Below are 56,313 nucleotides of genomic sequence, written 5' to 3'. Positions count from 1 at the left end.
GCATCCCCGCAGGACGGGTGAAGGAGGAGGTGACGGGCGGGCCCGCCCTGCGGGTGGAGCTCGCCCTGCTCACAAGACCGCGGTTGATCCTGGTGATGCTGCTCGGCGCGCTGGTGAACGCGGCGACATTCGCAAGCTTCACCTTCCTCGCCCCTCTGGTGACCGACACTGCCGGGCTGGGTGAGCTGTGGATCTCTGTCGTTCTGGTGCTCTTCGGCGCCGGTTCCTTCGTCGGCGTCACCGTCGCCGGCCGGCTGTCCGACCGGTGTCCCGGTCTGGTCATCGCGGTCGGCGGTCCGCTGCTGCTCGTCGGCTGGCCGGCCCTGGCCGTACTGGCCGACAAGCCGGTCGCCCTGTGTGCCCTCGTCTTTGTGCAGGGCGCGCTGTCGTTCGCACTGGGCAGCACGCTGATCGCGCGAGTCCTCTACGAGGCCGCGGAAGCCCTCACCATGGCCGGCTCGTACGCGACCGCAGCGCTCAACACCGGCGCCGCCGCCGGTCCCCTCATCGCCGCGACCACCCTCAGCACAAGGGCCGGGGACCTCGGGCCGCTCTGGACCAGCGGACTCCTGATCGCTGTCGCGCTACTCATCGCATTCCCCCTCCGCACCGTCGTCGCGGCCGGCCGAAGCGCCGAGGTCCTCCAGTGACACATGCGAACGCTCCCTCGCGCATCGAAGGAGGTCGAAGGCTCGTGGAACGCCGCCGCCGTCCGATCGCCCACGTGGCAGCCGAGACCGGCGTCTTTCGCGCCTGCCTGTCCAAGTGGGAGAACCGATAAGACACATACTCGCGAACCAAGGCGTGCGGATCGGCGAACGCACCGTGGGCCGATGGCTGGCGGTGGCCTGGGGCTCCGGGGCCGGGGCGTGGCCGGCGCCAGGCTGCCACCGGGGGACGAGCGGCGTGTCCGGGCCGCGACGCCGCCAGGGCTGAGGCGGCCGAGCGGGTGGGGGCGACGATGCCGATCCCGCCGTTGGCGAGGTCGAAGGTCACGGCTCCGACGACCTGGTCGCCGAGCGCGAAGAGGGTGGCCGGGCGCCGCTGACGAGCGCGTAGTGGATGGCGGGACTGCTGTTCCCGGGCGACCCGCGTGGTACCGGCCGCGGCACCGTGTGCGGCAGCTGCGGTGCGGGCGCGCTGGCACGGTCGTCGTTCGCCATGTGCGACACGCCCCGGCCGCGCCCGGCCCCGACGCCGTTCAGTCGTTTCGGCGTCGACCCAGGAATTGGTATGGACATGCTCAACCGGCGGGTCTAGCCTCGCACTTGGTCTAGACCGCAGCGGACAGCCGTCCTCCGGACAATCACTGCCCTGCCGCCCCCCACCCCCGTCGCTCCACCCGGCAGCGCACCGGACGACAACGTCCGCCCCCACCGGCACCCCCACGATCACGGGAGCGCACCCATGCAGCGGAAGCTCACCTCGTTACTCGTCGGCCTCGGACTGCTCGGCGGCACCTTCCTCGCCACCGCCGGTACCGCCCAGAGCCACGGCTACACCGATTCGCCCGTCAGCCGGCAGCAGCTGTGCGGCAACGGCACCGTCCGCGGCTGCGGGCAGATCCAGTGGGAGCCGCCCAGCGTGGAGGGCCCCAAGGGCTTCCCCCGCGGGCCGGCCGACGGACGCATCTGCGCGGGCGGCAACGGCCGCTTCTCCGAGCTGGATGACCCACGCGGCGGGGCGTGGCCCGCCACCACCCTGACGGCGGGACAGAACCACACCTTCGTCTGGCGGATCACCGCACGCCACGCCACCACCGACTTCCGTTACTACGTCACCAAGGACGGCTGGGACCCCACCAAGCCGCTGACCAGGGCCGACCTTGATCCGCAGCCCTTCCTGACGGTTCCCTTCGGCGGCCGCCTCCCCGGATCCACGGTCAGCCACACCGGTGTGCTGCCGCACAAGACCGGGCGCCACCTCATCCTCGGCGCGTGGAACATCGCCGACACCGGCAACGCCTTCTACGCCTGCTCCGACGTGCGGTTCTGAGCCGGACCCCGCAGCACACCCACAGACCGGACCTTGGAAGGGGAGATACCCGTGTCCGGATTCCGACGCACCAGGCGGACGCCGCCGCCGACGCCGCCGCGAGCCGGTGGCACACGCACCGTACGGCCGACGGCCGCCCTCCTCGCGGCCACCGCGCTCGCCCTCGGGCTGCTCGCCGCCGCCCCGGACACCCCGGCCGCCGCCGAGGCTCCGTCCGCCCACCCCTCCGCCGCCGCCACCTGCGCGACCAAGCCGCGCCCCCAGGGCAAGGTGCTCCAGGGCTACTGGGAGAACTGGGACGGCTCCGCCAACGGCGTCCATCCACCGTTCGGATGGACCCCGATCACCGACGCCCGCATCCGCGCACACGGCTACAACGTGGTCACCACGGCCTTCCCGGTCATCCGGTCCGACGGCACCGTGCTGTGGGAGGACGGCATGGACGCCACCGTGCGGGTGCCCACCCCGGCCGAGGTGTGCCAGGCCAAGGAGGCCGGCCTGACCGTGCTGATGTCCATCGGCGGCGCCACCGCCGGCATCGACCTCGGCTCGACCGCCGTCGCCGACCGGTTCGTGCAGACCATCGTCCCCATCCTCAAGGCGAACAACTTCGACGGCATCGACATCGACATCGAGACCGGCCTGGTCGGCAGCGGCGACATCAAGCGGCTCTCGCCGTCCCAGAGCAACCTGATGCGGATCATCGACGGCGTCCTCGCCGCCATGCCGCCCGGCTTCGGTCTCACCATGGCTCCCGAGACGGCGTACGTGACCGGCGGCAGCGTGGTCTACGGCTCCATCTGGGGCGCCTACCTACCGGTCGTCAAGAAGTACGCCGACAACGGCCGGCTGTGGTGGCTCAACATGCAGTACTACAACGGCAGCATGTACGGATGCTCCGGCGATTCCTACGAGGCGGGCACCGTGCGGGGGTTCACCGCCCAGACCGACTGCCTGGACCGGGGCCTCACCGTGCAGGGCACCACCATCAAAGTCCCCCTCGACAAGCAGGTCCCCGGACTGCCCGCCCAACCGGGCGCAGGTGGCGGCCATATGGCGCCATCCCTGGTCGCGCAGGCCTGGAACGCCTACGGCGGCAGGCTGAAGGGCCTGATGACGTGGTCGATCAACTGGGACGGATCGCGCGGCTGGACCTTCGGCGACAACGTCAAGGCGCTCCAGCACCGCTGAGCCCCGCCGTCCATCCGCCCGCCCCCGCCCGCCCGACAGGACGCGCGGGGGCGGGAGCACCCACCCTGCTTCCGGCTTCACGTGGACTCCCGGACGATTCCCGCGCCGTCGCACGGGCGGGAGTCGAGCACCACAATGTCGGCGTCCTCTACCGCGTCCGCATCACCGGTGGCCGGCTCCGGCCGGAGCCGAACGGCGACGTCGCCGCGTCGGTGTGGACGGCGATCCCCGTTGTCGCCGGCCTGCGCCGGTCATCGCTGGTGGACGTCGGCCGCACGCTGGCACAGACCCTGCCGGCGACCGGTCATGTCGCTCCCGTCCCGGTCGGCGGCCTGCTCCAGCACTGAGGCGGCACCCCCGGCCGCCCCGCCTGTGTCACCCGGCGACGTTCGTCCACACGTACTCCATCTGGTGGGCGGTGCGACGAGCGAGGTCCTCGCCGAAGAGCCGGCCGACGATGTGCAGCGCGGCATCGATGCCCGCGCTGATCCCCGCGGAGGTGACGATGTCGCCGTCGTCGACCCACCTGACGTCGGTGCGTACCCGGACGCCCGGCCGGCGTCGGGCCAGTTCCTCCTGATCCTCCCAGTGGGTCGTGGCGGGGCGGCCGTCCAGCGCCCCGGTGGCGGCCAGCAGGAAGGCCCCGGTGCAGATGCTGAACGTCAGCGCGGAGGTACGGCGGCGCCGGTCGAGCCAGTCGATGACGTCCGGGTCCGCCTCGACCGCCGTGGTGACGCCGCCGGGGATCACCAGCACGTCGAACGGCGGCGCCTCGTCGAGGATGTGGTCCGCCACCACCTTCAGCCCCCCGCGCGCCCGGACCGGGCGATCGGTCGTCGCGACCGTCAGGACCCGCAGCAGGGGCTCGTCGTCGGCGGTACGGGCAAGCCGGCCGGCGGTGCTGAAGACCTCGAAGGGGCCGCCCATGTCGAGGACCTCGACCTCGTCGAAGACGAGCATGCCGAACGTCAGTGGAGCCGTGGTCACAGGTTTCATGCCACCAGGTTCGGGCCTCCCCGGTCCGGTCCGGCAGTGTCGGAAACGGCATCGATCGCTAGGATCGCGTCATGCGCTCCCGCCATCGGATCGCCTGCCTCGTCTTCGACGGGATGGGCCCGTTCGAGTTCGCCACCGCGGCCGAGGCGTTCGCCGTCCCCCGGCCCGAGCTGGACGTGGACTGGTGGTACGGGTTCGAGCTGTGCGCCGAGGCCCCCGGGCCGCACAGGGCCGTGGGCGGTTTCGACATCGTGGTCCACCACGGCCTGGACCGGCTCCGCCACGCCGACACCGTCATCGTCCCGGGCGTCGCCGACGTGCGCCGCCCCGTGTCCGCGACGGTGTTGCGGGCACTGCGGGACGCGCATGCGCGAGGGGCACGCGTGGTGTCCATCTGCAGTGGCGCGTTCGCCCTGGCCGCCGCGGGTCTGCTGGACGGCAAGGAGGCGACCACGCACTGGCGGCACGCCCGTCTGCTGCAGGAGCGCCATCCCGAGGTGACGGTCAACGCGTCGGTGCTGTACGTGGACCATGGCTCCGTCGTCACCGCCGCGGGCACCGCCGCCGGCATCGACGTCTGCCTGCACCTCATCCGCAGCGACCACGGCGCCGACGTCGCCGGTCGCGTCGCCCGCCGCATGGTCGTGGCCGCGCACCGCGAAGGCGGCCAGACCCAGTTCGCCGAACGACCGGTGGGGCACGTACCTCCCGGCGATCCGATCAGCAACGCCATGCGGTACGCCCTGGACAACCTGCACCGGCGGCTGACCGTCGACGAACTGGCGCGCGTCGCCCACCTGTCGGTACGCCAGTTCGAACGCCGCTTCGCGGAAGCGGTCGGTGGGCCGCCGGGCCGCTGGGTCACGCACCAGCGGATCCTGGCCGGCGCCGTACTGCTGGAGTCCACTGACCATTCGGTCGACGCAGTGGCCGGCCGGGTGGGCCTGTCCGTCGCCGGTTTCCGCCACCACTTCAGGGTGACCATGGGGGTCAGCCCCTCGTCCTACCGCCGCCAGTTCCGGCCCTGACCGGCACCGCCGAGCGCCGCGCGGCCGGCCGCGCGGCCCGAGGCGACCGGCGCCGTCCCGTCACCGGCCGCCCCGCCGGACGCCCGGCGGCCCGAGCCATCAGGCACCCGGGCACTCAGGCGCTCAAGACCCCTTCGCGGCCCGGTTCAGGGCCTGCTCCAGGTCCGTCCACAGATCCTCGACGTGCTCGATCCCGACGGACATCCGTACCGTTCCGGGGCCGATACCGGCCGCGTCGAGGGCGGCGGCGTCGAGCTGCCGGTGCGAGGTGGAGGCCGGGTGCATCACCAGGGTCTTCACATCGCCCAGCGAGGCGGTCAGGGCCGCCAGGCGGACCGCCTCGATGAAGACGCGGCCCGCCTCACGCCCGTCCGCGAGGTCGAAGGAGACGACCCCACCGCCGCCCTTCGGCAGCAGCCGTCGCGCGATGGCACGGTCGGGGTGCCCGTCGAGCGCCGGGTGGCGAACGGCCGCCACCGCCGGGTGCGCGGCCAGCCGGCCGGCCAGATCGAGGGCGCTCGCGCTCTGCCGCTCGATGCGCAGCGCCAGCGTCTGCAGACCGCGCAGGGTCAGCCAGGCGGCGAATGGATCGGTGATGGCGCCCTGTTCGATGGCGTAGTGGCGGATACGGCCGTACAGCTCGGCGTCCTGGAAGACCGCGATCCCGCCGAGGACGTCCGCATGCCCGGCCAGGTACTTCGTCGCGGAGTGGATCACGATGTCCGCGCCGTACTCGACCGGCCGGCACAGCAGCGGCGAGGCGAAGGTGTTGTCGACCGCGCTGGGGACGCCGGCCTCGGCGGCGACCGCGATCAGGGCGGGCAGATCGGCGACCCGGGTGGTCGGGTTGGCGATGGTCTCCAGGTACAGCAGCCGCGTGCGGGGCCGCAGCGCCCGCCGCACCTCCTCGGGGTCGGTCCCGGACACGTACGTCACCTCCACACCCCACCGCGCGGCGAGGTCGGTGAGTACCGCGTACGTACCGCCGTAGAGGCATCGTTGCGCGATGACATGGTCCCCGGAGGCCAGCAGGCCCAGCAGAACACCGTTGATGGCACCCATCCCCGAGGCGTAGGAGAGGGCGACGGCTCCTCCTTCCAGCCGGGCGACGGCGTCCTCCAGGGCACGGACGGTGGGATTGCCGAGGCGGCTGTAGACGAAGGCGTCGGGCGAGTGGCAGGCGTCGGCCATCGCCTCGGCGCTGTCGAAGGCGAAGACGTGCCCTTGGTGGAGCGGGACACCCAGACGCGTGCTGCCGGTGATCGGGACCCGGGGAGGGTGGACCGCGAGGGTCTCGGGCCGGAGTGCTGCGCTGTCATGGCTCATGCAACCGAGTGAAAGGGAGACCCACTTGCGGTCACAGGACCAATCACGGCAGATTGGTCCGCCGATGAAGCCAATTTCTCTTCCGCCGGACGATCTCGTCGCCCGTCTCGGCCGCTGGTCGGCCGGACGCGGTCCGCTGTACCTCCTCCTCGCCGCCCGCCTCCGGCAGCTCATCGACGAGGGGCTGCTGGCTGCCGGCACCGTGCTGCCCCCCGACCGGCGACTCGCCGCCGCCCTCGCGGTCGGCCGGACCACGGTCGTGGCCGCCTACGACACCCTGCGTCAGGAGGGACGGCTGGTACGGCGGCAGGGCAGCGGGACACGAGTCGCGCCCGCCGCGATCCCACCCCGCCCCGGGGTGCGCGAGACGTCCAACCCGCTCTTCCTTCACCTGCTGGAAGCACCGGACGACGTGATCCTGCTGAGTTGCGCGGCACCGGCGGGGCCGACGCCCGAACTGGCCGACGCGTACCGGACGATGACCCTGCCGGACAACGACCTGGGCTACCACCCGGCCGGGCTGCCGGCACTACGGACGGCCATCGCGGAACGGTACGCGAGCCACGGCGTGGTCACCGGTCCGGAACACATCCTGGTCACCACCGGTGCCCAGCAAGCCCTGGCGCTGCTGATCCGGCTGCTGATCTCCCCCGGTGACGGGGTGCTGGTCGAGTCACCCACCTACCCGGGGGCACTCGACCTGCTCCGGGAGGCGGCGGCGGTACCGCATCCGGTCGCGGTGGGGCCCGACGGCATCGACGTGACAGAGGCGATCGGGGTGATGAACCGCCACCGTCCCGCGCTCGCCTACCTCGTTCCCCGCTTCCACAACCCGACCGGCACCGTGCTGCCGCCCCTGCCCGGGCGGCGCCTCGTCGAGGCGGCGAACGGACTGGGGGTGCCACTGGTCGACGACGAAGTGCTCGCCGATCTCGCGTTCGAACCCAGGCCGCCCCAGCAGCCGCCACTGTCGTCGTTCGGCGAGGTCATAGGAGTCGGGTCGCTCAGCAAAGTGGTGTGGGGCGGGCTGCGCATCGGGTGGGTGCGAGGACCCGCGGCGCTGATCTCCCGGCTGGCCCGGCTGAAGGCCATCCACGACCTGGGAAGCGACGTGCCGGCGCAACTGGCCGCCGTACGGCTGCTGGACGACTTCGAGCCGATCGTGACCTCACGCGTACGCGCCCTGCGCTCCGGCCACGACCACCTTCGGGCCGAACTGACCCGCCTGCTGCCGTCCTGGCACTGCCCGCCGGCCTCGGGCGGCCAGACCCTGTGGATCCGCCTCCCCCACGGTGACGGTGTCGCCTTCGCCCAGGTCGCGCTCCGTCATGGGGTGGCGGTGCTGCCCGGCGCCACCATGGACACGCTCGGCGGCAGCACCACGTGCCTGCGGCTGCACTTCCTGCTGCCCCCCGATGTACTGACGGAGGCCGTACGAAGGCTGGCCGCGGCCTGGCGGGAATACGCACCCCACGCCACCTCACCGGCCGCCGGACCGGTGCGTGCCCCGGCGGCCCTGAACGCGATCACGGTCTGAGCCCCGGCCCACCCGGTCGGCGCAGTCGCCGGCCCGCCGCCCGCGATGCCCACCGCCCTCTCCAGGCGACGAGGCGCGAAGGCGGTGAACCGGCGGGGACGTGTCGGTCCAGTGCCAGTCGACCGGGCCCCAATGCCTCTTCAGGGCGGTGCGCTGCCGGGCGCAGGCGCGCAGCGCGTCCCCGACGGCGACCCCGAGGTCGGTGAGATCGGGAACCGGCACCCGCGGGATCAGACGCTGCGTGTTGTGGACACGCTGCCGTACCTCCACACGCCGTACTCGGCGACGCTGCACAGCAGGCGGCCCGAGGGCGTGACGCTGACGGAGGTGGCGAAGGCGTCAGCCGGGGCGAACTTCCGAAAGGGCGGTTCGCCGGGCCGCGAGCGCGCTTCCTACAGCTCGAATTCCAGATGGTCGACGTCGGTGAAGCGGACCTCCTCCAAAGTGCCGGCGCGGCGTCCGCGGTCCTGGAAGTACGTCTCCTTGAGCGCTTCGGCGGCGACCTTCTGCAACTGCTGTTCGCTGGCGCCCTGTTCCTGGGCGTCGAAAAGGCGGGCGGCGTGGTGGGGTGGCAGGGCGACGGTGAGGTGCCGGATGCGGTCCTCGTCTGTCGATCCGATCGGAGCGGTGTAACCGATGCGTGCGCGGGTGTCGATGACGATGCCACCGCTGGTCGCCGCCTGCTGCCGGGCCCTGGCACGGATCTGCGGCTGCCAGCGGGAGCGGACCTCGCGTTCGAGGCGGGCGGCGAGCTGCGGACGCGGCGTCCTCGCCTTGCCCGCGACGTACCGTTCGACCTGCCGCTGGGACACCGAGAGCAGCTCGGCGACCGCCTTGGTGCCCTTGAGCTGTTTGACCAGGTAGCGCATTTGAGCCGCGGCCGACTTGGGCACGGGACGGGTGAAGGAACGCTCCACCGCTTTGTCGAGGCTGTCGCCGAACATGCCCATGGTGATCTACTCCCCGTTGTCCTGAGCGGTGACGGTACCGTCCTTGATGTACCGGGCGAGGTTGAGTTCGGGGGCGTCGAACTGCTCACGCACGCCCTCTGCCCACAGCACGGTCTGGGTCCCCTCGTGCTTGACCAGCCCAGGGTTGACCCCCAGCTTGAAACCGCCGGGCAGGGGCTTGCCCTCCCGGTAGGGGAGGAAGTCCAGCGGCGAGGGGCCGTCGGACGCGTAGAGCGCGCAGTCCGACAGGATCGCGACCGGGTACTGTCCGGTGAACGCGGCGTGCTTGACGATCTTGCGGTGCATGTTGACCCGGGTGCGGGAGATGACCGCGGCCCTGATGTCCGGCCGCCACGTGGGGCGTGCCAGGGCCCGCCATGGCCGGCCGGGCTTCCACCCCTCGCCCCGGGGACGTTCACGCAGCTTGCCGATGCCGCCCTTCACGGTCGCTTTGATCGCCGAGACCACGATCGCCATCTGGGGGTCGCGCCGCCGGTACCCGTCCATCGCCGCCAGGAACTCCTCCGGTCCCAGGTCGGCGGTGACGCCCAGGTCGGCCATCGTCGCCAGGTAGGCGTCGCGCAGCCTGTTGTACCAGGCGTCCAGGTAGCGGCCGGTGTCGTAACGGACGTACGCCTCGGAAGGCGTGACGTCGTAGCCGAGCTCCACGGCGTAGGCGACGGTCCGCGTCTCGTACCAGGCAGGACCTGCCGGTCGCTCACCGGAGGGTGTGAAGGGGTTCGGCAGCAGATCGGCGTCGAGCCCCACCCACTCCTTGCCGACCTTCACCCTCGCGAGGTCGACGTGGGAGAGGTCCACGAGCCACGAGCCGGGCAGCTTCGCGTCGAAGACGGGGTCCTTCACGTGAGTCGGTGCTCCGAGCCCCACCACCAGGCCGTTGGCCCCGGCCGCGAAGGCCATGTTGACGTCGATCCCGACCAGGAACCGCTTGGCGCACTCGTCGTCCGTCAGCGGCCTGGCCCAGTCGAACGCCTCCTCGAAAAGCTTCTCGTCCGGACCGCGTACATGGAAGCGGGGCAGGCCGGCGAGCAGCGGGTGCCCGTCGGGCGCCTCGCACGGCGCACAGTCGACCGGGTCCTTCCCCAGCGAGCCGGGGTTGTACTCGGAGTGCCGCTTCCCCGTCTCGTCGGGCTCCGAGGCACGGGTCGGCGGGTGCAGCGCGGTCATCAGCTCCAGGCCGGTGACGGCCGTCGAGCCGCGTGGCGTCATCACCCGCGACGCGTACACGCCCAGCAGCCGCGCCAGTTCCGCCGGCGCGAGCCCCCCGGCGTCGCCCCAGTGCCGGACATCCAGCGCGTGCCAGGACGGGACGCACAGCTGCACGCAGGCACGCTCAGCACCCAGCGCGGGGCGGTAGATCCGCGCCCACGGTCCCAGTCCCCGCTTCGTCAGCCTCCAGTCGGCGCGCACCAACTGCTTGACGACCTTGTGGTCCTCCGGCAGCCGCCCGGCACGCCGCTCCTCGTCGGTGAGGGTGACGGGCAGGCCGTAGCGCTCCAGCGTGGCCTCGGTGAGTACGAGCAGCGGGTCGCCGTCCTTGCCGGACCGCGACAGCTTCGACTGCCCCAGCCTCGCCTCCTTAAGCGTCCACTCCACGAGCCCCGCGAGGCTCTTGGCGGGCACGTCCAGGATCAGGCCGCCCGGGCAGTGGGCAACCACCTGGCCGTCTTCGACGTCGACGACCGCCAGCGGCCCGTTGGCGAACCGAGGGTCGTTGTCGCCGCTCGCCGAGGCTGCGACCGGGGCCGCCCTCTTCACGCCCGTGCGCCGCGGCGTCGACGACGACCCGGAGGCGCTCGTCTCGACGTCGGGGGCAGGGGCGACAGCACCGGAGCGGGAGCGGGCGCTCTCCTCGTTGGTCGTGGCCGCGACCTCGGGCGCGCCGCCCGTGGACAGGGTCTCGGCTTCCGGGGCGGGGGAGGGGGCGGGTGCCGGCACCGTGACCGCCGGGTCTGCGGGGACCACGGTGGGCGCGGCCTGGGCGGGGGCGGGGTAGAGCTGCGCGAGCTGCTTCAGAAGGCGCGCGTACGCGTCACGCTCCGGCGGCCGCGGCTCGGTCTTGCCCGCTTCCCATCCACTGACCGTGGCCCGGCGTACCTGCAACGCCGCCGCCACCTCATCGACGGTCAGCCCGTGGGCCTTGCGCAGACGCCTGCGCTCCTCCGGCGGCGGCAGCACGGAACGGGACGCCACCAGTGCGTCCACGGCGTCGAACAACTCGGACATGAGACACCTCCGCCCCCACGCTACCTTGCCGCCCGTACGGAACACGTACGAACAGCGCTCATATTGCGTACAAATAGGTGCGCGGTGCGGAGGATGTCGATCGGGTGGCGGGCACCATCAAGATATGGGTCGAGGAGCGGGCCGTCGCTGTGCCCTGACACGCCGGCCGTGTCGTGCCGTTCACCGGCTTCGCCTCGCCACCTCGCTGCCTCGCGATTGGGACGGGACCGTGGGGGCATGCGGGGTGACGCGGATGAGGTGACGTCGGCCGTCTCCGCTGCGACAGGGCGAGGACTGCGTGGCCGACGGCGCTGCGGCTGACGTGGTCGACCCGAGCCCCGCTCGGTCGTTCCCCGTCCGGCAGGACCGTGGGACGCGGGACGTCGAGGAAGACGAGGGAGGTCTCATGACTGAATACCCGCAGTTGCTGCAGACGGTGCTGGACACCACGCGGCCGAGAGAGCTGGCCGAGTTCTACCGGCACCTGCTCGGATTCTCGTACCGCCCTGGTGACGAGCCGCCCCAGGACGGTGAGCGCGACGAGAAGGATTGGCTCGTCCTGCGTGATGCCACCGGTGCGGCCCGGCTCGCCTTCCAGCAGGTCGCCGAACTCCCTCGCACGACGTGGCCCCGGCATGACGTCCCCATGCAGCTCCACTTGGACTGCACGGTGCCCGACGTCGAGGAGCTCCACCGCCAGCGCGAGCGAGCGGAGGCACTGGGCGCCCGTCTCCTGCTCGACCGGCACGACGACTCAGAAGAACCGCTGTACGTGTTGGCGGACCCGTCAGGCCACCCGTTCTGCCTCTTCGTCGCGTGACCGTTCGGGGCACTCTCGCCACGCCACCGCCACGCCACCCCGCCGGTCCCCGCAGCCGGCCGACTCCGCCCAGACGGAGGCACGTTGAGTGCGGCAGGCGGGGCTGTGCGGGCACTGCCGCCGACCCGGCCGCGCAACCAGACATGCTTCGCACGCTCGAGCCGGTTCTGGCCGCCAGTCCTCCGCAGTGAACAGCGCGGCGATCGTCCGGCCAGTCGATCCGGCCTTGGGGCAGGCACTGTCGTGGGACAGCGCCTGCCCCGCGCCTTCACCGTCCGGCGTGGAACGGACCGGCGGGCGGCATTGCGAAGACGGTACCGGACTGGGGTGTCACCCAGTGGCTGTGCCCCGGCGCCTTCGCGATCCTGCCCCGCGGCCGACGGACGTCCCCGACGGCCGCGGGGCAGCTCCCACTGCGACGCTGACTGAAGTGCAGTCAGCGCATGTCGCTGTACCCGCTGTGCTTGCCGTCGTCGTGACCCTTCTTCGAGCCACCGTCGTTGATGCAGGTGTTGCCGAACGCGGGGTTGAGCAGGCCCACGATGTTGACCGTGTTGCCGCAGACGTTGATCGGAATGTGGATCGGCAGCTGGACGATGTTCCCGGACAGAACACCGGGGGAGCCTACGGCCGCCGCGTCGGCGTCGGCGTCGGCGCTGGCCATGCCGGCTCCGCCGATCAGAACGGTTCCGGCGGTGGCGGCAACGGCGACCGCCCTCTTCATACGTGACATGGTGATCTCCCTGTGGACGAAAACTCGCCGCGACTGTACGGCGTGTACTGCTCGAAAACGCCGCTATCGGCCCCGAGTCACGCGACATACGGCCAACTCGGTGACAGGCCGTGCGCCGACGGTGTGGCGGCGGTCGTCGCGGCCCCATTACTGCTGGCCCGTGCGGCCGCACGACCTGGTCGCCGCGAGTGAAGTGGAGGAGCGGTTGGGAGACAGACTTGTCAGTCGGTGCTGAGTGGAACCTGATGGTGTTCAGGGCTCCGTGGGGTTGCCGACCCGCCGGTCGTACCGTCGCCGTGCCCCCACGGGGCGTGTCGGTGGGCTGCGCCACCGCCCGGAACGCCGGGCTTCGGCCGGTAGCTGCGCCGTGCCCGCCGCGGGCCGCCTGCCGCGGGCGCGATGGGCGCGCGTACGAACGGCGACGCGCCCGGACGGGACTCGCCGACTGGGCGCGAAGGGGCGGCGCCGCACCCGGCCGCTGACAGGTTGCGGATTTCGGCCGGACGGCGTGAGTGGTACGTCGGTGAGCACCCCTGCCGGTGGCAGGGCGGCGGACGGGGCGTTCAGCTGCCCGCGGCGGTAACACCGAACATCAAAGTGCGGCGGGCGACGTCGTAGTGCACCGTTCCGGTGTTCACCAGCAGGTCCTGCAGCACGTCGGCGTCACTGGCGTCCACCGTCAGTACCTCTTCCCAAGCACCTTCGTCCAGGACGAGCTGCAGGGTGAAGGTGCCGGGCGCGCCGGGGTCCCCGGCGACCCAGCTGAACTGGTAGTGGCTGAGCTGGCGAACCTTGATGCTGTCATCGGTCAGCGGTTGATCGACCTTGGCCATGGCGCTGCTCCTCGTTCAACAGGCGATACGGTCCGCGGCGCGGACCATGACGGGGGTGCGAGAAATCCGTTGGTGATCGGCTCGCCTTCGATCCGGACCTCCTCATGCCGCACGGGCAGGTTCCGGCGGATCCTGTCGGCGTCGCGGTCGGGATGGTGAGCACGGCCGGGATCTGCTCTCGGGTGAGCTTGAGTCCCCTGCTTCCTCGCACTGGGCCCTTCCGGCTCACCCATACATATGGGATCAAACATAATGAATCCGCACAATCCCGTCAGCCGTCCGTGCCGGAACGAACAGGGGGCCGCCTGGCGTCTGAGACCCAGGGGTTGTCAACGGACCGTTGCGGCGCGCTTGGCGGCTTCCCCGGCGGAATCGTCGGCGATGCTGAGAGGATCGCGCAGGCAGCCGGTGGTCGGCGTGGGCCGTGGTCGAGGAAGCGCAGGCCGCCTAGTCAGCGGGTTGTGACGCTCTGCGATCATGGCGGTGGGTGCCTGCTCTGCTGTCATGGGGGCTGGCTGCGGGTGCCCTGGGCGGTGGTCGGGCTGGTCAGCGCACCAGTTCGGTGGCCAGGAGGTCCATCAGGAGGCCGTCGTGCCAGGTGCCGTCCTGGCCACGCTCGTACTGTCGCATGATGCCGACCGGTCGGAAGCCGACCTTGGCGTAACAGCGGATCGCCGCAGTGTTGTCGGCTGCGGGGTCGATGACCAGCCGGTGGTAGCCGTGGGCATCGACAAGATGGCAGGCGAGTGTTCGTACGGCGTCGGTGCCCAGGCCCCTGCCGTGCGTGGTGGGGTCGAGGAAGAGGTCGATGCCCGCGTGCCGGTAGTCCGGCTCTTCCTCGGCGTACCACTGGATCATGCCGATGATCCGCTGCCGGTGGTCGACGGTCATACACCGGGTGTCGGAGCTCTCGAGTGCGGCTGCGGTGTCGGCCTCGAGATCGTCTCCGCCTCTCCAGCGTGCACGCACTTCAGGTGTGGCCCGGATGGCGGCCAAGGCGTGGATGTCCTCGCGGACAGTGGGGCGGAGGGTGACGGAGGCGCCTCGCAGCACAGTCATGACCGGGAACTCTACGTGGCAGGCCGCTGCTGCGGCAGTCCGATGTGCCGCCGTCGTGCCGCTGTCGTTCGAGAGTGAGTAGAAGGTGTTCGCCGCTGCCGGAGGCACTGGCGTGGAGCGCCGTTCGACTCCCGGCCCAGCCGGTTGGTCGCGGCTGGACTGCTCGGTTCCGCCACCGTCATCGGACGTGGGCCAACAGGGTGTGCAGGATGGCTTCGGTGTGCGTCCAGAGCAGGGAGCCCGCCGCGGCGGGCAGCAGGTAGCGGGTTGCCGTCGGGATCATCTGGGTGAGTGATTCGCCCAGATCGGGAGAGTGGACCGGGCTGGTGTCCTGCTGTCCGTACCAGAGGTCGACCGGGACGGTGATGCCGGCCGGGTCGAATGGCCAGCGGTCCATCGCCAGGACGGTGTCGCGGGCGTAGCCTGCTGAGCCCTGGCTGAACGCCTCGTCCATCGCGCGCCGGAAGGCGTGCTGGAAATGTTCGTCGGTGTAGACCGTGCGATCGGCCTCAGGACTGGTCGTGATGATCAGGTTCCACAGTGCGTCGGGGCTGCCGAATCCGGCGAAGGATGCCTCAGCAGCGTCGGGGTCGGCCGCGACAGCCTCCACCATGTCCCTCACCTGCGGGGTCAGCGAATGCGCGAAGCGAGGATGGGCGAGCTCATCGCTGCCGGACACCACGGCCACCGCCGCCACCAGATCCCTTGCCGCCAGGGCGAGGGCGAACGGTGCCCCCTGAGAGAACCCCACCGCCAACGGCGTGCGTAGATCCTGTTCCTGGATGAAATGCTGGATGTCGGTCGCCCAGCTGGTCAGGGTCCGGCCGGGGGCCGGGTCGGAAGCGCCGAGGCCGGGCCGGTCCACACTGATGAGCCGGATCCCGGCCGAGTCGACGACGCCGCCGCCGAAACCCAGCCACCTGCTGGTGGCGGCCCCCGGGCACACCAGCACCGGGGCGCCGTCGGCCGGTCCCCATTCCGACCAGCCCAGGCGCCGACCGTCCAACAGCTCGATCTGTCCAAGTCGCGCCGGTTCCCACACGCCATAGTCCATGATCGGTATTGTCTCCGAACGCGTTCCGGCTGCTGTTCCCACCCGCCCGCGGCAGCTCGGCCCGCTCGGCTCGGCTTCGGTGCGCCGGGGTGCTGCCCCCTGGCGGCCTCGCTACTGTCGGCTGGGCGCCGCCGTAAGTGCCGCCAGGGCGTGGTGGTGGCGCGGCTTCCTGCCGACTGGTCGCTCGCCGCGGAGCCGCCGCTCGGTCGCCGCGCCGGACCGTGTTGCCCGCCTGCCGTTGCCGTACCCGCGGCCCCGCCCGCCCCCGGCCGTGCCGCCGGCTGCCGCCTTGCAGCCGTGTGCTGTCTGTCTGTTGCGGCGGTGGCTCTCGCTGGTCGACTCCGTGAGAGGTCGCTCCAGGCTACGGCCGTTCATCTGGGCGAGGGGGCCGAGTTGATGACGCGTACCTTCACGCCGGCTGCGTCAGCCCGGAGGCTTCCTCTCGGTCGGGTTTGAGGGCCTCGCGCTGGTGGGTCAGGTCGACGTGCTCGCGGACGCCCGGCGCTTGAGCGATTCAGGTGGACATTCCGGTTACCCCGGGCCCCGTCAAAGCCGACGGCGCACCGCGCGACGGGCCCCTTAACGCCCGGCTGCAAGAGCCGTGTTGTGACCGGACGCCGACCGGGGTTCGGCGCGCACCATGTACCGGACGGTGCTGCGCTCACCGGGCTCAATGCGTACCGGCTGCTTGGAGCGGTCCTCTCGCGTCATGGGCGTGGTGGCGAAGGTCTCGTCATACGCTCCCAACCCCACCGGGTCGTCCCGCCAGTCGACCGCCCTGACCTCTCCCGTCCGCCAGCCCGCCGGCGCGTTCACCAGTTCCGCCCCCAGCACCTCCACGACTTGGGAGGAACGGTTGGTCAACGGCGGACAGGTGAACCAGTAGCCCTTGCCGGCCACGAACGTCGCAAAGCCCAGGCTGTACAGCGGCCCTTCGCCGCCCTCCAGCGCCCTGCCTCCGGCGGTTGCACCGGACGCCGCGCTACCCGCCCCAACAAAACGATCACGGCCCCCGCCGCGAACAGCCGAGCCTTCCTACGTGTCCTCGTCGAGTCCCCCCGCTCTGTGATCCTTTCGGCATCGCATCACATGGATGACCGCGTGGCGAGGGTGTTGAGCCAATCCAGAGCTTGGCACGCGCTGGGAAGTCCGATCTGTCGTCCGGCAGCCGGCGGGCGGAAGCCCGTGCCGTCGGCTGACTGCAGGCTTGCGCGCCGGGAGTGCCTCCGGCCCGTCGCCGGCGCCTCGGCAGCCGGCTGCCGGCCCCGGCACTCCGGCGCCGCTGCCGCTGTACGGGCGCCGTTTCGTCCTTCCGCCGCTCGTCGGGGGTACCCCGAGCGCGCCCCGAGCCCCGGAGCGCGTCGGAAGCCGGAGCCTGTGAGGCCCCGGCTTCACGCACGTCAGCGAAGGCGAGCGTCAGGCGCGGTCGTCCTCAAGGAGACGCAGCCGTGTCCGGGCGCCTTCGTGCCCGTCAGCGCCTGCTCGGATGTCGTCGGCCCGGTCCATTCGCGACCACCCGGAGCCTTGCTCCGCGTTCACCTGAGCGCGAATGTCCCTCAGGCCGAAGCAGGCAAACAGCTTTTCCTCATCGGCCACGGACAGTACGTGACGCCCCTGGACGTCCACTTTCGCCGCGGCCTCCATGGTGGCCCTGGTGAACGGGACCTGTACGCGGTCGCCGACGAGAACGGCCTCCCTCAAAGGCACGAAGACGTCGCCCGGCCCCGACGAGTCGCTGTGCACCCGCGCCCACTCCGCCCTGCCGGTGGTGTCGTCCAGCAGGACATGGACCACATCCCCGACTTTCACCCCGTCCGCGTCGTGGACCGGCTGCCGGGTCAGACTTGTGAGCTGCTCCTGGGAAATCACCCTCTGCTCCTCAACTGCCCTGCCGCGACCTGTCCCAGCCCTCCTTGCCCGGACACACGCCTGCAAACGTGCTGGGAGACGCCCGCCTGCCCGCCTGGAACGGGCTCAGACCGCCCGCCGTGTGACCGTGGCCCTGTCGCACCCGGCCGCCGCTCCGCCGCCGGGGTGTCCGTCATCCCGCGGCCGCTCACACGGTTGCCGCTGTCGGCACGTCGCGGCCCGCGCGCCGGTCGCTGTCCCGCCGGCGGGTCGTCGCGCGACGCCGGGGCGTCGCCGTGCTGCTGGCGGTGTGCCCGGCCTCCGCCCGACTCCGCCGCCCCGACCCCGCCGGTCCGGTTCCGCCCCGGCCTCCCGTACCCCGGGCGTTGGCGTGTCGGCGCTGTGTTGGTCGTCGGTGCGGCCAGGCTCTGACTCTGCCGTCGTCCGATTACCGGCTGCCGCCCCGGCCGGTGCCGCGGCCGACGACCGCGCGGTGTGCGGGGTGCGTTGCCTGGCGGTCGGGTATGAGGGCACCATGATGGTCGGAACTCGGGGGTGTAGCCGATGAGTCGCCCAGTGCTGCCGTACCTCACTCGTTACAGGCCGTCGCTACCGGAACAGAAGGACGGCGAACAGGTCGGTCCCAGGGACGGCAAAGTCCGCGTCACGGAACACCGGCCCGAATGGCTTCTCGACGCGGGGCGCGCTGATCCTTTCTCCGCGGACCCCTTTTTCTTGGTGCGGACCCCTCAGCGGCGCGACGCGATCCGGCAGTTTCAGTTCGACGCGGCGGGCGCCCCCCTCCCGACCTGGCGGGAGGACTGTCTCGTACCGTGCACAGCGCGGACCTGCCGCCGCTGGGTCGAAGCCGCCCTCGCCTATGCCACCGCCGTGGACGACATCAGCGCCGAGCTGGTCGCCGCCCACCGCCGCGCCGGGTCTGTCCCACGGAGGAAGCCCTTCGCCGCACGCCGCGCCCTGCGCGACTGGGAGAAGACCCGGCGGCGATACGAACGGGTCATGCAGGAGGCCAGTGGGGCCTACCACCCGGTCCGCCAGGAAGTGTGGCGAGCGATCCAGGCCGAGAAGGACAAGGCCGCCGAGGCAGCGCGGCGGGAAGCGGAAGCCCGCCGCCGCAGGGCCGAGCTGGCCGAACGGTCCATCTGGGGATGGTCCATCGCAACGAACGGCAGGCCGACCGTGTACGTCTTCCGGCACGACGTAACCGCCGGCGACCAATCCGCAAAGGCTTCGCCCCGGGAGAGCCCACCCGTCGACCTGCCGGGGCTGCGCCGGACGCTCAAAGACCTGAAGCCGACCGTGGTGCGGTGGGACAGTACGGCGATCACCGAGACGGAGCGGGAGCTTGAAGGTGTCAGCTTCGAGAGCTGGTGGCGAGAACTGTTCCACGAGGACTACCGCACCTTCACCTCACCCCCGCCAACCAGTCGCCCGTCCCGCGACTGGGGCGGTGGCACGGGCACCGGAGGAACAGGCGGGTTCACGGGCGGTTTCAGCTTCGGCGGGTACTGACGCGGTCAGCCCCCCGTGCCGGGTCGCCGCCGTCCCTGTGTGGTCCCGCCGCCCGCCACGGTGTTCTCACCGTCCCGCCGTCGTCGTTGTCCGCCACGGTTCCGCGGCCCACACTCCGTTGGTCGGCGCCGGCCGACCGCCGCTGCGCCGACGTCCGGCGCCCTGCGGTGGAGCGCCTGGCCCGTCTGCTCGATGGGAACCGCAGGCGGCTGCGCACCCCGAAGCGCTCGCGGGCGCTGGGCCCGTCTCGCCAGGTGCTGCTGGTGCTGCGCTGGTTGTGCGAGCGGGGCCGCATGCACTGACCGGTCCGGGAGGCCGGCGTCTCCGCGGCCACCGGCTACCGTCATCTGCACGAGGGCATCGACGTGCTCGCCGCTCGGGCCCCGGACCTGCACGTGGTGCTGGGCCCCGCTGCCGGCCGAGGCCGTGAGTCACGTGATCCTCGGCGACACCCGCGACGACCTGTGGTTCAGCCGGAAGCCCAAGAGCTTCGGGCGGCGATGCGGTGCCCGGCCGTCCCGACGGTAGCTCGCTGTGGGTCTCCGACGTCGAGCCCGGCTCCACCCCCGACACCCCGACACCGCCCGCCCGCATGCGCTGCCCGGGCCCCGTACCGAGCGTCTCGTCCGCGCCGGTTCGCGAGACGCCGGGGCCGGAGACGTGTCCGATCGAGGCTGTCTCCTCTTCCTCCGCCAGCTCTTCGCCGGTCGGCAGTGAGGCAACCGGTCAGGTCACCGGACGGGTCCGATCGCACCCCGGAGTGCGACTTCCAGCCTGTCGCGGGCCTCGGTCTGGGCGGCGATCCGTTCGTTGAGGACCGCCAGCCGATCCAGCGCGACCCGCAGGCCCTTGCCCGAGGGTGGCGCGGCAGCAACATCGCCGTCCAGGCACGGCAGGAACACGCGCACGTCGTCCAGGGTGAGCCCGGCGGCCACCAGGTAGCGGATGTTGCGGACTCGCACCACGGCTCGCTCGTCGTAGATGCGGTAGCCATTGGAGGCCCGCTGGGAGGAGATCAGTCCTGCCTGCTCGTAGTGCCGTAGAGCACGAGCGGTCGTCCCAGTTGTCCTGGCCAGCTCACCGATCCGCACCCGTTCCACCTCCCGGGCCCCTTCTATCACGCCACGACCGCTCCGCCGTCGACCGGGAGTATCACTCCGGTGACGAACGAGGCGGCCGGTGCGGCAAGCTGGGTGATCGCCCAGGCCACCTCCTCGGGCCGGCCGATCCTGGACAGCGGGGTGTGCGCCAGCTGCCACTCCCGCACTGCGGCCATCCGCTCCGGCGTCAGCCCCTGGTGCTCGCCGATGGGAGTGTCGATCGCGCCGGGGGCCACCGCCACCACCCGGACCCCGCGGGGCGCCAGCTCGACCGCCCAACTGCGGGTCAGCAGTTCCAGGGCAGTCTTGGTCGCCGCGTAGACCGAGCTGCCTGGCCAAGCCCGTTGCCCCACCGACGTACTGACATTGACGATCACTCCGCCCGACGTCGACAGGAACGGCAGCGCAGCCTGGGACAGCAGGATGGGGGCGACGAGGTTGGTGGCAAGCTGACCCGTGATCACCTCCGGCACGAGCGTGCCGAGAGCGCCGCTGCGCACGATGCCGGCGTTGTTGACGAGCACGTCCAATCGGCCGTGTGTCCCCGCCACGGTCTGGACGATCCGCTCGGGCTCGCCCTCGGCGGTGATGTCGGCGGGCAGCGGCGTGATCCGGTCGTGCCCGGCCGCGGTCTCCTTGAGCGGTTCGCTTCGTCGTCCGATCGCAACCACGTCGGCGCCTTCGGCGGCGAAGGCGCGGGCGGTGGCCCGGCCGATGCCGGTACCGGCTCCGGTGACGACGACGGTCCTGCTGTTCTGCGGTGCGGTGCTGTTCATGCGTGTCATCGTGCAACCCTGTCGCCAGCGGCAAGGTCAACGTCTTGTTGGGGGAAGGGGAGTCTCCGGACCTCGGCGTGTGGGGCGCGCCGCCAACTCCTCCCGTAGCGCGATGACCTCGCCGGACTCAGTCTTCAGGGAACCACCCGTCTACGGCGGGACGATCACGTCGGCGGGGGAGTGGCGCGCAAGCGTCGCAGCGTGAGCCGGCGCGTCACTGTTCATCGCGGGCCGGCTGCCGGGCGAGGAGCTCTTCGAACGCTGCCTTCTGCCTCGGATCCATGAAGCCTTGGCGGACATCGCGGGCCTGCTCCTGGAGCCAGTACGCCTCGTCGGGGTCCCAGCCCCAGCGCCCTCTCCAACTCATCGCCGCTCGGACCCGCTATCACATCTACCTGAATTGCCATGGTGTCCGAGGCTACTGGCCGCCTCCGACGTGCCAGGCCCACTGGCCGTACCACGGCCGCCGCCCGCCACCTGGGCGTCGCCGCCACGGTGCCGTCTGCGCCGGGTCGTTGCTGTCGGCCCGCCGCGCAGCCCGCACTGTCCGCCGCCGTCGACCGCGACCTGGTCACACGTCCCCGGGCCCGACATCCACGTCGCGCCAACTGGCGCACACCCCCCGTCACCTTTCCAACACCGCCCTCTGCCGTGCCATCGCAGCCCCGCCTGCAAGCCGTCGCCAGCCCGGCCCGGCCGTATGCCGCCGTCGTCGCGTCGGCTGCCGCGGCGCGCCGTACGTCTGCTGTCCGTCCACCGGCCCCTACCGTCAGGCGTACATCACCAACGCCCAGGCCCCGTTGCCCGGCGGTCGCCCGCACCACCTTGCCTTCGTCCGCCGCCGCTGGCGCGATGGGGTTCATCCGCCACACGCTTCACGCGTGAGCGATGAGTTTGGACGGCGGATCGGGTCTGCCTTGTATGACTCGAATCATCGCGGACATCTCGATCTCACTCGACGGGTTCGTCACCGGGCCCGACCCGGGTCCGGACAACGGTCTGGGTACCGGTGGCGAGGCCCTGCACACGTGGGCGTTCTCCGGTGACCCCGACGATCGCCGGGTCCTGCGCGAGGGGACTGCCCGCACGGGCGCCGTCGTCCTCGGCCGCCACCTGTTCGACGTGGTCGACGGGCCGAACGGCTGGGGCGACACGTCCGGCTACGGCGCCGGCGAGGTCGGCGGGCCGGCGTTCGTCGTCGTGACCGGCACACCGCCGCGGGAGGTGCGGACGACCGGCCTGGACTGGACGTTCGTCGCCACCGGCCTGCCCGACGCCGTCACCGCCGCGCGCGAGCGAGCCGAGGCGGCCTCGTCGGACAGCGGCTCGGACCTCGACGTCGTCCTCATGGGCGGCGGTGCCACGATCGGCTCGGCGCTGGAGGCCGGGCTGGTCGACGTGCTGTCGCTGCACCTCGCGCCCATCGTGCTGGGCGCCGGGACACCGCTGTTCACCGGCGGAGCGCCGCGAAGCCTGGCGCAGCGCGGCGTGATCGCGACATCGTCCGCGACCCACCTGACCTACGACGTCTGCCGGTGATCCGATGACCACTGTCCACGCCCATGGGATCGCCTTGGGCATCGAGTCGTTCGGTGAGGACGACGCGCCACTCGTCCTGCTCGCGGGCGGGACGACGATGCTGTCCTGGCCCGATGCGCTGTGCGAGCGCCTCGCCGCCGGTGGGCGCCGTGTGGTGCGCTACGACCTGCGCGACAGCGGCGAGTCGACGACGACGGACCCCGAGGCGCCCGCCTACACCCTGCGCGACCTCGCTGCCGACGCGGCCGCCCTTGCCGACGCGCTCGGCGGGGGGCCTGCGCACCTCGGAGGGATCGGCGTCGGCGGGATGGTCGCCCAGGTGGCCGTGCTCGACCATCCGGGCGCGTTCTCGGCTCTCACCCTGGTCGGCACCCGCGCGGTCGCCCCCGGCCCGCCCGACGACGACCTCCCCGACCATGACCGGGCGGCCATGGGCCGGCTGTTCGCGCGTCCGCTGCCCGACTGGACCGACCGCGAGGCGGTCGCGGAGTTCGCCGCCGCCGGCGCGGAGATCCTCGGCGACGACCCCGTCGCCGCAGGCGCGACCGCCGCCCGCATCTGGGACCGCACGCCCGGTACCGCGCCCCCGGTCCACATGGCCAACCAGATGGGCATGGTGTTCGCCAGGCTGGACTGCACACCCCGCTGGCGCGGGCGCCTGCCCGAGATCGAGGTTCCCGTGCTCGTCGTCCACGGCCGCCACGACCCGTTCTTCCCCGTCGGCAATGGCGAGGCGCTCGCGCGCGAGATCCCCGGGGCACGGCTGCTCGTCCTCGGGGAGGCCGCCACCGCGATCCCCGACGCGGAGATCGGCGAGGTCGCCGAGGCGATGCTGACGCTCGGATAGCGGGCGGCGGGTGCGGCCCGGGTCTGGCCCAGACGAGTGACGGCACCGCGCTGCTCGCCCGTGTGCCGCCGCCGTCCCGCCTGCCCGCCCGCCGTCTGCTGCGCCGTCGCCTGCGGCCCCCGCCCGCTGTGCCGTCGGCCCCAGGGGCCGCGCCGCCTGCCGTCACTGCGCTGCGCCACCGTTGTGCGGGCACCCCCGCCGCTGTCCAGCCGTGCCGTCCTCCTGCTTGCTGTGGCCGGCCCCTGTGCCGGGCTCGCTGCCCGCCGCATCCCGCTGTGGGGACGTCCGGCCGACTCCCGCTGCCGCGCCGGCTCGTGCCGCCGTCCAGCCGCAGTTCGTTCCGTGCCTGCGTGCCATCACCCGACAGGGCCTGCGCGGCGTCGGGCAGTCCGCACCGCCGGCCGGCCCGTCCGGCTGGACCGACGACCTGAGCTGGACCACCGGCCACGACCACGTCCGGCTCGATGAGGTGTCCTAGGGTGACCCATCCGGCCGCAAACTTCACCGTCCTAAGAAGTTCATCTCATTCGGGTGCGGCTCTCCCAGGTAGTGCGGACGGGATGCAGCGAATGAGCCCTTGCCGCCGCCAGGGTCGACGTACGCGGTGTCACATCAAGCCCGGTGCCGAGCCTTGACGTTGGCACTCGTAGACTGCGCGGTCATGACACAACGATGGCCCTTCATCCACCACGTCACCTTCATCGCCTCGGACCTCGAGGCGAGCACCCGCTTCTACACCGCCGCGCTCAAGCCTCTCGGTGTTGTGGGGGAAGCGGCTGACGGCGGAGCGGAGTTCTGGGAGGAGGAGCTGGACACTCCTTCCTTCGGTCTGTACCCCGCGGGTGATGCCACGGTGACCCGGGGAGCGCACATCGCGTTCACCGCCCGCGACCGAGCCTCGGTTGACACCTTCTATGAGGCCGCCCTGGCCGCTGGTGGCACGTCCCGGTACGAACCCCGGCTTTGGCCTGAGTACCGCGCCTATTGCGCGTTCGTTGACGACCCGGACGGCAACAACGTCGAAGCCGTCTACAAGGAGCAGGCGTAGATCAGTTGGGGGTGGCACTCGCTCAAGGAGAGCCGCCCCCAACCGGCTGCGGTGATCTTCGCAGTCGGTGTTCGGCGCGCCGGCTCTCTTGGGTCGGTCACCGCCCCGCCCCCACACAGGGTTTGGTGCGCCGCCGGGCCGCTCCCCGCGGGGCTTCAGGGTCAGACCCGTTCCAACGGCCGGTGGGGGCCGGGTGGCAGCTCGACCTCGATCGGATCCTGGGGACGGACGAGGCCGCCGTGACAGACCACCGCCATGATGCCGGACTTGAAGGTGAAGTCCCCCGACACAGGGTCCAGGGCGAACACCTCTCCCAACAGCCCGGGGCGAAAGTCGTTGATCTTCGCGCACGGATTGCGCAGGCCAGTCACCTCGACCACTGCCTCTGTGCCGAGGCGGAGCAACGCACCGGTGGGGAGCCCCAGAAGGTCGACGCCTTGGGTGGTGATGTTCTCACCGAGCTGGCCTGGCGATACGTCGTACCCCTTGAGGGCCAGCTCGTCGAACAACTCCTCGTGCATCAGGTGCACCTGGCGCAGGTTCGGCAGCTCCGGCTCGTAGGTCATGCGGAACTGGTGGCGGATGGTCTCGCCCGCGTGGACATCCCCTTCGATGCCCAGCCCGGCGATCAATCTGACGGACATACGGTTGGGTTTGCTGAACGAGTAGGTCTGGTTGCTGCTCACCGCCGTCACCCGGCCGGTCATGTCCTCGCCCCCGTATTCCGTCTATGTGCCAGGGCCGATCATAAGGGCGCGGCGTCGGACCTCCACAGGGGCCGGCAAGGATGCAGACAATTTCTCATGTGCGGGTGGGGTGATGGGGGCTGAGTCGTTGTGGGTGGAGACGTCCACGGGGTTGCGGATGCGGCGGTTCGAGCGGCTGGTGAAGGTCGTTCGGGACAACGGGAACGGTCGCGGTGGCGGTCGGCCGTGGCGCCTGCCGCTGGCGGGAGCGGGTGCCGCTGGTGGCCGTCCATCACGGCACGAACCTCACCGAGCGGCAGCTCGCGCCGCTGTTCAGGGTCTCGCCGGCAACCGTGTGCCGGGTGCCGGTTCACCCACCTCAACGGCGCCGTTGCTCGGACAATCCCCGTCTCTGCGGCTGCATGCGCGGTCGGACGAGTCTTGCGACGCCCTTTCAACCGGCGGCCCTCCACGGACAGGGGTGCTCGCGAGTCATGGTGTGGTCGTGGCTGTACGGGACGCGTAATGCCGGGCGTTGGTGACGATAAGTGAGACGTTCTGTCCGCCGAAGCCGAAGGAATTGCTGAGCACGGCCTCCTGGGGGATGTCTCGTCGCTCTGCGACGACATCGAGATCAATGTCTGGATCGATGCCGGCCTTGGTGAGGTTGCGGGTCGGCGGGATGACGCCGTGCTTCACGCTGAGGACGGCGATGAGCGCTTCGATCGCGCCGGCGGCGCCAAAGAGGTGGCCGAGTGCCGCCTTGGGGGCTGTCGTGGTGGCGCGGCCGAAGACCTCCCGGAGCGCGCGCGCCTCGGCGGCGTCGCCAACCGGAGTTCCGGTGGCGTGAGCGTTGATGTGACTGATCTGCTCGGGAGCCAAACCGGCTTGTGCGAGAGCCTTCCGCATGGCGGAGACCTGACCGGAGCCGTCGGGAGAGGGTGCCGTGATGTGGTGAGCGTCGGCGGCGATGCCGGCGCCCGCGAGCACCGCGTGGACACGCGCGCGCCGGGCGCCGGCGTGCTCGGCGCTTTCGAGCACCATGACAGCGGCGCCCTCACTGAGGACGAAGCCGCTGCGGTCCGTGGCGAACGGCCGTGACGCCGAAGCGGGGTCGAACGTGTGCCGCGACAGTGCTTGAGCCTGGGTGAAACCGGCGACGGTGATCGGGGTGATCGCGGCCTCGGTCCCGCCCGCGATGACCACGTCCGCCTCACCGGCGCGGATGAGCCTGGCGCCCAGAGCGATCGCCTCGGCACCGGAGGAGCACGCCGAGACGGGCGTGTAAGCCCCGGCCCGTGCACCGTATTCGATACTGATCAGTGCCGCCGCCGCATTGGGCATGAGCATCGGGACAGTGCGTGGCGAGACACGCCGAGTCCCGGCCGCCTCCAGTACGTCGTCTTCCTTCAACAACGTCCCTACACCACCGATGCCCGTCCCGATCGCCGATGCGAGCCGGTCCGGGTCCACGTCCGGGGCGTCGGCGTCGGCCCACGCTTCGGCCGCCGCGATGAGGGCTGCTTGCTGCGACCGGTCGAGCCGCCTGGCCCGCACCGGCAGCAGCAACTCGGCGGGGTCGATCGCCATCGTCCCCGCGACGGTATCGGGAAGACCGGCTTCCTCATGGTCGCGCAGGACGCCGCCACGGATGCCGGACTCGCCGGCGAGCAGGGCGTCCCAGGTGGAAACCACGTTTCCACCGAGCGGTGTGATCGCGCCGAGTCCAGTCACGACGACTTCTGTCCCTCGCATGCGCTTCGACCTTTCTTGTATGCCGTACAAGCGGGTGGATCTTGTTGTATCACATACAATCCAGGTGTGGAAAAGAAGCGAACCGAAGCCCGGGCAACGCCGACCCCGGCGCTCGACCGTGGTCGCACCACGCGGCGCCGAATGATTGAGGTCACTGCCCGGCTCTGCAAGGAGCGGCCCGGCGCCGAGGTGAGCGTCGCGGAGATCGCGAACGCGGCGGGGGTCTTCCCCAATCAGGTCACCTACTACTTCGGGTCCAAGGACTCGCTGATCGTGCACGCCGCTTTTCTCGGCCTGCTGCACGACGCAAGACGGATCGAGCGCATCGGTCGTCAGGCCCCCGATGCGGCGACCTTCCGGCGCAACATCGCCCGCGCCGTACTGTCCCTGCCCTCGCTCCCGTCGGTTGCGCGAGCACTCGCAACCGGGATCTCCAAGCCCGAACTCGCCCCCGTGATCGACCAGCACCTCCAGGTCCTGTTCCGGCAATCCGAGCGCTTCGTGAGCCAGCTCATCGACGGTCGCGGCTGGAAGGCCCGTCGACCACTCAACGTGGAGGCCAGGACGTTCTGGAGCACCGCGCTCGGCGCAGTGCTGCTCGTCCGCGCCGGAGCACACGGCACGAACGCCGACCTCGACCTCGCCGGGGCCCTGACTGTTTACGACGAACCCAACCCCGGCTGACTCAGCCGATCGGGGTCACGGCGGTGACCTGCGCGGTGCGACAGCGACCTTGTCGCGGCCGGCATGTTCGCCGTGGCCGACGAACTCCGCTGCTGCCGCTGGAGCAGGCCGTCAAGAATTGCTCGCCGGCAGCAGCCAGGTGATGGCCGGTACCGCTCCGTTCACACCGACCGGTGCAGTTCTCGAAGGTGCGCCTTTCGCCTCTCGCCGTCGCGGTGCGGCCGACTGCCTCCGTCGCCCTCGTGCCGTTGCCCGTCGCCTGGGCGGCGGGACCCGCCGCCGCCTGTCACCGCCAAGCGTCCGCCGCCCGTTCCTCTTCCCCCTGTACCGGCCCCGTCGTACTTCCGCATGCCGCCGCTGTGCCGGACCGGTTCCCCACTCCATGTCGCCGCCCTCGCCCCCGTCAGACAGGTGCCCCCAGGGCGACTTCCGACGGCGCCGACCCCGCCCCCGGCGTCGTCGCGGCGTCTTTCGACGCCTGGCGCGCCGAAGTGGCCTTCTCGCAGGCGTTTGCCGCCGAGGCTCCGCATCTCGACATCGAGGGCGTCGACCCCTGGCGGGGCATGGTGTGCCTGCGCCGGGTGCTCATCCATATGATCGAGGAGTATGCCCGTCACAATGGACATGCCGACCTGATCCGCGAACGGATCGACGGCGTGGCCGGCGTGTGACTGGGAGACTGCCGCCCCTCGCGCTGTGCTCCTGCCGTTCGAGGGCACCGCTCACAGCCCCTCGGGTGGGTGGGCGACGCCGTCGTGACCGCTCAGCCGGTCGCCCGTTCGGCCACCAGTCGGTCGGTCACCGGCACGGGTACTCCGTGCCGGCGTGCCGCCCGCAGCACTGCTCCGCCGATCGCGTCGAGTTCCAGCGGGCAGCCTGCTTCGGAGTCCCGTTGCATGGACGACTTGCTGCCGGCGGGGAACGACTCGTAGAGCGCCAGAGTCCTTGCGGGGTCGGCCGGTGCGCCGCAGGCACGGCTTGCCGCGGCCCTCTTCCCCACGAGGGCCACCAGCTCCTCGCGCCGCTCGGTACGTGCTTCGTCGACCGTGAGCCGGTAACGGGTGGTCAGCGGGGCGAATGGCGCGAGGAAGGCCAGTTTGCCCCACAGGGTGGCGGTCTCGTCGGGGGATACGCGCGCCCGCACACCCGCGTTGCTCAGCATCGCGGCCGGCGGGGCCGGGTGCTCGAGGGGTCTCGGCCAGATCGATCTGCGCGAACGGGCTGCCGTGCTCGATGACACCCGGCGCGGTACGGGTCGACTCGACCCGGACCACGCCCGCCGCGACCTGCCGCGCGCCGTAGCGCCGGCGCAGCCGGGCCGGATGTTCGACCCCGTTGAGCATGGGCACGCCCCATGCCTCGCCGAGCACCTCGGGTCGGACCCGCTCCAGGGCTGCTCACAGTGCGGTGTTCTTGACCGTCACGGGGCACCGGTCGACGCTTTCGCGCAGCTCCGGCGGGGCCGGCACCCGCGCTCCCGGCATGCTCCACCCCTCCGGACCGGGCACGTGAGCGCGGGAGGCGGGTTGCCGCCGCGTTACGAGACGATCGTGAACGGCCGTCGGGACGGAGTCAATCCTGGGGTTTTCTTCACAAGACCCAAGGAATAGCTTGGGTTTCCATGCCTCTTGACGATCTCCGTGTGTTCGTTGCGGTGTGCCGGGCCGGCAACCTGAGCGCCGTGGCCCGGGAACTGGGCTGTACGCAGTCGGCAGTCAGCCAGCATGTGAAACGGCTGGAGGGGGAGACCGGCATGCGGCTCCTCGAACGCCATCCCCGTGGAGTGGCTCCCACACCGGCGGGGCGCGTGCTGCAGGCTGCTGCGGCGGACGGCATCGCCGGCCTGGACTCGGCCCTGCGGAGCCTTGGGGAACTCGCACGCGGGGAGGCCGGTTCCGTACGGGTGACGACCGGTGCCACAACCGTGCGGCACTTCATGGCTGAAGCCGTCGTGGCCTTCCGGAGTCGGCACCCCAAGGTGACCTTGGAGTTCCGTACCGAGACCACCAGCCACGACTGCTTCGCCGCACTCGCCTCCGACACCCTTGACCTCGCCTGGATCACCCTCGGGCGCCCGGTTCGCGGCATCGAACAGCGGCCCGTCACCGAGTTGCCCTGGGTGCTCGCCGTCCGGTCCGACGACCCCCTCGCCGACCGGTCACACATCGAAGCCGCCGATCTCGCTCATATCAGGCACATCCGGCTACCGGAGAACTCCTCTTCCCGAGCCCACCTCGACACCGCCTTCGCCGGACTGGGGATCCACGTCACGTCCGACACCAGCGTCGCCGACTGGGACACCGCCATCCTGCTGGCCGAACTGGGCCTCGGCCACGCCATCGTGCCCGCCCTGCCCGGCCGGCAGGACGCGAACGGACCCCATGCACTGCGCTTCCTGCCCATTCCCGGCTTGCCGAAGCTGTCGGTGGGCTGGGCCGTCCGCCGCTGGGACGCCCTCACCCCGCCGGCCCGCGCATTCGCCGACACCGTCGCCGCCGCCGCCCGCTGACCCTCGGGCGGGCGCCCAGGGTCCAGGACGTCGTACCACCCCTGTCAGGCGCCGGGCCTCTGCGCGCGCCTCGTCAGCAACCACCGACGCTCCCACGCCACCCGTAAGCCGCACCCCGGGCGCCTGCCCGCCGTCACGATGCCGACGCCCTGCCTCCGTCCGCCTGGTGGACGCTCAGTCAGGAACCTCGATCCCGGGCCGCGGCAGTGCGTCCCCGTCCATCCCGCTGAGAGCCGCGACGTACATCGGGCCGGTCCACGCGCGTTGCCCACGCCGTCGGAGGAAGTGGGGCGGCGGGCCCGTCGGCGGCGGCAAAGGCGACCAGGGCGTCGGGCGGCACGGTGTTGCGGTCGCAGGCGATGTTGCCGCGACGTCCTGAGACGGGGCGGCAGCCGCGAGGGCCGCCTCCTGTTCACTGTTGTCCTTCGCGTCCGGCCGACGCTCGGAGCGGTGACCATGTCATGGGGGCGAGCGGGGCACATCGCCGGGGTCGGTGATGGTGGCCCATCGGCGGGTGAGGCGCCGGCAGGCCTGGACGAGTTCCGGCGGGTCCAGGTCGGTCAGCTCGGTGTCGAAGGTGGCGAGGAGCCCAGCGACACCCGACCAGGACCAGGCGCCGAGGGAGAGCCGGCAGTGGTCGTCGACGAGGTGCTCGACCACCGAGCCGCCTGGCGCCCAACGGGCCACGGTCCCGGCCGGCGGGTTGAGGCGGGCGCTGCCGGTGCGCTGCCAGGCGGTGGGGATGTGACGGCGGTCGTGGCTGCTCATGACGAAGCGGGCCAAGTCGCCGCCGGGAAGGTCACGCGAGGCGAAGCAGCGGGTGGTCGGACGAGCCCCGTCCGCGGCGGCTCCCCCCGCCCGGCGGTCCGTCCGCCGCCGTCTGGGCGCCGGCCTGCACCGTCAGGCCCGTCTGCCGTGCGGCCTGGTCCGCCGCCGTCCGGCCCCTGGCACGGCCGCCGCCTGGGGCCGCCGCCGTCGCCCCGCCGCCATGGGCCGTGCCGGTCGCCGCAGTGTCTCGGCCGTTCGCGCTGCCGGCCCGGCCGGCGTACCGCAATCGGCCGCGGTCAGCGGAACACCGGGCTGACGTGGTTGCCGGGGTGCGTGGCTGCTTCCTGCTGCTGGACCGGCCCCCACCGCCAGCGAAGTTCCTTGGCTGTGTTGTTGCCGGGCGGAGTGACGGCCGCGACTCCGGGGGCGATGACGTTGTCGTCGGTCTCCTTCGCGGAGAGGAACGTCAATGTGAATCGCGCGGTGGCGCCGGGGTTGAGCTTGACTGTCTTCGGCTTGTGCGACTTCTTCTCGAAGAACGTCTCGGTTATCACCCCCTGGGTCTCCGTGCCCATCTCCAGGGTCACGTCGGGGTAGCCTCGCAGGGTGCAGGCGCGTGCTCCGGTGTTCTTCATCGACACGAAGGTGTCCACCTGGTGTCCTGCGGTGTTCCTGCCGCCCGGTTGTGCCGATCCGCCGGAGGCCCAGTCGAGGGCCAGGCTCGAGGTACGGCACGGATCCGGCTGTGCACCGGGGGAGTGAGCGGTGGCCAAGGCCGGGGCCGCGGTGAGGGTCAGGATGCCGGCGGAGACGAGAGCCGCCGCGCGTACGGGGATGTGAACCATGTTCGGCCTCCAGATGCAGGGGACTCAAACTTTTCTCTGTGCCCAGCGGGTGCGACCCGGAGCACCTCCGCGGGCCAAGGTGCCGTGCGTGGCACCTGCCCTTGGTTCGAGTAAAGGCTCCATGCCCGTGCGCCGGGGGCGGGGATGGGCCGAATGGGTGATTTAGACCCCTTGCGGGGTTCGTCTCGTGTTCGCCGGTGGAGGGCTGGCTGCTTGGCCGGTACTGTGCCCGCCGTCGTGTGGTCCGGGGCAATCCCTGTTCCGGGGCGCGGGCACGTTGACCGGGCCGAGCAGGTTCGCCGCCCGCCGCCCGCCGCCCCGCCGTCGGCCGCGACGTGGTCACTGCCGTGCCGGGATGCAGTCCGTCCCGCCGTGGCCCCGCACGGGCCCCGCCGCGCTGCCGCTCGCCCGTCCTCACCGCGCCCCGTCCGCCCGGCCGCCGCCCTGGTGCCGCCGCGCTGCCGCCCGGGCACCCTGCCTTCGCTGTGCCACAGCCGCCGTCCACCGCTTCGCCGACCGCCGGCCCGTGACGCCGCCCTCCCGGCCGGCCCCGCAGTGCCGCCGACCCTCGCGGGTCGCCGTCGCCCGGGCGGCCCTTGCCGCTGTCTGGCCGGCCACCGTCCGTCGCCCGGGGTCGTCCACCTGGCCGCCCGACCCGGCGAGTGGTCAGCCGCCCTTCGCGGGGGCGCACCTGGCCTTCCACCGCTCCCAGAGGACGTTCCACGCGCCGTAGCCGTTGCCCTCGGCCACCGTGCCTTTCATGTCCCCGCCCGTGCTCTCGAACGGGTCGCCCACACGTACCTGGCCGTAGAAGTACGCGGCGTCGGAGTCGTTCATGCCGATGCAACCGGAGCACTTGTTGGCCGGCCCGTCCACCGGGGGCGTACCACGGCGCCGCGTGCGCGTACATGTCCGACCAGCTCAGCCGCATCGAATGGATGACCGTCTTGTCGTAGGCGTCGCCGAGGCCGACCGTCTCCGAGTTCATGTTGATCGTCCCCTCCTTCGCCATCAGCACGGCCGTGCCCCGCCAGGAACGCTTGTCGCCGCCGGGACCCCTCCGGAGACTGGCATCTCGCGCACCGTCCGGCCGTCGCGCTCCGGTGTGGGTTCCGCTGAAGGGCATCAGGAGGAAGGCCGGGTGGAGCACGGCCGGGCCGCAGACGGCCAGCCCGATCGCGCCCTGGATGCGGTCAGCACGCTTGGTCAACCCGATCGTCCCGAAAGTCACGGCCGGACTGCCGAACAGCAGCGGGAACGCGAAACCGACGTAACCCATGAACAGCGCGGTGCACAGCTGATCAGCGGCTGTTGTCCGGGTGATGGACGCTGAGGTCGCCATAGGCCGACAGAAGGCCGGCCAGGTCACCGGGTTTGTGCCGCAGGGTGGTGTCCAGGAAGGCGAGCGTGGTTGCGGCGACGACGTGCGGGCTCTCGGTGCGGCCCAGGGAGCCGACTACCGAGGGCACCGGCGGCAGGTACAGGGGGCCGTCCATAAAGGTGAGGTGTGCGGCGCCGGGGATGGTGAGCCGGTAGCTCGTCGCGGTGCTGAGCTTCAGTGTCTCGGTGAGGCGGGGTACGTAGTCCGGGTCGGTTCCGGGAGTGATGGCCTGGGTGAGCGCGAGTGCCGGCCGGTGGAGGGAGGGGGAGGCGGGGCCGTGGGGGTAGCCGTCCAGGACGATGACGGCGTCGAACCGGTGGTCCCGCCGGGCTGCCTGGAGAGCGGCGGCACCACCCATGGAGTGGCCGGTTACCGCGACCCGACCGGTGTCCAGGCGTCCGGTCAGCTCACCTCGGTCCAGATGGTCCAGCCGGGTGAGGACGAAGCTGAGGTCGGCGGCCCGAACGGCCGTCCAGTCAACCGCCAGCTTGTCGTCCTTGTCCCGGTCTCCGGTGGAGGCGATCTCGGCGCTGATCGTTCGGCCGTCGGCGAGGACGACGGCGGCGGAGTCGTACGGGTGGTCGAGGCCGGCGACCACATAGCCGTGGCTGGCCAGTTCCTCCACCCAGGCGGTGTTCTGGGTACGCACTCCGCCCGACCCGGGGGAGAAGAGCACGACCGGGAACCGTTCGCCCCCACCGGCCACCGGTGCGTTGAAGACGGAATGGGAGTGGGCACGCGGGACGCCGTCGACCAGGAAGCCAGGCAGGCCGACCTGGCGGGCGAGGGCATCGGAAACGGTGCGCGCCTCGTGCTCCGTGCGTCCGAGGTACTGGGCCCGCTCCGCGCCCGCCGGGCTCTTCTGCGCGGGATACCAGAGCTGGACCACGACCGTGCGCCGGTCGTGCGGATCGGCGGTGGTGAAGCTCTCGGGGCGGCGTGGGTCGGTCCACTGCACCACCCGGGTGCCGACCTCGAAACGGCCCGACGGCTCGGGGAACACGGGTACGGGAAAAGCCCATGCGGCCGCCGGCCCCGTGGCTATCAAACCGAGGCAGGCGACCGACGCCGGCAACGCCAGCCACCATCGGGCCCGCCACGCCGGCCGGCCGGTACGGCGTCGCAGCAGGGGAGAGAGGGTGAACGGCAACGCGACGGCAGCGCCTGCCAGTACCGGCAGCATCTGCCAGCGAATCCCCATCGCACTCAGCACGATCGCGGACAGTAGGAGAACCGCCACCGCCGCGATCGTGACGCGTGGGCGGGCCGCGGGGGGAAGCCAGCGCGCCACCACCAGTGCGACGGCCCCCAGCGAGGCAAGAAATTCCAGAGGGGACATGTACAGCCCCGCGATGATGTGGGTCACCCGGTCATCCTCGGGGCGGGGCACGCGACGCCACATCGGTCCCGGGTCGCGATCGCATGCGACCGGAGTCGCGCTCAAGCACGCCAGGTGAACGGCCGCTTTGCGACCGCAGGAGGTGGCGGGACTCCTCCTGCGGTCGTACCTCGGCGTGGTGCCGTCAGACGGTGGACTCATGCGCTCCCGGGCCCGCGGCTACCGCGGCCGCGGTACGCGCCGGGGAGCGCGAGGTGTGCGCTCCGTATGCCTGAACGGCTCCGGCCGCACACGGTGTCGGCGATTCGGTGACGTGGGTGGGCCGCGCTGCGTGAACCCCCAAGCAGCGACTCGCCACGACTGCCTGCCCAGTCCAACGCTGGGCCGGTCTGTCGCCGAAGCGAGCGCCGATCTATGGGTGCTCATGTCAGACGGAGCTGCGGAGCCCGTCGTTGTCGCAGGGCAGCCGGCCGGCTCCGTATGCGGCGGTGTAGTCCTGCGTGATGTCCTCGGCGACGGCGCTGATCGCGGTCGGGGCGACCCGGATGGCACCGCTGAAGGGCCGTTCGATGTCCCTGATGACGAGGAGAACCGTGGTCAGCAGCGCGGTGAGAACGACCAGGCCGGCGGTGACGAGGGCGGTGTTCTGGCGTGGCAGGCACAGTCCGAGAGTGATCACGAGGAACGTGAGCGAGGCGAGCATGAGCCAGTACACGGCGTGGGGGATGGCGGGAGTGGATTCGGCGATGCGGGTCTGGCGGGCCTGGGAGCGTTCCTTGTCGGCGGCCACCAGCATGCCGAACGCAGGGGTGTCGCTGCCCATCCGCTGCAGCGCGGCTCTGAAGTCCGTGGTCCAGACGCTTGGTTCGCCAGTGCCGCGCCCGTCGGCCATCGCGGGCCACTCCCTGGCGCGCACGGCGCGGGCGTAACAGACCACATCGCCCTGGAGTCGCCGACGCTCGGCGGCGGGGGCGTAGTCGGCGACTTCGAACATGTGGTCCACGGTGCCCGCCTCGTTGCGTGCTGCCTCGTCGGCCTTGCCGTTCGATGTCGAGGCGGTCACCAGGACGAACGCCAAGACGAAGACGGTCAGTGTCTGCAGGGGGAGCACGAAGTCCCGCACGGTCAGGGCAGGAGTCTCCGTCGCCTCCAGGCGGCCGCGGAGCAGCCAGTGCCCCGCCACACCGAGAACCAGGGCGAGAGCAGCGACAACGATCGTGACGACCATGGTGGCCATCATTGATCAGGCGGTGACCGCAACGGACCATCACCACGGCGTGCACTGCTTTGATCACTGGAATGGTCGTGGTCAAGCCCGTTTGCCGGCCACCGTCGATCGCGGACCTGACATCGGCACGGCAGGCGTAAAGGCCCAGCCCCGCCACAGTCCTCGACGCCTCACCGGCAACCAGGCAAGAACGCAGCCGCGGCCACAAGGAACCCGGTCTCGGTGCGCCGGAGGAGCGGTCGGTGAGGGGCCCGGAGCTGACGGCCGGGGCGTACAGCGGTTCATGGGGGCACCCCGGCCGAGCAGTGCGCGCGAGCTTTCCTGTCGCCCCCGAACGCCATCCGTGTCCTACTTGGTTTGTCGCGGCGTAGGCGCAGTGAGGACAGTTACGTGGAAGAGGACCTGGTAGAGGTCGAGCCCAGCAGCGAGACCTGCGCCCGGATCCTGGCCCGGCGCGAGCACCTTGCTCTGATGGTCAGCCCCGGCAATCCCTACTTCTCCGCCTCCCGCCTGGAAATCCTGCTGAGGTGGGCCACACGGGAGATGAAGCGCGTCGACGTCCTCGTGTCCGACCTGGAGATGGCGGTGTCCACCTATCTGGCTCAGGGGCGGGCGGAGAAGGAGGCCTACAAGAAGGCCCGGGCGGACATCCGGCAGATGGCCTCGCGTATCCGCAGGGCCCGGGAAGCGGTGGGTGATCCCGAACTGCGGGTCAGCGAGTTCGGGGACTGGAGCGGCCATCCGGAGTACCGGCGGGCCCGCGACCATCTCCGGCAGGCCCTTACCGACCCCACCTACCGAGCCCTCTACCGTCAGGGGGCTTGGGAAGCCGTCAAGGCCCGGATGCCTGAGGGCTGGGAGCCCACCGAGCAGCAGGTTCAGGCCGGGCTCGTCCACAGTGAGAAAGCCCTGCCGTTCGTCATCAACGCCGTCGGCATCTTCGACGTGCCGGAAGCAGTCACCGCCTACAGCCGCCCGACCGCGCCGTACCGCTACTTCTTCCATCCCGGCTCCCCGTACCGGGCCTTCCCCGGCCAGGCCTACATCGGGGTGCGCGTACGCGAGGACAGCTCCGGACAGCAGGTGACGGGGCGGTAGCGAGTGATGCAGCACCGACGACAGCAGGACGAGAACGCGCGGCGATCAGTTTTCTGGCGTGTTTCTCCTCGCGCGGGAGCGCGGTCCCGCACCGTACGAGCGCCGGCGTCCCTGTCCACGCGAGTGTCGGCGTTCCTCTCTCCCCGCGGGGGGATCCCGGCCCGCTCCTGGGCTCAGAGTGCTCTGCGGATCTGGGTGAGGTCGTACAGCGAACCGGCGGCGATGAGTCCGGTGCCGATCAGCGCGAGCGGCTCGTCGGACCGGCCGTCCGGGCCGGAGGCATCGGTTGCGGGAGCGCTTGTGCGCAGTGAGTGGAACAGATCGACGTGGAGCAGACCGGGGGTACTGGGCGGCGAGCAGTCCCAGGGCGGACATGAGCGGCGCCGACATGTTGCCCGGCAGCGCGACACCGGCGGCACTCGTCGGCAGCCCACACAGCGAACCCCCTACGCCGCACAGGGCGCCCAGCCCGAGAAGTTTCGCTTTGGTCCTCCCTCATCGCCGGCCTTGACGGCTTCGGCGGCCGCGGCGCCCGGTGGTCAGGCGGCTCAGGCGGGCCGCAGGGAGGAGTCGAAGATCCGGTATAGCGCCCAGCTGTCGATGAGCACTCCCAGGACGGCTCCGGCCAGCAGCGGCCACACCAGGTCGGGGTGGCCGGCAGGAAGGGCACGGAGATCGGCGGGATGAGAGAGTCGGCCGCTACGAAGGTGGCCCTGGAGACGGCGTACTGGACGAGGTCCTGCCGGTGCGGGTCGCATCACCGTCGGCTGGCCAGGGGCAGATGGCCGACCACCATGGCGACCAGAGCACCCATGACTGCCGTGTTGCGGGAAATGCCGAGGGCGGTGATGTCAGCCCCTGGCGGACCCCACTTCGGTACCCCGCTCGCCGCCCGTCTGCAGCTGCCCGCGGCAGCCACGGCCGACTTCTCCGGAGGGATCGCCTCACAGCGTGCGGGATGGGGGCGGGCATGCCGACGGGGCGGGGAGCCGGCCGCGGGCACGGCCGGCTCCCCGCCCTCTGCTGGGACAGGTGTCTGGTGATTACCTCCCGCGTGTTATTTCCACGCCGATGGGTGTTTCCGGCGGCGTGGGGTGAGACGGTGGGGTCGATGGGGGCCGTGGCCAGCTCCAATGGCCGCGGCCCTCGTCGCTACCGCCTGAGGTTGTGGCTGGTCAGCCGATGGTGAACTGACCGGCGATGCCGGCGTTCTTCACGCCGCCCATGGGGGCTCCGACGGTGCACTCACCGATGCCCTGCCAGAAGCTCATGTGGATGTCGGCGGTGAACTCCTGGCCCTGGAAGCGGCCTTCGGTGACGTGTCCGGCCAGGTGGGCGGTGTTGAGGACGGTGCGCTCGATGCGCATGTCGACCTGGCTGGTGATCTTGTCACCGTTGTCGGTCGTCCACTCGACGGTGCCGGTGCCCTCTCCGCGGGCCAGGGGGCTGGCCAGGCAGCTGAGGACGAGCCCGTCGAAGCCGCTAGTGAGGCGGGCGCCGGCGATGGTCATGCCGCCGTTCGCGTCGCCGCTGTTGTCGTAGCAGTCGCCTTCGAGGCGGATGTTGGCCTGCTGCGGGGTCGGGATGAGCTGCACGCCCGGCTCGAAGTGAATGTTGCCGGCGGTGGAACAGGAGATGGAGACGTTGGGTTCGGCGGCCTGGGCGAGCCCGGGGGAGGCCAGGGCCAGGCCGGCCGTCAGGCTTGCCGTGGCCAGGGCCGCGGCCATTCCGCGTAGGGCCCGTGAGGCCGTCCGGTTGCGGTTCTTCATGGGTTTTCCTCTCTGAGCTGGCGGCAGCGCGAAGCCCGTGAAAAGGGAAGGGGGGCTGCGGTGTCGTCCCGGCTGGGACGTGCCGCCGTCGAATCGGACTTACCCACCGTGACCAAGCGTCACAGAGCTCGTCAATCATACTTTTCACGAACCAGGGGGCGCATATGTCGCACAGAGGCATGCGGCAGCGCACGAAGGGCGCAACGCGAGGACCGGGCGGACGCGCACGCCGTGCGCGTCCCAGCCACATTTCCCGTCACTTCAGCCTCACCTATCCTGCGTGACCTGCATAAACAGCCCACTGAACGGAATGCTTTCAAACCGGCCACGTGCCCGGCGCCCGACACACACGGCGGCGTGACGCGCAGCGGCGGCACCGAGACAGGCGAACATCCGGTCGGGCCGCGGACGCACACACCTCGGCCGGGTGGCCTCAGTCCTGCCTTTCGTCACTAGGAGTGGGCGACAACCGTGCCGTCCGCGGCCCCAGCCGGAAAAGCCTTCAGCGGTCCCGGCTCACTCCGTGTACGGGCGTACCTCGGCGCCCCTGTGCGATCCCGCTCCATGACTGGACCCATTTATGCGATGAAGTGCCTTATTGCCCGAACGGATGAATGGTGGTTCATGTGCCGATTGACGGGCGCATCATCGAAGTGACCGCGTCACACCGGGCCGTGAGATCTCACGAGTGACCGCGCGTCACATCTCCCAGCGGCAATCGTCCGTTTCCCCACGCTGCGCTCCAGCCGCACTCTCTTGGGTGCCGGACAGCGGGAAGCACCAGGCCGGACTCACTTGACGGCCCCTCGGCGCCGGATCGCCGCCCCCGTTCCAAGACCCGGAAGGCACCACTCATGCGCACACCAACCCAGCACCCTTCCGTCCGCACTCGGACCCGCTCCTCCCGTCGGCTGCTCGCCGCCGGCCTCGCCACGCTGGCCCTGAGCGCCAGCACTCCGGCCTTCCTCGCCGGTCAGGCGTCAGCCGAGACCCCGTCGGCCCAGAGGGTCATCGGTCACACCAAGTGGCACCGTGCGTTCCTCTCCTCCATCAGTCAGCCCGACGCGCCGCCGCCCGGCGCCAACGACTTCGACTGCAAGCCCACCGCCAAGCACCCGCGGCCGGTCGTCCTCATCCACGGCACCTACGAGAACGCGTACAACAACTGGAGTGAGCTGTCCCCGAAACTCAAGGAGGACGGCTACTGCGTCTTCGCCGGCAACTTCGGCGCTCCGGTCGGTGACGTCATCAAGGGCCGCGCGTCCATCCGGCAGTCCGCCAAGGAAGTCGCCCGCTTCGTCGACCGCGTCCTGACCCGCACCGGCGCCAAGCAGGTCGACCTCGTCGGCCACTCCCAGGGCGGCGGCATCCTGCCCCGCTACTACCTGAAGTTCGAAGGCGGCGCCGACGCCGACGACCCCACCAAGAACAAGGTCAACCACCTGGTGGGCATCTCACCGAGCAACCACGGCACCACCATGCTCGGCCTGGCCACCATCGCCAAGACGATGGGCCTGCTCGCCCCGGTCGCCAAGTTCGGCGGCCAGTCCCTGGCCGACCAGACCATCGGCTCCGAAGTCAACCGTGAACTCGACGCCGGCGGAGACACGATGCCCGGCGTCACCTACACCACCCTGGTCACCCGCCGGGACGAGGTCGTCACCCCCTACGACCACCAGTACATCCACGACAGCGGCCCCACCAACCGCGTCAAGAACATCACCCTGCAGGACGTCTGCCGCCTCGACCACACCGACCACATCGGCAGCTCCTACGACCCCATCGCCCTGCGCCTGGTCATGAACGCCCTCGACCCCGCCACCGCCAAGCAACCCGCCTGCCACTACGTCCCGCCCGTCATCAGCTGACAGCGGGCCCTACCTCCGGGTGGCGGGTGAGCACCCCCGCCACCCGGAGCCCGCCCAACCGCACCACTTCCCACGTTCACGCCCCCGCGGGCCCCCACCCCATCCACCCAGCCATCCCGTACCGAGGACGCCATGATCCCCCCGCCCACCCAGGGCCACCCCCACCCCCGTCGACCACGGCGCTCCGCCTTCCGCACCCTGAGCACCCACGTCCTTCCCAGCGCCGCCTTCCTCACCACCCTGATGGTCACCGACCATCCCACTGACACCCGTCCGCCCACGGCACCCATAGCGGCCTCGCTCCGCCCCACTGGCGGCCCCCGGATCAGCGAGCAGGCGCTCGACCTGATCAACCACCACCGACGGACGGCGAGTTGCCCGCCCCTACTGCCCGATCCCGGCCTCAACGCGGCAGCCGCGCATCACAACAGCTTCATGGCACGCAACAATGCCCTGGTCCACAGCTCGGCCACATCCGCGCCCTCCCACCGCACGCGAGCTGTCGACCACACACCGCGTGCCTATGGGAAGAACATCGCCCACGGCTACGCCACACCCGACTCCGTGGTCACCGCCTGGATGAACAGCCCGGGCCACCGGCGCAACATACTCAACTGCGCGTTCCGTCATAGCGGCCTGGGTGTGATCCATCACGAGGGCCGCACCTGGTGGACCCATATTCTGGTCACCGCTCCGTGAGCGCGGCTGTCCAGCGAACGGTCCGGAGGTCGTTCTCTCTCCCGATGCTTCGATCCCGGCGTCGGCTGCTGGGCCGGCGAAGTCGGACCATCCCGGGTTCGAGGGCTCCACGCGCGGCGTGCCGAGAACCTGTGAAGTACGCGTGACCGCCCTGGGCAGGCCATCCAGGACCACCTCGGCGGGTGGCTGAAGGAGCAACCGGAACGGGCCGCACCCGTCATCGTGCGGATCGTCCAGGGTGCCGCCGGGGCTGACCGGCAACGGACCGCCCGCTGGTATCGCTGAGCGCTCCGTGGAGCATCCGGGGCGTGCGGTACGACAGTCCCACCAGCGACGGCTCCACCATCACCGGCAGCGGCAACAAGACGGCCGCGCCATCCGGTACGGAGTCGCGGGCAGGCCCAAGGGGAGCCGGGACAAGCCGCCCCGAACAACGGCTTGCCCACCCCGGCCGGACCGCGCCGGCCACGGTGACGTCGGTGACGGCCCGCCTGGGCTTCTCGGGGAGGCCATGGCCGGCCGGTGACCGCTCCGACCGGCCGCCCCGTCCCCGCCGCGGTGGGGACGGCGGCCGACGCGTGTCGGCCCTGGACCAGACGCACGCGGCCGACTCCGGCGAACTTCGCCTGAGCCGTCGGGACGCCCCCACCGGCCCGTAGCGACCGACCCGGCCCGGGTGCGACCGGGTGGGTGACCCACGCCGGGCGCCCCGGCGGTCGGTTCCTCGGGCCCGCCGGCCGCTCCCCGCGGTCAGCTCCTGGCTCGGGCAGCGGCCTCCCAGTTCTGCTTCTGCCAGAACAGCACGAGGAACACGGCGAGGAGGAGGTCGTCGGAGAACGACTCGCCCTCACCGTCCAGTCGCAGGCGGATGGGACGGCTCCCACCCCGGTCGTAGAAGATCTCGAGCGGGCCGACGGCACACACCCGGCTGCCGAGTCGGTCGTACCGCAGCGCGTAGGGTCCGATGCGCCGCAGCGTCCCGCCGAACCTGCTGTGTTCGCAGCTCCACTGTCCGACGGTGAGCGGCAGGCCGGACCACCGGCGGTAGTTGATCCCGACGCTGCCCACGGCGCGCAGGGTCGAGCTCAACCGCTGGTACTCGAGCGGCCAAGGCCCCAGCGCGCGCGGTGTACTGTCCAGCCACTCCCGCTTGCCGTAGGTGATGGACACGCCGCCGATGTCGCGCAGAAGCCCTTTGTGATACGTCAGCTCGATGTCCATGGCCTCGACCACCTCCCTCCGAAACCTGCTGCCGGGGTTCCGCGCGGGTCGGCGTCGTGGATCGCGGACGCTCCCAGCGATACGGTCCGCGCGACCCGCGGCCTGTGTGGCCTCGGATCCAGCTTCACACGTGCGCCGTACCGCCGCAGGACGACGACGCGGCGTGGTGGCGGCGCGGTGGCGGCGCGGTGCGGAAGGCCGTCCCGGTCCGCGTCGGTGTGCCCGAAGCGCGTCGGAATCACCGCACGTGACGGATGGACCTCGAGGGGTCACCGTGGGGGCATGCGGACTGCGGACGTTTCCGGATGCACCGGCAACTCCCGGGCGGCGACCCGTCGGCCGTCGCCGTACTGGACAGGGCGCTCGGCGGGGCGCTGAGCGTGGCGACGGGCAGGGCGAGCGACGGGCTCGTACGAAGCACCGCACCACTATGTCGGATCCGGCCGCCTCGCTGGCCGCCGCCCTCATCGGCCGGGACTTCACTGCCGCGGCGGTGAACACGAAGTACGTCGGCGACATCACCCATCTCCCGCCGGCCGGGGAAAGCTTTCGTATCCGTTTAGGGCCGCAGTGCCCGGACCGACATGCACGAAGCCCGCCTCGACCTGTGCCGCTGGCTCCACCACCGCAACACCTGCCGCCGCCTCTCCAGCCTCGGACAGTGCGGTTTCCTCACCTACGAGACAGCACTCGACACAACATCAACCACCCTGGCCCAAGCCGCTCAGCCCGTGTCCAGGACCAGGGGGCAAGGTTCCTCGTTCATCCCACCCCGCCTCCACAACACCTCAGACCCTCGACTTTCCATGCCCGTCGAACCAGGTCCCGAAGTGCGACTGGAGCATGAAGGGGCGTCGTGGCGGGGGACAGCGACTCCGACGGTTGTGTACGGGCCCGGCTTGCCGCACGGCCGCCCTGCCGGCGCACACCGAGGGCGTGGTCGAACGCGGCGGCGAGCGTTTCAGGCGGCAGCACCGCGATGGTTGCTATGAACCGAGCTGTGACGGCATCCAAGTCAGGCTCCTTCTTCAGTATGCGGAAGATTGAGGGCGGGGGCCGAGCAGGTGGGGGCCGTCAGGCGGTCTGCCTCGCCCGCGTGAGAAGGTACGTTCCGGGTTGAGCAGAGGGAGCGCGACATGGATGTCCATCGCCTGACACGCGTAGCAGCCGCGCTGTTCGGGAACCTCGGCACTGCCGGCGCGTTCACGGTACGGGAGTTGCCCGACGGACTCGGGATCTGTGTGTGGCCGGCCGGCGTTCGGGGTGGAGGAAGCATCTTCGTGGGATGCGACGAGTCGGTTCTGTTCGTGGGGTCCGCGGTGGGTTTCGATGCCGGTCTCGCGGCTTTCCGCCAGGGCAGGCGCACTCCTGTCGAGCGCTTCCGGCGCGAGCCTGACGAGGCGACCGCACAGAAGCCAGGTGAGTAGCGGGCACACGGTCCCGTCCGCAACCTCGCCGAGCGGACGAAAGAGGTGCCCTCGTGCCACCGCCGACGACCGCGGCACAACCAAAACCGTGGGCGGCGCGGTCACCATCTCGGGGCGCACCCGGCACGCTGTTGCCGGATCGTTTCCACTCTGCCGACCACGTCCGACACCATGTGCACCCCACAAATGGCCGAACCCCTTCCCGCAGCCGGTCCCAAAGGCGCGCCGCGAAGGGCGACGCGACGGACGTGACGCAGCGGCGCGAGACCAGGCCGCCCGGGGCGGGCAGTGCGGTGGTGGCCAAGCACGTCCGGTATGAACGTGACCTGCCACTGCGACTCTCAGGCGCCGGCCGATGCCGCGCCTCCACGCCCGTTACTCGGGCTCGGCCTCGACGATCCGGACGTCCTCCGCTATCGGGTCCTCCATGACCCTGGCCCGGTAACGTTCGGCGCCGACAAGATCGTAGGTGCCGTACGACGCCATCGAGCTGCCCTCGTAGGTCCACTCCACGCGGTATCTCTCTGCCACCCGGCTTCCCTCCCACTCACTGACGCTGCTGCGCGAGTACATCAGCGCCCTCAGAACATTCCTGACCGGCGAGCCGGTCCACACGGACGGACGCTACATCCGCCTTGACGGGCCGCGTCTGCACCCCTCGGCGGTGCCCGAACAGCCCCCGCGATCTTCGCCGGCGTCCGCGGCCCCAAATCACTGGCCGTCTCCGGCGAAACAGCCGACGGAACCCTGCTCGCCGAACCGGTCACACCCCCATACGTCCGCCAGGCCTTGCGCAGCATCGCACCCCAGCGCCCCCAACAGATCACCGCCTACAACATCGCCGCGGTCGACAACGACCCCCGTGCCGCCCTGGCCGCCGTACGTCCGGCACTGAAGGCCCTGGGCGATACCGACTGGAAACCTCACATCGTGCCGCTCGGGTTCTACGACGAACTCGCCAAGCTGCGCCGCGGCAGCGAGAGCGCACAGGCATTCGCACAGGCCATGCCCGATCCGTGGGTGGAGCAACTCGCTCTGGCCGGCACGGCCGAACACGTCCGCGACCGCCTGGACGACCTGTGCGCCTCCGGTATCACCCGCGCCGTGCTCATCCCGGCCGGGCCCCCGCCCGGGCCTCACTCGCCACCCTGGCGGCAGTGCTCTGATCGCCGGCCCGACGGACACCTCTCCGGCTCCGGAACGATTCCGCGCAGCCGGTGATACCGGCCTGCCGCTCCGGCCGAGCGGCCGTACGCGGCAGGGCTGAGACGGCTACGGCGTGGCGCCGTGCTGCCGCCGTTCCGGCGTCGTGCGGTGCCGTCACGTGCCGGCCCTGCCGCGGCCCTGCTCGGTCGGGCCCCGGCCTCGTCCTCTGCCCCGGCGGGCCGCCCGCCGCCGGCCGGGGCTGCCGCTCGCCCGGGCCCCGGCACTCCGCCCCTGCCATCCCGCCGCCACAGTCCCACCGTCGTCCCGCGAACCACGGTGCCGCGCTGCCGTGGCTTCGGCCGGTGGCGTCCGGACGGCCCGGACCGTCCGGCTGCCGCCCCGCCAGGTCCGCCGCTGTGCCGTCGTCCTGCCGGGCCGGCCGCTTCGCCGCGGCCTTGTGGCCGGTGCCGGGGTGCCCTCGCGCCCGTTTCACCGTCCGTCCGCCGTCACCCGCCGCTGTCCCGCGGGTCCACGGGCACCGCCCTGTCCGATGCGGTGGCCACCCTGGCGGAACCTACGGAAGCGTCCTCCCGGCGGGACCGGTCAAGGCAGGATCTCGATGTACCCGTCGGTTCCGTGTACGCGGATACGCTGGCCGTCCTGGATCGAGCGGGTGGCATGCTCCACGCCGACGACGGCCGGCAAGCCGTACTCCCGGGCGATCACCGCGCCGTGGGTCATCAGGCCGCCCACCTCCGTCACCAAGCCCGCTATGCCGACGAACAGGGGTGACCAACTGGGATCCGTGAAGGCCGTGACCAGGATGTCGCCCGGTTCGAGATCGGCTTGCGCCATGTCCAGGATGACGCGGGCCCGCCCCTCGATGGTCCCGCCGGAAACCGGCAGGCCGACCAGGGCACCGGCCGGCACGTCGTCGCGTCGGTAGGCGCCGTTGACGGTCTCGCCCTCCGAGGTGAGGACGCGGGGCGGTGTGAGCGCGTGGTAGAACCGGAACGCCTCCTTGCGCTGCTGGATGAGCTGGTCGTCGGCCCGCTTCGAACGCACGACGTCGTGGAGCTCCTGGAAGGTGAGGTAGAAGATGTCCTCCTTGTCGCGGAGCACGCCGCCCTGCGCGAGACGCTCGGCCTCCGCCATCAAGGCCTGCTTGTAGACGAAGTAGCGGCTGATGATGCCGTACTTGGGGTACTCCCGGTAGCCGATGAAGGTCCGGACCCGGTCGATCATCTTCTTGGTCTCGTCCGCCTTGCTCTCCCCGTCGGGCAGGGCCCGCAGGCGGGTCAGCACTTCCTGTTCCTTCTTGAGCGCCTTCTGCCGGCCTTCCTCGAAGCGCCGCCCGGCCGCGCCCGGTTGGAAGTTCCTGACGTTGTCGAGGATCGCGGGGACGAGCGTGCTGGGGCGTTCACGCCAGCGGGGCCGTGTGATGTCGATCTCTCCGGCGCAGCGCATGCCGTACCGGTCGAGGTAGGCCGCGATGGCGTCGCGCGCTTCGGGCCCGCCCGGGAGCTTCGCCAGCTCGTCGAGGAAGCTGTCGTCCTCGACGGTCTGCAGGAATGCCACCACCTCCGGATGGCGACGGATCACGTCCGCGACGTCGAGCAGCTCCAGCCCCATCTCCGACGTGATGTTGCCGGGGGCGGACAGCGTAAGAGTGTCAGCCGCGTTCTTCTCGCCCAGCCACTCGTGCAGTTTGTCGTTGAGCCACCACGTGGACTCCATCCCCGCCATGATCGCCTGGAAACTCAGCGGATCGGTGAGAACCCGCTTGTGCTCCTCGAAGGCCTCCAGCAGGAAGTCGAACAGCGCCGGCCCGCTCTTCGCTGCGATGTCGCGCCGCAGGGCGGCGACGGACTTCTCGCTGCGCTCGATGAGCCGGGTGACGACGGCCGGGTCGGTCTCGATCGGGGCGGACGCGCCGCCGACGGGACGGCCGCCGGGCTCCGGGTCCGGCAGTGAGGGGACGAAGTCGTCCCGGTCGAGGACCGTCTCCAGGGCGTCCCTGGTCAAAGGATCGGACCTCCCCACCAGATCCATGAGATTGGCGCGGCTCGCGGGCGAGGACAGCGCGCGGGTGGCGTCCACGAAGAGCCTCCCGCCGGCATCGCGCATCGGCGCCATGGCCGTCAGCTTCCACAAGGAGAGCCCCAGGGGCTTCATGGGGTCGGTCATCATCTGCTGATGGCCGACGGAGACGTAGACGTGATTCTCCTGGTCGTCGGTCTCCGGGATCGGGAACAGCGTCGTGATCGGCCGGCTCTGCACGATCTGGAAGCCGTCATCGGCCAGGCACCATTCGATGTCCTGCGGGCTGCCGAAGTGAGCCTCGATCCGGCGCCCGAGCTGTACCAGCCGCACGACCTGTGCGTCCGTCAGCGCCGGCTGCTCCTGCTGCCGCGAGTCGACGGCCCTCGTCTGCGTGCCACCGTCCGGCAGTGCGCGCACGGCTCGCTCTTTGGCGGCGATCGTCCTGGCGACGACCTGGCCGTCTCGCACCTTGAAGACGTCCGGGTTCACCAGGCCGGAGACCAGGGCCTCGCCCAGCCCGAAGCCGGCGTCCACGGTGGCGACCTTCCGGTTGCCCGTGACCGGATCGGCGGTGAACAGGATCCCGGCCGCCTCGGAGAAGACCATCTGCTGCACGACCACGGCCATGTCGACCGTGCGGTGGTCGATGCCGTTCCGCTGGCGGTAGGTCACGGCCCGCTCGGTGAACAGCGAGGCCCAGCAGCGGCTGACGTGCCGGAGGATCACCTCCGGCCCCACGACGTTCAGGTACGTGTCCTGCTGGCCGGCGAACGACGCCGTCGGCAGGTCTTCCGCCGTCGCGCTGGACCGGACCGCGTAGGCGGCCCGTTCGCCGAACCGGGCGAGCGCGGCGGTGACCGCCGACGCGAGATCGCCCGGGATGGTGATCTCCTCGATGGTCCGGCGGACCTGCGCGCTGAGGCTTCGGACCGCCTCCCGGTCGTCCGGGTTCAGCAGCGACAGCTGATCGATGCGGTCCCCGACCGACGGCGCTTCCGCCACGATCCGCCGGAAGGCGTCAGTCGTCACACAGAACCCGTCCGGCACGCTGACGCCTTCGATCCGCGACAGCGTGCCCAGGTGCGCGCCTTTGCCGCCGACGACGGCGACCTGTGTCTCGTCGACATCCTGGAGGTCCCGCACGAACTGCTCGGTCATCGCGACACCCCCGACGCGGCCGTGGTCCGTCGTCCTGCATCTGCAGCTCGGTTCGGCAGCGTCTCCAGCGCTGCCGAACCGCCGCCCGTGCAGGTCCTCATATCCAACACACGCACCTCGTGTCCCCGTTTCTGCAGGTTGTGGCCTTGGCCGCCGATTCTGCGCCCTGACGGGGGCCTTGCCGCAAGCCCCCCGATGCGCTATACCTTGGGAGAGGCAAGGAGATCTCTCTCCTTGCCTTCGGTGTTTTCCGGAGAGTCACTCGTGGTGGGGGACGCGCAGCGGCCCGTGCGATGTCGCCGGCCGCGAGCCACGATGCACCGGCGACGGCGGTGGGCGTCGTCCCGGCGAAGGCCCCGGCATCGCGGTGGCCGGCTTCAGTCGTTCGTGGGCGGCCGGGAAGACGCCCTTGGCCCAGTCGTTCTGTTCCTTGCCGCCGCCGCGATGCCGCCGGGCACACCTGCTCAGCCGTTCATCGACGCGCTGACCGAACTGGTCCAGGCGCAGGCCGGCACCACCGGCTTCGTCGTTCTCCACGAGTGGGCGGAGATCCTGGAGCGGCGCTTCCCGCCCCGGCCGCCCAACCCCGACAACATGGCCGAGCAGCCCGGCCTCGACCGTCGCCCCCTCCATGAAGATTGCTGGATGTGGGCGTGTTCATGTGGCGATACAGCGTGGATGAGTGGTTGATGTGCGGAGGCGGAGGCGGGTTGCGCTGCTGTCGTAGGGTCGGTGGCGGAGGACTGGGCGCTGGGGCCGGTTCCGTCGTGGAGAATTGGAGCTGAGCGATGTCAGGCGCCCCCGAGGCTTCGCCGGGTGAGTCGCGGTTGAGGCGGGTACCGCCGGCCGGGGTGGAGGCGGCGCGGATGGAGGCGGTGCGCCGCTACGACATCCTGGATACCCCGCCCGACGGGGCGTTCGACAGGGTTGCGGCGATGGCAGCCCGGCTGTTCGATGTCCCCGTGGCCAGCGTCACGATTGTCGATGCCGACCGGATCTGGTTCAAGGCCATTCATGGCCTGGAAGGGGTCGCGCAGATTGGCCGGGACCCGGGCCTGTGCGGGTCGGCGATCCTACGCGATGACGCGCTGGTGATCCCCGACACCCTTTCGGATCCGACCGCGTGCACCAATCCGCTGGTCACCGGTCCTCTGGGGGTGCGGTTCTACGCGGCGGCGCCGATCATCACCGCCGACGGACACCGGCTGGGCACGGTCAACATCCTGGATACCAAACCGCGTCTGATCACCGAGGCCGACACCGCGACATTGGCCGACCTGGCCGCGGTGGTTCTGGACGCCATGGAGCTGCGGCTTTCGGGTCTGCGGCTGCTGCGCGAGGAGCAGGAACGCCGCAAGGCGGAGGAGGAGGCGCGGGCCCGGGCCGAGCGGGACACCGAGGCGATCACCGCGTTCGCCACCACCCTCCAGCGCACCTTGTTGCCTCCCGCGCTGCCGCCTGTTCCGGGGCTGGAGCTGGCCTGCCATTACCAGACCGACTCGCCCCGGGACGTCGGCGGTGACTTCTACGATGTCTTCTCCCTGGGCGGACAGCGCTGGGCGTTGTTCCTCGGGGACGTGTGCGGCAAGGGCGCCGAAGCCGCAGCCGTCACCTCGCTGACCCGCTACACCCTGCGCGCAGCTGCCCAGCACCACGACGATCCCACCGAAGTCCTCGACGCCCTCAACAGCGCCCTGCTGCTCGATCCCTCGCTGGGCAGCCGGTACTGCACCTGCTTCTTCGGCACCCTGCAGCCGGCCCCGGGCGGCGGGTTCACCGTGGCCGTGGCCACGGGAGGCCATCCCCCCGCCTTCCACATGCACCTCGGGGACGACGGCGCGATGGCGGTGAACCAGATACGGCCCAGGGGCGGAATGCTCGTGGGCGCACTGGAAGGAGCCCGGTTCGCCTCCCACACCTTCCACCTCGCCCCGGGCCACGGCCTGCTGCTCTACACCGACGGGCTCACCGAGGCCCGCCTGCCGGACGGGACCATGCTGGGTGAGGAAGGCGTGGCCGCCTTCCTCACCACCCGCACCAGCCCGGACGCCGGCCGCCTGGTCGAAGACACCATCGCGCTCATCACCGACCTGCCCACCGGGACCGGTGACGACATCGCCCTACTCGCGCTGTCCGTACCCCCGGCACCGGCCACTGAGCAGTCGGCCGCCGCATCGACGGCCCGCACCCTGGCCGCGCCCGTCGCTGGCGCCACCCGCGCTGACCAGGAGCGCTGACCCGTGACCGACGGCCTCGTCCTCACCACCACCCACACCGACGGGCACCTGGCGACCCTCTGCATCGGCGGAGAGATCGACACCCAGACCGCTCCCGCCTTGCGCGAAGGAGCACTGGACGTCATCGCCCGAGGACACCCGCACCTGATCCTGGACCTGGCCGGGATCACCTTCTGCGACTCCTCCGGCTTCAACGCCCTGATCGGCATCATGCGCTGCGCGATGACCGCGAACGGCTCCCTGACCCTGGCCGCGGTTCCCGACCGCCTGTCCCGAATGCTCGATCTCACCGGTTTGAGCACCGTCATGCCGTCCTACCAAAGCACTGAAGCCGCGATGAACGCCCGCCTCCCTACCACGCCCGAGCCCGCCTGACCCGGCCGCTCCAGCGGCCGCACCGCTCCAGCGGCCTGCTCCAACTTCAGGATTCCGGGCCGCCCGGGGCGTTCTGGCAGCGCCGCGGTTCCGGGCACGTCCCGACCACGAAGGGGGCTGCCCGACGTCCGGCCCGGTAAGGCCGGTGCTTCCACTGCGACGGGACCGGGCTCGCCCACTCGCTGTGGGAGCCGGCGGCTGGGCAAGCCTGAGCCAGCCGTTGAGGACCACGTCCGGGCTGGGCAAGTCCTTCCGTGCGACAGGTTTGTCCGGGAGCCGGCGACCCGGCGCAGCAGTGGAAGATAGGCTGCTCCTTCTGCCGGTTCAGGTACGAGGAGGAGCACATGCTGGATGCGGTGACCACCGGGTTCATCGGGACAGCGGCGAAGCTGACCCCCGACGCGCTCGCCGTCGTCTACGACGGCATGGTGCGCCTCCGCGGCCAGGGCGGCCGTGAGGCGAGCCGCGCGCTCAAGCTCTCCGCCGCGCACGAGTCCGAGTTGCAGGCGGTGGTCGGCTCGACCCTGCTTCCGCGTGCCGACGAACTCAACGCGTTCCGTTCCGGCCTGCTCTCGGGCGCCAAGTCCGCGTACGTCATTGCCGCACGGGCGGTTCACTGCCGGGAAAGGCTCGCCCAGGAGCACTACCACGTGCTCCTGCGGCCCTTCGCCGAGGTGGGCGTCGAGGTCCCGCCCTGCGCGGCCGACCCGAACTTGTGACTGCCGCCGGTCAGTGCCAGTTCTCGGCCCGGTAGACGTACCAGAGCGCCGCCAGGCCCTCCGTCCGTGAGGCCTCGGCCGTCATGGCCAAGGCCTCGGCCCGATCGTAGGGATCCTGAGGCTTCCTGTCCGGTATGGACGGTGTCATGACCAGGTACCCGCACGCGGTGCGCTGCCATGCTGTGTGGGAGGCGGCCGACGTGCTCGGCAGAGCATCGATGTAAGGATCACTCGACATGCTGCGCGGCGGTACCCCGAGCGTCTCGCCCTGCGGTACCGGCCACTCCCGCACCCTCTCGCCGTCCCTGTACACGGCCACCTTCTGAGCGTGGCGGAGAACCATGTAGCCCATGGGAATCCACTGGACCAGATGTCCGCCGTAGTCCTTGTCAGGATCGGCGAACGCGTACGAGGTCCGGCGCCAGCCGAAAATCAGGTACGGCGCCGTCTCTCCATCGCCCTCACCGTCCAACGGGTCGATACGGTCGGCTTCCACGGGCGGGTAGCGGTAGGGCTCCTGCACACCCCGATCGTGCCAGAAGGCGTCTCGCGGCGGCCAGGCAGGCAGTTGTCGGAATACGGTCCTCGTACGAGGGCCGGGGCCTCGGAAGGCGGGGCGCGGCGATCAGGTCCAGCTGCTCCCTCCGCAGCCGGAACACCTCATCGACCATGTGGGACGCCTTGACCACCCGGCCCGGACCGCCACCCATTCCGCGCCCGCAACATCACCGGAACCATCCCCCAGCCCTACCGCCACGCCGGCGAGTACGGCGATCCGACCGGGCCGTACGAGATGGGCGCCCGCTACCACGACCCCAACACCGCCCGCTTCGCGCAGCCCGACCCCTCCGGCCAGGAGACCGACCCCTACCTCTACGCCGCGGGCGACCCCATCGACAACACCGACCCGACCGGCCTGTACAGCGTCAAGGACTGGTTCTCGGATGTTGGTGGCGCCACGGCGGGAACCACAATCGGGTGCATCGTCACGGCGGCGGCTGGATGCGCACCAGGAGCAGGAACCAGGCGCCGCCCTCGGCACCGCTGCCGGTGGCGCCATAGGAATCGGCTATGCCACCGGGCAAGCAGTGAACTCGTTGTCGGACTGATCAACAGGAGATGCCATGGAGCGACAGCGGAACAAGATGGTCATCGCACTCGCCCTCTGCGCAATTCTGGGTTTCCTACTCTCCGTTCTCGGAGTGGGCAAGGGCACGGCCCTCGTGGTCGCAGCTGTGGCAGTGGCTATCGTCGTGGCCCTGCTGCTCCCTGGAGTGCTGAAAAGGTCCCGTCGCAAATGATGAGGCCAACGCCTTGACGCGAGCGTCTGCCACTGACCTTCGCACGGCGCAACCCCTCTTGTCTGCAAACCAACGCACGGCCGGCTGGCCAAGGGCACCGGGGGCCACTCCACGTTCCCCCTGCCCCGTCACCGCCTGCGCCCCGCCCCGGCAGTTGTCCGGCGGCCGGGCCGCTGTCGGTGGCGCGGTCCCGGCCTCTGCACGGGGGCGCTGTCCTCCGTCTCCAGGCCGCGCCACCGCCCGTCCGGCCGCCGAGCGTCGCTGTGCGTACCGCTGGCCGCCGAGCGGCCGCCGTGCCGGTCCCGCCGTTCCGCCGTTCGCCGTGACGCCGCGTCGTCGCGCCGTTCCGACGGACGTCAGTGGGTTGCTCGCGGACCACCTCGACGGGCGAAGGCCCCCACGCAGAGGTACACGACCACGGCTGTCGCGTACGGGCGATGCCATCCGGTTCAGCGGACTTCCGCTGCGCGCAGCCAGTTCGGCCGGCCGGCCGCCGAGTCACCATGCCCGTCCGGACGTACGGCAGCGCATGCCAGGCGTCCCGCTTGCCGAGCGAGGCCGGCGTACGGGAATCGTCTTCGCCCGCGGTCCTCCGGGGTATCGAAGCCGGGACAGCCCTGGGCTTCAGTCCGTCATGTTGGAGCGTACTTCCTCCAGAGAAGCGCGCATGATGTCGGTCGCACGAGTGAGCCAGTCGGACAGCACCGCGATCTCATCACTCGAATAGCTGGCGAACAGTGCGCCGACCCGGCGGTAGTTGCCCTCGTACACCTCGTGCAGCCGCGGCGCTGCCGTCACATCGGCGACGACACGAACGCGCCTGCGGTCGCCCGGGTCACTCCTTCGATGGGCGTACCCGGCGCGCTCCAGCCGGTTGATGACACCGGTGATGGCCCCTGTCGTCAGGTTCGCCCGCTGGGCCAGGTCACCGGCGCTGAGGGGTTCCCCCGCCGCTTCCCCTTCCAGGATGAACCCGAGACAGGTGAGATCAGTGACGTTCAGGCCCAGTTTCTGGGCGACGTCGTGCTGAGCGACGATGCCCAGCGCGATGAGGCGATCCATCTGGGCGTGTGCCTGCTCTGCCGTAGCGGGAGGACGTCGCTTGCCATCCACCGAAATTTTCCCTTACGCTCTAAGTAACTTACGTCGTGAGACAAACTTCCCTTGCTGGAAGCGTATCTCCGGTTACGGAAGGCGAGACATGAGTGCACACGGAGACGTCGACCTCGGCCACACCGTGGCCGGCTGGACCGGCACGGCGATCGGCCTCGTCGGCCTCTGCGTCACGGGGCTGTCCGTCGTCGCCGTATCGCTCCCGCTCGTACTGGTGGGCGCGGCGATCCTCGGCGCGGCGGCTGTTGTCACCTGGGCGCTCCACCTCGCGGGCTGGGGCAAGCCCAGCGGACCGCGTCCAGCCGAGGAGTGGTCCTGGAAGGTGCGGGACGCCTCGGCGAGGTACGGACATCCGGACTGCGTCGGCTGCCGTATGGGCGGCAGGGGCTCCGCCCGGAGTGCCGCTCCTCCTGTAGCGGTGGCTCCCTCGGAGCCCGCAGCAGCGGCAGCCGCCGTGATCACGGCGCGGTAAGCCCTCCGGAGGCGTAGCCAGCGTGCCGAAGCGGCCCTGGTCGGTGAACCGGTGTTCCGGGGGCCGGGACGACGTCAAACGGTTCCGCGGCCAGAACGCCCATTCGTGCGGCTACGGTCGGCCGGACGAAGACATCCCTTGCCGGGAGTTCGGCTGTGGTGGTGGTCAACGGCGGAAGACGTGCCGAGCTCGCCGCGTCCGAAAGCACGGACGGCCTTGGCGACCTGGGAGGCGCCAGCCTCGGACACATGCCGCCGCCGCGTCGCTATCGCTGCGCTCTCACGTCCGTCGCCTCCCGCCGCCGTGCGGCCGCTGACCGTGCCGCGCACCGCTACCCGAATCTCGCAGCCTGGCTCAACGTCCGTCGCGACCCGTTCACGCTGATTGCACACTGGGGCACCCTCCACCATGTTCAGACCCGCACCGCCATACGCGGTCGTGGGGTCGGCCGTGCCCTCATTTGCCTACCCGTCTGTCATCGATCCGTCCAGCTGCACCCTGCAGCGTCTTGCCGGTCTACTCGCGCTTCACCGGCGTCGGATCGGTCCCCGCTGGCGCCGCCATACCTGTGGCCGGCAGGCCCTGCTCGTCCTCGCGCACCTGCGTTGCGGTGACACCTACGCCGGCCTCGCGGCGGGTTTCCGCATCGGGACCGCGGCGGTCTACCGCTACATACGAGGCCGTCGATCTCCTGGCACCGCTGGCTCCGACGCTGGAGCAGGCCATGGACAGGGTCCGCAGGAAGGCGTACGTGATCCTCGACGGCACGCTCCTACCGATCGACCGCATCGCTGCCGACCGTCCGTACTACTCGGGGAAGATGAAGCACCACGGCATGAACGTGCAGGTTCTCGCCGACCCGGCCGGACGCCTGATCTGGGTATCGGACGCACTGCCGGGAGCCACGCACGACCTGGCCGCGGCCCAGACGCACGGCATCCCGGCCGCTTTGACCGCCGACGGCATCAAGTGCTGAGCGGACAAGGCGTATCAGGGTGCGAGTTCAGGCATCCGTGTTCCGTTTCGGGGCAGGAATCTGTGCGGCTGGCGTCGGCGTCACAACCGGGATCATGCCAAGATCCGCAGCCTCGGCGAACGCGCCATAGCGATCCTGAAAAGCTGGTGGGTCCTGCGGAAGCTCCGTTGCAGCACCACCCGGATCACCTCGGTCGTCCGAGCCGTCGTCACCCTCGACTCGCCATCCGATCAGAAGGGAGAGCGCTCAAATCAGTGGGGTCAGGTCACCGAGATTCGCCACTTGCCGTGTTCGGACAAGGTGACGTATCCGTGCTGCGGAAGGCGCAGGGTGCCTTTCTGGTCGACAGCGGAGGTGGAGCGGATCAGCTGCTTCCCACCGTTGGCCGGTGTGTAGATGATGGTGCCGGGGGAGTCGATGAAGTCGTAGTGCACAACCGGCGCGTACTCGAAGTACGGCTTGGGGCTGAAATAGCCGAAGGTCTGGGTTCCGTTTCCCTGGGCTGTTCTGCTCGGGAGCTGAGGCAGCGCGTCGCTGTCCACGATGCGCACCTTCCACCGGCCCAGGCCACTGGCGCCCTCGCTTCCCGCCACGACTCGCCAGATGGCGAGGGCGTTGCAGTCGGCCGGCAGGACGATGTGTGACGGCCCGGTCCGGCCAATGGTGACGAGCGTGTGGTGGGCCCGCTGATGATGGGGACCCTCGCGCACGGTCGACAGGCTGAAGCTCGTGGTGAGGCCGGCGCGGAACTCCAAGAGGACCGGCCTCCCGCCTCCCGCACCCGGTATCTCGACAATTCGGCTGCGCCAGCCGGACCATTTGGCGGACGTAGTGCTGCCCACGTTCCCTCCCTTGTGTCGGTCGCGAAGCGCTCGGGCTCATGGTTGCACGCAGGCCGGGGCTCCGGCTCCGCTCCAGCCCGACGGAGGTCAACTGACGCTTAGTACTGCAATCGCACTTGTTTGTGGTTGAGTTGGGGTATGGCTGAGCTTGGGGTGGGGTTGGTTGAGGAGTGGGACGGGGTGCTGGCGGGGTT

At 70.8% G+C, this 56,313-nt stretch carries 48 protein-coding genes and 8 pseudogenes (1 of these 56 only partly in view); 27 read left to right on the top strand and 29 right to left on the bottom strand.

The window, feature by feature from the left end:
• The 5 genes and pseudogenes from AC07DW_RS22310 to AC07DW_RS22290 all read left to right on the top strand — a co-directional run.
• Window positions 1-650 carry the 3' portion of a Cmx/CmrA family chloramphenicol efflux MFS transporter gene (locus tag AC07DW_RS22310; RefSeq protein ID WP_478859463.1) on the top strand. Its footprint begins 529 nt before the window's first position, so only the last 650 of its 1,179 coding nucleotides appear in the window; its start codon lies beyond the left edge, outside the window; it ends in the stop codon at window positions 648-650.
• Window positions 647-778, top strand: a pseudogene (locus tag AC07DW_RS22305) (IS481 family transposase); the annotation flags it as partial. The gene AC07DW_RS22310 and the pseudogene AC07DW_RS22305, both read left to right, overlap by 4 nt.
• Window positions 779-1,407: 629 nt before the next feature.
• Window positions 1,408-1,995 (top strand): lytic polysaccharide monooxygenase auxiliary activity family 9 protein, encoded by a 588-nt coding sequence (locus tag AC07DW_RS22300; RefSeq protein ID WP_478859419.1) that lies wholly within the window; start codon window positions 1,408-1,410, stop codon window positions 1,993-1,995.
• 168 nt (window positions 1,996-2,163) lie between these two features.
• Window positions 2,164-3,186, top strand: coding sequence for a chitinase (locus AC07DW_RS22295; RefSeq protein ID WP_478859462.1), 1,023 nt, complete (start codon window positions 2,164-2,166; stop codon window positions 3,184-3,186).
• A 116-nt stretch (window positions 3,187-3,302) separates the two neighbouring features.
• Window positions 3,303-3,533: pseudogene (locus AC07DW_RS22290) on the top strand (NUDIX hydrolase); the annotation flags it as partial.
• A 28-nt stretch (window positions 3,534-3,561) separates the two neighbouring features.
• On the opposite strand, the gene AC07DW_RS22285 reads toward AC07DW_RS22290, so the two are convergent.
• Window positions 3,562-4,182 carry a DJ-1/PfpI family protein gene (locus AC07DW_RS22285; protein WP_478859418.1) on the bottom strand — a complete coding sequence of 207 codons (621 nt, stop codon included), beginning with the start codon at window positions 4,180-4,182 and terminating at the stop codon, window positions 3,562-3,564.
• Between the two features lie 71 nt (window positions 4,183-4,253).
• On the opposite strand from AC07DW_RS22285, the gene AC07DW_RS22280 reads away from it, so the two are divergent.
• On the top strand, window positions 4,254-5,210 hold the full coding sequence (locus AC07DW_RS22280; protein ID WP_478859417.1) for a helix-turn-helix domain-containing protein: 957 nt from the start codon (window positions 4,254-4,256) through the stop codon (window positions 5,208-5,210).
• Between the two features lie 123 nt (window positions 5,211-5,333).
• Here AC07DW_RS22280 and AC07DW_RS22275 read toward each other — a convergent pair whose 3' ends face one another.
• Window positions 5,334-6,536 (bottom strand): trans-sulfuration enzyme family protein, encoded by a 1,203-nt coding sequence (locus tag AC07DW_RS22275; protein WP_478859416.1) that lies wholly within the window; start codon window positions 6,534-6,536, stop codon window positions 5,334-5,336.
• A gap of 64 nt (window positions 6,537-6,600) precedes the next feature.
• Here AC07DW_RS22275 and AC07DW_RS22270 point away from each other — a divergent pair, with 64 nt between their 5' ends.
• Window positions 6,601-8,073, top strand: a complete 1,473-nt coding sequence (locus AC07DW_RS22270; protein WP_478859415.1) for an aminotransferase-like domain-containing protein — start codon at window positions 6,601-6,603, stop codon at window positions 8,071-8,073.
• A 392-nt stretch (window positions 8,074-8,465) separates the two neighbouring features.
• On the opposite strand, the gene tpg is transcribed toward AC07DW_RS22270, so the two are convergent.
• Both tpg and tap read right to left on the bottom strand, forming a co-directional pair.
• On the bottom strand, window positions 8,466-9,023 hold the full coding sequence (gene tpg / locus AC07DW_RS22265; protein ID WP_478859414.1) for a telomere-protecting terminal protein Tpg: 558 nt from the start codon (window positions 9,021-9,023) through the stop codon (window positions 8,466-8,468).
• A 6-nt stretch (window positions 9,024-9,029) separates the two neighbouring features.
• A complete protein-coding gene (tap, locus tag AC07DW_RS22260) occupies window positions 9,030-11,270 on the bottom strand; it encodes a telomere-associated protein Tap (RefSeq protein WP_478859413.1) in 2,241 nt (746 codons plus the stop codon).
• Between the two features lie 406 nt (window positions 11,271-11,676).
• Between tap and AC07DW_RS22255 the strand changes: the two genes are divergently transcribed.
• On the top strand, window positions 11,677-12,090 hold the full coding sequence (locus AC07DW_RS22255; RefSeq protein ID WP_478859412.1) for a VOC family protein: 414 nt from the start codon (window positions 11,677-11,679) through the stop codon (window positions 12,088-12,090).
• A gap of 436 nt (window positions 12,091-12,526) precedes the next feature.
• Here AC07DW_RS22255 and AC07DW_RS22250 read toward each other — a convergent pair whose 3' ends face one another.
• The 6 genes from AC07DW_RS22250 to AC07DW_RS22225 all read right to left on the bottom strand — a co-directional run bounded on the left by AC07DW_RS22250 (window position 12,527) and on the right by AC07DW_RS22225 (window position 17,638).
• Entirely contained in the window at window positions 12,527-12,823 is a 297-nt protein-coding gene (locus AC07DW_RS22250; protein WP_478859411.1) for a chaplin, read from the bottom strand.
• A 563-nt stretch (window positions 12,824-13,386) separates the two neighbouring features.
• A complete protein-coding gene (locus AC07DW_RS22245) occupies window positions 13,387-13,656 on the bottom strand; it encodes a hypothetical protein (protein ID WP_478859410.1) in 270 nt (89 codons plus the stop codon).
• 546 nt (window positions 13,657-14,202) lie between these two features.
• Window positions 14,203-14,715 carry a GNAT family N-acetyltransferase gene (locus AC07DW_RS22240; protein WP_478859409.1) on the bottom strand — a complete coding sequence of 171 codons (513 nt, stop codon included), beginning with the start codon at window positions 14,713-14,715 and terminating at the stop codon, window positions 14,203-14,205.
• A 178-nt stretch (window positions 14,716-14,893) separates the two neighbouring features.
• A complete protein-coding gene (locus AC07DW_RS22235) occupies window positions 14,894-15,769 on the bottom strand; it encodes an alpha/beta fold hydrolase (RefSeq protein WP_478859408.1) in 876 nt (291 codons plus the stop codon).
• A gap of 579 nt (window positions 15,770-16,348) precedes the next feature.
• Window positions 16,349-16,669 (bottom strand): hypothetical protein, encoded by a 321-nt coding sequence (locus AC07DW_RS22230; RefSeq protein WP_478859407.1) that lies wholly within the window; start codon window positions 16,667-16,669, stop codon window positions 16,349-16,351.
• 516 nt (window positions 16,670-17,185) lie between these two features.
• On the bottom strand, window positions 17,186-17,638 hold the full coding sequence (locus tag AC07DW_RS22225) for a PRC-barrel domain-containing protein (protein ID WP_478859406.1): 453 nt from the start codon (window positions 17,636-17,638) through the stop codon (window positions 17,186-17,188).
• Window positions 17,639-18,193: 555 nt separating this feature from the next.
• On the opposite strand from AC07DW_RS22225, the gene AC07DW_RS22220 reads away from it, so the two are divergent.
• Window positions 18,194-19,150 carry a hypothetical protein gene (locus tag AC07DW_RS22220; RefSeq protein WP_478859405.1) on the top strand — a complete coding sequence of 319 codons (957 nt, stop codon included), beginning with the start codon at window positions 18,194-18,196 and terminating at the stop codon, window positions 19,148-19,150.
• A gap of 731 nt (window positions 19,151-19,881) precedes the next feature.
• On the opposite strand, the gene AC07DW_RS22215 is transcribed toward AC07DW_RS22220, so the two are convergent.
• The 3 genes from AC07DW_RS22215 to AC07DW_RS22205 form a co-directional block, all read right to left on the bottom strand.
• Complete coding sequence (locus AC07DW_RS22215) at window positions 19,882-20,241, bottom strand: MerR family transcriptional regulator (RefSeq protein ID WP_478859461.1); 360 nt, start codon at window positions 20,239-20,241, stop codon at window positions 19,882-19,884.
• Between the two features lie 26 nt (window positions 20,242-20,267).
• A complete protein-coding gene (locus AC07DW_RS22210; protein WP_478859404.1) occupies window positions 20,268-21,035 on the bottom strand; it encodes an SDR family NAD(P)-dependent oxidoreductase in 768 nt (255 codons plus the stop codon).
• A gap of 205 nt (window positions 21,036-21,240) precedes the next feature.
• Window positions 21,241-21,393: a hypothetical protein gene (locus AC07DW_RS22205; RefSeq protein ID WP_478859466.1), complete on the bottom strand. Its 153-nt coding sequence runs from the start codon at window positions 21,391-21,393 to the stop codon at window positions 21,241-21,243.
• A 554-nt stretch (window positions 21,394-21,947) separates the two neighbouring features.
• Here AC07DW_RS22205 and AC07DW_RS22200 point away from each other — a divergent pair.
• From AC07DW_RS22200 to AC07DW_RS22190, 3 genes are all read left to right on the top strand, one after another.
• Entirely contained in the window at window positions 21,948-22,565 is a 618-nt protein-coding gene (locus AC07DW_RS22200) for a dihydrofolate reductase family protein (RefSeq protein WP_478859403.1), read from the top strand.
• Window positions 22,566-22,569: 4 nt separating this feature from the next.
• Window positions 22,570-23,412, top strand: a complete 843-nt coding sequence (locus AC07DW_RS22195) for an alpha/beta fold hydrolase (RefSeq protein WP_478859402.1) — start codon at window positions 22,570-22,572, stop codon at window positions 23,410-23,412.
• Window positions 23,413-24,073: 661 nt separating this feature from the next.
• Window positions 24,074-24,460: a VOC family protein gene (locus AC07DW_RS22190; RefSeq protein ID WP_478859401.1), complete on the top strand. Its 387-nt coding sequence runs from the start codon at window positions 24,074-24,076 to the stop codon at window positions 24,458-24,460.
• A 161-nt stretch (window positions 24,461-24,621) separates the two neighbouring features.
• Here the strand turns inward: AC07DW_RS22190 and AC07DW_RS22185 are convergent, their stop codons facing one another.
• A complete protein-coding gene (locus tag AC07DW_RS22185; protein ID WP_478859400.1) occupies window positions 24,622-25,167 on the bottom strand; it encodes an MOSC domain-containing protein in 546 nt (181 codons plus the stop codon).
• Window positions 25,168-25,279: 112 nt separating this feature from the next.
• Here AC07DW_RS22185 and AC07DW_RS22180 point away from each other — a divergent pair.
• Window positions 25,280-25,511: pseudogene (locus AC07DW_RS22180) on the top strand (transposase family protein); the annotation flags it as partial.
• A gap of 127 nt (window positions 25,512-25,638) precedes the next feature.
• Here AC07DW_RS22180 and AC07DW_RS22175 read toward each other — a convergent pair.
• Complete coding sequence (locus AC07DW_RS22175) at window positions 25,639-26,901, bottom strand: beta-ketoacyl-[acyl-carrier-protein] synthase family protein (RefSeq protein WP_478859399.1); 1,263 nt, start codon at window positions 26,899-26,901, stop codon at window positions 25,639-25,641.
• A 66-nt stretch (window positions 26,902-26,967) separates the two neighbouring features.
• Here AC07DW_RS22175 and AC07DW_RS22170 point away from each other — a divergent pair, with 66 nt between their 5' ends.
• Together AC07DW_RS22170 and AC07DW_RS22165 are read left to right on the top strand one after the other, a co-directional pair.
• Window positions 26,968-27,585: a TetR/AcrR family transcriptional regulator C-terminal domain-containing protein gene (locus AC07DW_RS22170; RefSeq protein ID WP_478859398.1), complete on the top strand. Its 618-nt coding sequence runs from the start codon at window positions 26,968-26,970 to the stop codon at window positions 27,583-27,585.
• Window positions 27,586-27,758: 173 nt separating this feature from the next.
• Window positions 27,759-28,256, top strand: a complete 498-nt coding sequence (locus AC07DW_RS22165) for a mycothiol transferase (protein WP_478859397.1) — start codon at window positions 27,759-27,761, stop codon at window positions 28,254-28,256.
• Between the two features lie 92 nt (window positions 28,257-28,348).
• Here the strand turns inward: AC07DW_RS22165 and AC07DW_RS22160 are convergent.
• Window positions 28,349-29,060: pseudogene (locus tag AC07DW_RS22160) on the bottom strand (ketopantoate reductase family protein); the annotation flags it as partial.
• A gap of 146 nt (window positions 29,061-29,206) precedes the next feature.
• Here AC07DW_RS22160 and AC07DW_RS22155 point away from each other — a divergent pair.
• Window positions 29,207-30,094: a LysR family transcriptional regulator gene (locus AC07DW_RS22155; RefSeq protein ID WP_478859396.1), complete on the top strand. Its 888-nt coding sequence runs from the start codon at window positions 29,207-29,209 to the stop codon at window positions 30,092-30,094.
• 459 nt (window positions 30,095-30,553) lie between these two features.
• Here AC07DW_RS22155 and AC07DW_RS22150 read toward each other — a convergent pair whose 3' ends face one another.
• From AC07DW_RS22150 to AC07DW_RS22130, 5 genes and pseudogenes are all read right to left on the bottom strand, one after another.
• Window positions 30,554-30,862 carry a WCX domain-containing protein gene (locus AC07DW_RS22150; RefSeq protein ID WP_478859395.1) on the bottom strand — a complete coding sequence of 103 codons (309 nt, stop codon included), beginning with the start codon at window positions 30,860-30,862 and terminating at the stop codon, window positions 30,554-30,556.
• A 296-nt stretch (window positions 30,863-31,158) separates the two neighbouring features.
• Window positions 31,159-31,707 carry a DUF4232 domain-containing protein gene (locus AC07DW_RS22145; protein WP_478859394.1) on the bottom strand — a complete coding sequence of 183 codons (549 nt, stop codon included), beginning with the start codon at window positions 31,705-31,707 and terminating at the stop codon, window positions 31,159-31,161.
• Window positions 31,708-32,373: 666 nt separating this feature from the next.
• Window positions 32,374-32,805: pseudogene (locus AC07DW_RS22140) on the bottom strand (L,D-transpeptidase); the annotation flags it as partial.
• Between the two features lie 203 nt (window positions 32,806-33,008).
• Window positions 33,009-34,454 carry an alpha/beta hydrolase family protein gene (locus AC07DW_RS22135; protein WP_478859393.1) on the bottom strand — a complete coding sequence of 482 codons (1,446 nt, stop codon included), beginning with the start codon at window positions 34,452-34,454 and terminating at the stop codon, window positions 33,009-33,011.
• A 400-nt stretch (window positions 34,455-34,854) separates the two neighbouring features.
• On the bottom strand, window positions 34,855-35,655 hold the full coding sequence (locus AC07DW_RS22130) for a bestrophin-like domain (protein ID WP_478859392.1): 801 nt from the start codon (window positions 35,653-35,655) through the stop codon (window positions 34,855-34,857).
• A gap of 390 nt (window positions 35,656-36,045) precedes the next feature.
• Between AC07DW_RS22130 and AC07DW_RS22125 the strand changes: the two genes are divergently transcribed.
• Window positions 36,046-36,753, top strand: a complete 708-nt coding sequence (locus AC07DW_RS22125) for a tRNA-dependent cyclodipeptide synthase (RefSeq protein ID WP_478859391.1) — start codon at window positions 36,046-36,048, stop codon at window positions 36,751-36,753.
• Between the two features lie 1,175 nt (window positions 36,754-37,928).
• Here the strand turns inward: AC07DW_RS22125 and AC07DW_RS22120 are convergent.
• Window positions 37,929-38,522 (bottom strand): hypothetical protein, encoded by a 594-nt coding sequence (locus AC07DW_RS22120; protein WP_478859390.1) that lies wholly within the window; start codon window positions 38,520-38,522, stop codon window positions 37,929-37,931.
• Between the two features lie 854 nt (window positions 38,523-39,376).
• On the opposite strand from AC07DW_RS22120, the gene AC07DW_RS22115 reads away from it, so the two are divergent.
• Window positions 39,377-40,390, top strand: a complete 1,014-nt coding sequence (locus tag AC07DW_RS22115; protein ID WP_478859389.1) for an esterase/lipase family protein — start codon at window positions 39,377-39,379, stop codon at window positions 40,388-40,390.
• A gap of 132 nt (window positions 40,391-40,522) precedes the next feature.
• Window positions 40,523-41,089 carry a CAP domain-containing protein gene (locus AC07DW_RS22110; RefSeq protein ID WP_478859388.1) on the top strand — a complete coding sequence of 189 codons (567 nt, stop codon included), beginning with the start codon at window positions 40,523-40,525 and terminating at the stop codon, window positions 41,087-41,089.
• A 750-nt stretch (window positions 41,090-41,839) separates the two neighbouring features.
• Here the strand turns inward: AC07DW_RS22110 and AC07DW_RS22105 are convergent.
• Window positions 41,840-42,310 carry a hypothetical protein gene (locus tag AC07DW_RS22105; protein ID WP_478859387.1) on the bottom strand — a complete coding sequence of 157 codons (471 nt, stop codon included), beginning with the start codon at window positions 42,308-42,310 and terminating at the stop codon, window positions 41,840-41,842.
• Between the two features lie 1,802 nt (window positions 42,311-44,112).
• On the bottom strand, window positions 44,113-44,268 hold the full coding sequence (locus AC07DW_RS22100; RefSeq protein WP_478859386.1) for a hypothetical protein: 156 nt from the start codon (window positions 44,266-44,268) through the stop codon (window positions 44,113-44,115).
• Between the two features lie 150 nt (window positions 44,269-44,418).
• Here AC07DW_RS22100 and AC07DW_RS22095 point away from each other — a divergent pair.
• A pseudogene (locus AC07DW_RS22095) lies at window positions 44,419-44,958 on the top strand (LLM class flavin-dependent oxidoreductase); the annotation flags it as partial.
• Window positions 44,959-45,486: 528 nt separating this feature from the next.
• On the opposite strand, the gene rph reads toward AC07DW_RS22095, so the two are convergent.
• A complete protein-coding gene (rph, locus tag AC07DW_RS22090) occupies window positions 45,487-48,084 on the bottom strand; it encodes a rifamycin-inactivating phosphotransferase (protein ID WP_478859385.1) in 2,598 nt (865 codons plus the stop codon).
• A gap of 258 nt (window positions 48,085-48,342) precedes the next feature.
• A complete protein-coding gene (locus tag AC07DW_RS22085; protein ID WP_478859384.1) occupies window positions 48,343-48,621 on the bottom strand; it encodes a hypothetical protein in 279 nt (92 codons plus the stop codon).
• 329 nt (window positions 48,622-48,950) lie between these two features.
• Between AC07DW_RS22085 and AC07DW_RS22080 the strand changes: the two genes are divergently transcribed.
• The 3 genes from AC07DW_RS22080 to AC07DW_RS22070 all read left to right on the top strand — a co-directional run bounded on the left by AC07DW_RS22080 (window position 48,951) and on the right by AC07DW_RS22070 (window position 51,415).
• Window positions 48,951-50,321, top strand: coding sequence for a PP2C family protein-serine/threonine phosphatase (locus AC07DW_RS22080; protein ID WP_478859383.1), 1,371 nt, complete (start codon window positions 48,951-48,953; stop codon window positions 50,319-50,321).
• Between the two features lie 3 nt (window positions 50,322-50,324).
• Window positions 50,325-50,696: an STAS domain-containing protein gene (locus AC07DW_RS22075; protein WP_478859382.1), complete on the top strand. Its 372-nt coding sequence runs from the start codon at window positions 50,325-50,327 to the stop codon at window positions 50,694-50,696.
• A gap of 344 nt (window positions 50,697-51,040) precedes the next feature.
• Window positions 51,041-51,415: a hypothetical protein gene (locus tag AC07DW_RS22070; protein WP_478859381.1), complete on the top strand. Its 375-nt coding sequence runs from the start codon at window positions 51,041-51,043 to the stop codon at window positions 51,413-51,415.
• 10 nt (window positions 51,416-51,425) lie between these two features.
• Here AC07DW_RS22070 and AC07DW_RS22065 read toward each other — a convergent pair whose 3' ends face one another.
• Complete coding sequence (locus AC07DW_RS22065) at window positions 51,426-51,938, bottom strand: hypothetical protein (RefSeq protein WP_478859380.1); 513 nt, start codon at window positions 51,936-51,938, stop codon at window positions 51,426-51,428.
• A 201-nt stretch (window positions 51,939-52,139) separates the two neighbouring features.
• On the opposite strand from AC07DW_RS22065, the pseudogene AC07DW_RS22060 reads away from it, so the two are divergent.
• Window positions 52,140-52,322, top strand: a pseudogene (locus AC07DW_RS22060) (RHS repeat-associated core domain-containing protein); the annotation flags it as partial.
• Between the two features lie 217 nt (window positions 52,323-52,539).
• On the top strand, window positions 52,540-52,716 hold the full coding sequence (locus AC07DW_RS22055) for a hypothetical protein (protein ID WP_478859379.1): 177 nt from the start codon (window positions 52,540-52,542) through the stop codon (window positions 52,714-52,716).
• A gap of 624 nt (window positions 52,717-53,340) precedes the next feature.
• Here the strand turns inward: AC07DW_RS22055 and AC07DW_RS22050 are convergent.
• Window positions 53,341-53,829 carry a MarR family transcriptional regulator gene (locus AC07DW_RS22050; protein WP_478859378.1) on the bottom strand — a complete coding sequence of 163 codons (489 nt, stop codon included), beginning with the start codon at window positions 53,827-53,829 and terminating at the stop codon, window positions 53,341-53,343.
• Window positions 53,830-53,917: 88 nt separating this feature from the next.
• Here AC07DW_RS22050 and AC07DW_RS22045 point away from each other — a divergent pair, with 88 nt between their 5' ends.
• Entirely contained in the window at window positions 53,918-54,301 is a 384-nt protein-coding gene (locus AC07DW_RS22045; RefSeq protein WP_478859377.1) for an HGxxPAAW family protein, read from the top strand.
• Window positions 54,302-54,709: 408 nt separating this feature from the next.
• A pseudogene (locus tag AC07DW_RS22040) lies at window positions 54,710-55,493 on the top strand (transposase family protein); the annotation flags it as partial.
• A gap of 44 nt (window positions 55,494-55,537) precedes the next feature.
• Here AC07DW_RS22040 and AC07DW_RS22035 read toward each other — a convergent pair.
• Entirely contained in the window at window positions 55,538-56,032 is a 495-nt protein-coding gene (locus AC07DW_RS22035) for a hypothetical protein (RefSeq protein ID WP_478859376.1), read from the bottom strand.
• Window positions 56,033-56,313: the final 281 nt, after the last annotated feature.

This window comes from Streptomyces sp. NPDC045701 (genome assembly GCF_056432045.1).
The sequence above is the reverse complement of the archived record's forward strand: the minus strand, read 5'-3'. Positions and strand labels throughout refer to the sequence as shown.

Excerpts from the sequence above, each read along its gene's own strand:
- AC07DW_RS22250 (WP_478859411.1), bottom strand. The coding sequence starts at position 12,823 with ATGTCACGTATGAAGAGGGCGGTCGCCGTTGCCGCCACCGCCGGAACC.
- AC07DW_RS22080 (WP_478859383.1), top strand. The coding sequence starts at position 48,951 with ATGGAGGCGGTGCGCCGCTACGACATCCTGGATACCCCGCCCGACGGG.
- AC07DW_RS22245 (WP_478859410.1), bottom strand. The coding sequence starts at position 13,656 with ATGGCCAAGGTCGATCAACCGCTGACCGATGACAGCATCAAGGTTCGC.
- AC07DW_RS22235 (WP_478859408.1), bottom strand. The coding sequence starts at position 15,769 with ATGGACTATGGCGTGTGGGAACCGGCGCGACTTGGACAGATCGAGCTG.
- AC07DW_RS22155 (WP_478859396.1), top strand. The coding sequence starts at position 29,207 with ATGCCTCTTGACGATCTCCGTGTGTTCGTTGCGGTGTGCCGGGCCGGC.
- AC07DW_RS22275 (WP_478859416.1), bottom strand. The coding sequence starts at position 6,536 with ATGAGCCATGACAGCGCAGCACTCCGGCCCGAGACCCTCGCGGTCCAC.
- AC07DW_RS22255 (WP_478859412.1), top strand. The coding sequence starts at position 11,677 with ATGACTGAATACCCGCAGTTGCTGCAGACGGTGCTGGACACCACGCGG.
- AC07DW_RS22130 (WP_478859392.1), bottom strand. The coding sequence starts at position 35,655 with ATGGTCGTCACGATCGTTGTCGCTGCTCTCGCCCTGGTTCTCGGTGTG.
- tap (WP_478859413.1), bottom strand. The coding sequence starts at position 11,270 with ATGTCCGAGTTGTTCGACGCCGTGGACGCACTGGTGGCGTCCCGTTCC.
- AC07DW_RS22200 (WP_478859403.1), top strand. The coding sequence starts at position 21,948 with ATGACTCGAATCATCGCGGACATCTCGATCTCACTCGACGGGTTCGTC.
- AC07DW_RS22055 (WP_478859379.1), top strand. The coding sequence starts at position 52,540 with ATGGAGCGACAGCGGAACAAGATGGTCATCGCACTCGCCCTCTGCGCA.
- AC07DW_RS22120 (WP_478859390.1), bottom strand. The coding sequence starts at position 38,522 with ATGAAGAACCGCAACCGGACGGCCTCACGGGCCCTACGCGGAATGGCC.
- AC07DW_RS22300 (WP_478859419.1), top strand. The coding sequence starts at position 1,408 with ATGCAGCGGAAGCTCACCTCGTTACTCGTCGGCCTCGGACTGCTCGGC.
- AC07DW_RS22185 (WP_478859400.1), bottom strand. The coding sequence starts at position 25,167 with ATGACCGGCCGGGTGACGGCGGTGAGCAGCAACCAGACCTACTCGTTC.
- AC07DW_RS22110 (WP_478859388.1), top strand. The coding sequence starts at position 40,523 with ATGATCCCCCCGCCCACCCAGGGCCACCCCCACCCCCGTCGACCACGG.
- AC07DW_RS22070 (WP_478859381.1), top strand. The coding sequence starts at position 51,041 with ATGCTGGATGCGGTGACCACCGGGTTCATCGGGACAGCGGCGAAGCTG.
- AC07DW_RS22045 (WP_478859377.1), top strand. The coding sequence starts at position 53,918 with ATGAGTGCACACGGAGACGTCGACCTCGGCCACACCGTGGCCGGCTGG.
- AC07DW_RS22240 (WP_478859409.1), bottom strand. The coding sequence starts at position 14,715 with ATGACTGTGCTGCGAGGCGCCTCCGTCACCCTCCGCCCCACTGTCCGC.
- AC07DW_RS22115 (WP_478859389.1), top strand. The coding sequence starts at position 39,377 with ATGCGCACACCAACCCAGCACCCTTCCGTCCGCACTCGGACCCGCTCC.
- rph (WP_478859385.1), bottom strand. The coding sequence starts at position 48,084 with ATGACCGAGCAGTTCGTGCGGGACCTCCAGGATGTCGACGAGACACAG.
- AC07DW_RS22195 (WP_478859402.1), top strand. The coding sequence starts at position 22,570 with ATGACCACTGTCCACGCCCATGGGATCGCCTTGGGCATCGAGTCGTTC.
- AC07DW_RS22285 (WP_478859418.1), bottom strand. The coding sequence starts at position 4,182 with ATGAAACCTGTGACCACGGCTCCACTGACGTTCGGCATGCTCGTCTTC.
- AC07DW_RS22205 (WP_478859466.1), bottom strand. The coding sequence starts at position 21,393 with ATGAGTTGGAGAGGGCGCTGGGGCTGGGACCCCGACGAGGCGTACTGG.
- AC07DW_RS22105 (WP_478859387.1), bottom strand. The coding sequence starts at position 42,310 with ATGGACATCGAGCTGACGTATCACAAAGGGCTTCTGCGCGACATCGGC.
- AC07DW_RS22210 (WP_478859404.1), bottom strand. The coding sequence starts at position 21,035 with ATGACACGCATGAACAGCACCGCACCGCAGAACAGCAGGACCGTCGTC.
- AC07DW_RS22280 (WP_478859417.1), top strand. The coding sequence starts at position 4,254 with ATGCGCTCCCGCCATCGGATCGCCTGCCTCGTCTTCGACGGGATGGGC.
- AC07DW_RS22150 (WP_478859395.1), bottom strand. The coding sequence starts at position 30,862 with ATGAGCAGCCACGACCGCCGTCACATCCCCACCGCCTGGCAGCGCACC.
- AC07DW_RS22145 (WP_478859394.1), bottom strand. The coding sequence starts at position 31,707 with ATGGTTCACATCCCCGTACGCGCGGCGGCTCTCGTCTCCGCCGGCATC.
- AC07DW_RS22190 (WP_478859401.1), top strand. The coding sequence starts at position 24,074 with ATGACACAACGATGGCCCTTCATCCACCACGTCACCTTCATCGCCTCG.
- AC07DW_RS22270 (WP_478859415.1), top strand. The coding sequence starts at position 6,601 with ATGAAGCCAATTTCTCTTCCGCCGGACGATCTCGTCGCCCGTCTCGGC.
- AC07DW_RS22175 (WP_478859399.1), bottom strand. The coding sequence starts at position 26,901 with ATGCGAGGGACAGAAGTCGTCGTGACTGGACTCGGCGCGATCACACCG.
- tpg (WP_478859414.1), bottom strand. The coding sequence starts at position 9,023 with ATGGGCATGTTCGGCGACAGCCTCGACAAAGCGGTGGAGCGTTCCTTC.